The following is a 47,540-nucleotide window of genomic DNA, read 5'->3' as shown; positions in this document are numbered from 1 at the left end:
CCGCTGCCTGCCCTTGAGCACCCCCGTCGCGGCGACCACCGCACCGACGGCCTCAAACAGGCGATCGGGCCGGCGGGAGCGGGCCAGCCGCCGCCGGAAGTAGGTCAGCAGCGACGGATCGAACGCGGTGTCATATAGCCCCAGCCCGCAGGCGGCCTTCCACCGCAGGTCACACCGCAATGCCTGGACGGTTTCGACGTCCGGCAGCCCGTGCAGTGTCTGCAACACCACCGCAGCCGCCAGGACCTGCGGCGGCATGCTCGGACGCCCGTTGCGCGAGGGATACATGTCCGCGAACATCTCCACGGGAAACAGTGCCTGGCGATGCTCGGCCAGGAACGCGAACACGCTCCCCGCCGGGATCAACTCCCGGCAGGTCTGCCACGCATCCGGCCCGACCAACTCTCCGGCCCACTCACCCTGCACATCAATCACTTTGGCCTCATCCCGGAAGGAACGAGGCCAAAACGCAAGATCTTCAGTGGGCTTCTAGGCCGTGTTTCATAAGCCGCCGGTCGTGATACGGACCAGGCGAACCTCACGCTCCTGCGCGAACGCGGAGTGTTTGATAAGGGACACGAGGCTCGCGTACCACCAGCACATCGTGATCGAGAGGATGTCGTTCGGCGGACCGGGGTCCTCTGTTGTCCCGTGCTTGTCGAGCTCGCGGGCGAACCAGTCGATAAGCGCCCGGGCCGGTCTCAGCCGTATCGCTCGACGAGCGCGTTGCCGATCGAGGCCAGGTGGTCTCGTACACCTGGAGGGCCGGTCACCTCGAGCCATTCGATCAGCCCGGCAAGCTCGCCGGCGAGCGCGTACTCGTTGTAGCCGCGGATCACGACCTCGATGCGGCCGTCGGTCGTGGAACCTCCCACCTCGAGCCGATCGCCGAGCACCATCCGGAGCAGGCCTATCCCGTGGGGCGCGCATACCGCCTGGATCTCGGTAGGCGTTCGCTTGCGGTCGACCTCGTCGGCGATCTCGCGCCAGCTCTCGGCAAGGTCGAAGTCCGCGGGTCGGTGCACGGGATCGCCGGTCGGGTCGGCGGACGACACGCGGTCGATCCGGAAGCTCCGCCGGCCGGCCTCGGTGTTGGAGACGAGGTACCACGACGGACCTTTGGCGACGATGCCCAGCGGGTGGACGGTTCTCTCGGTTTCGGCGCCTTCGCGGTCGACGTAGCCGAGCCGCACCTGGACGCCGCGGATCACCGCGTCTTGGAGTTCGTCCAGGAAGCGAGGTGGTCGGTGCTCGACCCGACTCGACCCCCATCGTTGCGGGTCTATGACCAACGACGACGCTGCTGCCTCGGCCTGCACCCGGAAGGGCTCCGGCAGGGCATGGACGAGCTTGCGCAGAGCTGCTTTCACGGCCGGCGTCGCAGCCGACGCCTGGCCGGCAACCAGGAACAGGGCGCGGGCCTCACTCGCGGTCAACCCGGACAGGTCGGTGCGGGCACCGCCCACGAGGCGCCAGCCGCCGCTTCGGCCCTGCATGGAGTACACGGGCACCCCGGCCATGGCCAGGGCGTCGAGGTCGCGGCGGGCGGTGCGCTCGGAGACCTCCAGCTCTCGGGCGACCTCTGCCGCTGTCACCTGCTCGCGCCGTTGCAGCAAGAGGAGGATGGCCACCAGCCGGTCGGTTCGCACGACGACAACACTTTCACTTAAACCGGTCATGAGGTGACCGGTTTTGGTCGGCAAGATGGCGACAGAACCTCACCGGCGAGTCCCACCACCCACGACCGTATCGACCCTCGGCCGATCAGGGGTGAGCCGACGCCCATCCTCTGGAACCTTCGCCGCCTGATCAACCCGAAACGATAGAGAGGAAATGCAATGTTCAATCCGATCGATTTTCCCAAGCCCACCCTTGTTTCAGTCAACGGTGTGGAGCTCGAAGTCTTCGAAGCCGGCCGACAAAATGCAGGAAAACCCATTGTGCTCTGTCACGGCTGGCCGGAGCATGCCTTTTCTTGGCGCCATCAGGTACCTGTCCTTGCCGCGGCGGGCTACCACGTCATCGTCCCAAACCAGCGGGGTTACGGCAACTCGTCCCGTCCGGCCGAAGTAACAGACTACGACATTGAACACTTGTCAGGTGATCTCATCGCACTTCTCGATCACTACGGATACGAAGATGCCACCTTTGTCGGTCATGATTGGGGAGCAGCTGTCGTTTGGGGACTGACCCTGTTGCATCCAAACCGTGTAAATAGAGTGATCAACCTGAGCGTGCCTTACCTCGAGCGCGGAGAAAAGCCCTGGATCGAATTCATGGAAGATACGCTTGGCGGCGACTTCTATTTTGTCCACTTCAATCGACAGCCAGGCGTCGCAGACGCCGTATTCGAAGAGAATACATTTCAGTTCCTTCGCAACATGTACCGGAAGAACGAGCCCCCCAGAGAGCCTCAGCCGGGTATGGCGTTGATCGATCTCGCCAGGACAGAAACACCACTCGGTGAGCCCGTAATGAGCGACAGCGAACTGGCTGTTTTCGTCTCCGCCTTCGAATCAACAGGGTTCACGGGCGGTATAAATTGGTACAGAAACCTTGACCGCAACTGGCGCTTGTTGGCGGACGTGAACCCAGTCATCCAACAGCCCACACTCATGATCTATGGCGACCGGGATGTAGTCTCGAAGTCTGAAGGACTGACAGATTTCGTACCTAATGCGGAAGTGGTCAGCCTGGATTGCGGTCATTGGATCCAGCAAGAAAAGCCGGAAGAAACAAACCAAGCGATTCTAAAGTGGCTGGACCAGAGGGATGCCACCTAGGAGTGCCCTGAAGATCTTGGCGGTCTTTTCAGACTGGGCTCGGGGATTCAGACTCGGGTCATGATGGGCCGTCGGACGGCTCCGGCCGGGCCTGAGGTGTGGGTCGTGTGCCGGGAGTTGATCCCGGCCGGGAGCGTGTTCGCGTTCCTGGCCGAACATCGGCGGGCGTTGTTCCCGCCGGAATCCTTTGCGGACATGTACGCGCCGGTCAACGGGCGCCCGTCGATACCGCCGGACCTACTGGCTGACGGTGGTGGTGCTGCAAGCGCTGCACGGGCTGTCGGATGAGGAGGCGGTCGCGGCGCTGCGGTTCGATCTGCGGTGGAAGGCCGCCTGCGGACTGGGGCTATACGAGCGAGGGTTCGATCCGTCGCTGCTGACCTATTTCCGGCGCCGCCTCCCGCTCTTCGCATCCGGACCGGATCTTCCAGATCCTCCGGGCGGTGATCGAGCAGACCGGGGTGCTGGCAGGCCGGACCCGGCGGGCGCTGGACTCGGCCGTGCTCCTTGACGCGGTCGCCACCCAGGACACCATCACCCAGCTGGTCGCCGCGATCCGCCTGGTCCCCGGGGTCGCCGCGATCGTCGCGGAGCGCTGCCACGCCCATGATTACACCGATCCGGGCAAGCCGAAGATCGCCTGGGACGATGAACAGGCCAAGGCCGCCCTGGTCGGCGCCCTAGTGGCCGACGCGCTCACTCTGCTGGACCAGCTGACCGGTCAGGACTCCGACGAGCTGGACGAGGGCGCCGCCGGTGCGGTCGGCCTGCCGGCACTGATCGTCGGCCAGGACGTCGAACCCGCAGACGACTCCGACGGCACCGACGGACGCCGGCGGATCGCCCGCCGCACCGCACCTGACCGGATCATCTCCACCGTCGCCCCCGAGGCCCGCCACATTCACAAGAGCCGGCAGCAGCGACAGGACGGCTACAAGGCCCACCTGTCCGTCGAACCGGAGACCGGCTTGTTCACCGCGGTGGACCTGCGCCCCGGCGCCGGAGCCAGCCACCACGAGGCCGCCGTCGCCCCCGATCTGCTCGCCGGTGAGTACGGCCCGCTACAGATCCTGGCCGATGGCGCCTACGCCGCGGGCCGCCCTGACCGCCGCCGGACACCGGCTGCTGATCAAGCCACCCGCGCTCAAACCCGCCGTCCCCGGCGGGTTCACCCTGGACGACTTCAGCATCGACACCAGCATCGGCACGGTCACCCGTCCCGCCGGGCACACCGTCCCACTCGCCGCCCCGGCAGGCCGCTACCAGCAGCGCCGCGCAACCTTCACCGGCTTATGCGCCGCCTGTCCCCTTCACGATCGCTGCACCACCGCCGAGACCAGCCGCATCCTCACCATCCGCCCTCACCATGATCTGCAGGCCGCCGCCCGCCGCCAAGCCGCCACCGACCCCGTCTGGCAGAACGACTACCGGCGCTGGCGACCCATGGCCGAACGCGCCGTGGCCTGGCTGGTGGCCCGCGGCAACCCGCGCCTGCCCTACCGCGGCACCCAAGCCAACGACCGCTGGCTCCACCACCGCGCCGCCGCTCTCAACCTCCGCCGCCTAATCAACCTGGGACTCATCTACATCAACAACACCTGGACACTCATGCCCACCATTCCGTAGTCGGCGGACGGGCCAACTCATGCCGACCCACCCGCCAAGATCTTCAGGACACTCCTAGGGGCGGCGAAGATCGGTTTCTGGGTGTGGCTGACGGGACCTATCGCGAGGTTCGTCCTCGGCCAGCAGGTCATCTCCGCGATCCGCTAGGACTGGTCGCGCGGTTCGTCCTCGGTCTGCCGATCGAGCCACGTGATCCCGATCACGAAGACCTTGCGCCGGTCCTCCAATATGACGTAGATGGCCAGACCCTGATGATGCTCACCAAAGGTATGGGTCCGCATATTCCTCTCGGGAAACTGTCGATTCGCCGGATCCCCGCTCCATGGCTGAAGCTCCAGAAGATCCCAGAGGCGGTCGAAGGATTCACGTGCTTCCTTCGGGGAGCCCTACGAGTTGCGCGACGGCATCCTCGAGTAGCTTGACGTCGTACACGCCTAGAGGCCCAGCCTCGCTTTGACCTCGGCCCGCGAGAGGGCGGGCACGTCCTCGCCCCGATTCAGGCGCCGCGCCTGGTCCAGCATTCTCCGGTGCGCGCCCGGATCGGCCGACAAGCGCGCCAGCGCCCCAGCGTTCCACGAACTCCGTCAGCGGACCCAGGTCCAGACTCTCGGTCGCTTCCGCCATCAACTGGCGGAACTCGCTGTCAAAGTCCCCCACGTCTTCGGGAAGCAGGCCATCCCGGATCGCACGCAGACTTCGCGGCAGAACAATACGAAAGCCCCCGGATGCCCCGTGATCGACTGGTTCGATGTGCTCCGCGCTCATAGGTTCACGGTACTCGGCTACGCAGGTTCGGCGTCACTCCCCGAGGGACTACTGGCTATACGACCACCCTCGCCAGCGCTCCACAACGATCACGACAACAGGACCTTCGGGACGATGATCACGATACTGCCCATAACGCGCCACCAACCGTGCAATCCACTGCCGCCGGATCACGTCGTCCTCAACGATCGACGCCCGCCCATCCGCCCGCACCCACCACAACCGCGTCCAGTCATCCTCATAATGATCAACCAGCAGGCAGACCCGCTCATTGCTCACAATGTTCCGCAACCGCCGAAGATCCATCGTCCGCTTCGGCTTGTGATCGACCGCAAACGCGATCACATCCCCCTCAACCGCGAACACGACGGGCACAAGATGAGGACTCCCCGTCACATCCACAGTGGCCAACTTCGCCGACCGCGCCGCCACAAACCTCTCCCGCGCCACACGTTCATCCACAAGCTAGACCTACCCTCGCCCCAGCCGGACCCCCGCTCTTCACCAGGTCACCCAAGTTCGCCCAGCTCCCCAACTGCCTCGACGATCTGGAACACCAACTTCGGTCAACATCCGAGCTCGTCGTCGGCCAGAACTCAGATTGATCCGTTTGGTGGGTGCCGGACCGTCTCCTGGGGGTGGCATCGCGATACCGAGTGGCGCGATGACCTACGCTGTTGCTACGGTGTACGAGCCGGACAGAGCCGCGGGCAGCTATAAACATGCAGGTCAGCGACTAGATTAACGGGGCCTTAGCTCAGCTGGCAGAGCGCCTGCTTTGCAAGCAGGATGTCAGCGGTTCGAATCCGCTAGGCTCCACCAGCCAAAACGCCGCTTTCCTGATCTAGGAAAGCGGCGTTCGTGCCATTAACGTGCCATTAGCCGGTGGGAACCAGCGCGCCGGCTAGGCCGTCATCGTCGTCATCCTGATCTTTGCGGTCGGCCTCCACGCGGGCGCTCAGGGCATCCGCGATCTTCTGATCTGCTTCTTTCGTCGCGTGCTGGTAGATCAGTGCCGCCCTGTCGCTGTCGTGCCCCATTCGCGCCTTGAGATCGGCCAGGCTCGCCCCCGACTGCGACGCGAGCGTGTTCCCGGTGTGCCTGAGATCATGAAAGTGCAGGCCCTTGACGCCCATCTCCTTGACTGCGTCCGCCCACTTGGCATCTCGCCGGAAGTTGTTGCCACGCAGGAATCCGCCCTTCTTACCGAGGAACACGAAGGTGTCATCAGCGCTGTCCACGTACGCGGCGAGGTGATCGGTCAGCGCCGGAACGATCGCCGAGGGGATGCCGATGGTTCGTCTTCCCGCCCGCGACTTGGGCGGACCGAGCACCATCGCCCCACCCTCCAGTTCGAGAAGCTGTTCCCGGACTCGCACTGTACGCGCCTTGAGATCAAGGTCCGACCGACGAAGGGCAGTCACCTCACCCCAACGCAGACTTGCGAAGGTGGTCAGAAGGATCAACGCGCGGAACCTCTCATCGGCCATCCGATCTGCCAGCTCGAAGACCTGAGAGACAGTCAGAACCGGCCGCTCCGCAGTGTGCTCGTTGTCCGCGCCCCTGATCCTGCATGGGTTGCGAGGAATCATCTTGTCCTCTTCGGCCGCAGTCATCAGAACGGCCCGCAGCAACCTGTACGCCTTTGCTGCCGTCGAGACCGAGACGCCATTGGCCAGCAGGTTCGCCCGCCACGAACGGACCATCTGAGTGGAGAGCTTGCCGACCGAGACAGCGCCGAGGCCCGGCATGAGGTGCCGGTTCAAGAGGTAGGTGTAACCCTCGATCGTTTTCGGACGCAGGCCCGGACGTTCCTTGAGCCATTTACGTGCGTAGTCGCCAAGGAGGATCTTGCCTCGCTCGGGATCTGTCCAGTCTCCCGCGATCATCTGAGCTTCAATGAGGGTGAGAGCCCGATCAGCGTCCGTCTTGGTCGCGTAAGTCGTTTCTCCTGTCCGCAGTTGACCATCGGGAGCCGGATACCGGATCTGGAACCGTCCGGACGGAAGCTTGCGAATGTTGCCGAAACGCCGATGGTTGTCCTTGTTAGCCACTAGGCCGCCCTCCTCTGCTTGGGGATCGTGATCGGGGCGACGGTGCCCGCGAGGACGAATGCGATCAGCGCTGACTCGGTGATCCGGACGTGTCGGCCAACTTTCACGAACTCGACACGCCGTTCCGCGATCAGGCGGCGGACGAAGCGGACGGAGGTGTGCAGTAGGTCGGCCGCCTCCTCGACGGTGAGCAAGGGGTCCACTACGCTGCCTCCTCACCGATTGCCGAAAGATCTTGGCCGTCTGCTTGGGCTTGGAGTTCGGCCATGTGGTTGCGCCAGCGTTGGCGTTCGTGGACCGAGCGCAGGAGGCGGACGCCGATCGGTGTGAGGTTGGCGTCTCCGGCCGGTATCGGCGACCAGATATAGCGGTGTGGGTCCATCGGTTCGTCGGCGATGCCGAGGGCTTGGAGCACCCAGGTGCGGCGATCCTGCTTGTGTTCGGTCAGGGTCTTGTTCGACCACTTGCGGGAGACCAGGACGCGGCGGCCCGCGTAGCCGAGATGCTCGGGGCTGTGCGCCTTGCCCCGGCAGCGGCCGGGGGTCATGCCCGGTTTGGCGTTCTTGGGCTGGACACCGTAGCGCAGCCAGTTCCCGCAGCTGGCCGAGCATGGTTCCCACCGCAGCGCGTTCATGAGCCGTTCGGCGTGGAGGCGTTGCGCTTCGCCGGCCCCGTCCATGCTCTGGCCGAGGGATTTGGTCAGGTACTTCGACAGGTAGCCGATGCACTGGTCGGCGTCCTTGGTTCCCGCCAGGACGCCTTGAATGTCGGTCTGCACGCCGAAGCGCGCCACATGTACCGGTTCGGCCTCCTCGTCGTCGGCGAGCTGGTCGAGGGCTTCATCCCAGGTCGGCAGGACTTCCCCCGTGGCAGGGTCGAAGTATCCGACGCCATCGGCCCACTCCGGCAGGTCGGAGCCGTTGAAGCGGACCGTATCTAGGGGTGGCCACCACACTTGGTGGTAGGTCGCGGCCACGATCTGACGCAGTTCGGCGCGCGGGAGGGTGCCGCGAATGGCCATGTGCAGGTGTGGTGCCAGCCGCTTCTGTGGTTCGACGGTGGCGAAGTACTGCACGTCGAACCCGGCTACACGGCGGAGGTTCTGGACGAACCGGTCGACCAGCTTGGAGAAGTGCAGCGCGTCCCGGGCCGCCGTCGTGTAGTCGTAGCGGTCCGGATCGACCGGCGCCCCGTCATGGATCTTCCCGTAGGAGGGCAGGGTCAGGGTGAGGAACATCGACGGCCGGAAGCTCTTGCCGTCCGAGGAGTGGAAGACCCGTCCGAGCGTGGTCTTGGCCATCGTGCGCCGGGGCAGATCTGGCGCGTCCTGCCGCCGTCTGGTCGACCTGGACCGTTTGGGAGTCGATCGGCTGACGACGTTGCCGCGTAGTCCGGCCTGGTTGATCTCCTCGTCGAGTTCGACGATGGCCAGATCGATATCCGTGACGTCCTGGCCGGCGCTTGCCGCCCGGTCGCGTTCGGTCTGGAAGCCGGCCCGCTGTTCGACCAGGTGGGTTTGATAGTCGTCGGCCGGGCCGGGGGTGATGGCCGGTTCGTCTTCCAGGTGCCAGCCTTCCCGGCATTGGGCCACCCGCAGATGCCGGTTCCGCTTGGCGCAGGCAGGGCATTTGGTTTCCAGGGTGGCCCCGCACGGCACATCGATGACCTCGGCCCTGCCTGTGATGATGTCGACCCGCCGGAGCGGAACGGGCCGGATGCAGACGCCGTTCTGGACGGCTATCGCCTCGACCACATCCCGGGCCAGCGGCATCGACATGCGGACCGCGCGGGGTGTCTGACGATCGGTGGGGTTGGTCACGCCTCACCCCCGTAGACGCTGAGGATGGTTGCCTTGCTGCCGCATTCACGGCACTCGACCACGCCCCGGACCGGGTACAGCCAGAGGGAATCGAGGGTGCCGCAGGCCGAGCAGCGCAGATCCTCCAGAAAATCGGTCAGCTCAGGCATGTTCGCCGTCCTCTACCAGGTCGGCGTCCAAGCGGGTGTGGTCGCTGTAGGGGTGCGTGGTGATCTTGGCGTCGGCCAGATGCAGGACCCGGACCCCACCCGAGGCCACCAGGTGGACGATCACCAGCTCATCGCGCAGGAGGGTGATCTCGGCGAGGGTGCCGCGCAGAGTCAGCCTCATCGACCCTCACCGCCGCCCGCGAACTGGGCGACCATGTCTTTGATGTCGGTGTCGGAGACGTAGGCGGCGCGGACCCGGACAGGGTCGGGGCTGGTTTCCAGGCGGACGTATCCGACGCCCGCGCCCAGGGCCGGGATGGGTGAGATGTGGTCAGCCAGGGCGCCGCGATCTCGTGCGCCGTCGCCGAGCACCATGTCGACCTGTTCGGATTCGTCCAGCCGGAGGGCGATCTTGTCGGGGAACAGGTTGCGGATGGTGATCACGTCTTTGCGTGGGTCCTGGAGTGCGGCCAGGACGCCGATGCCGACCGCGCGCCCTTGGGTGGTGAGGGTGGCCAGCGCCGCCGTGATGCGTTGCCGTAACGCCTTGTCGGATTGGTAGGCGGTCAGGAACGCCACCTCGTCGACGACCACCAGGACGAACGGGTCATCGGGAGTAGGGGTGTGGGAGCGCTGGTGTCCGGCGAACCGGTCCGCGCGTTCCTGCATTCTCGTGACCGCAGCCTCCAGCAGGTCCGCGCACCCGGCAGGGTCGGCCGCATACCGGGGGCCGAACAGGGCACGCCCGAACGACAGTTCCATGCGCTTGGGATCCAGCGCCCAGATCTCGACCAGTCCGGCCTTCATGGCGGGGAGCAGGCCGCGAATGGTCGACCAGATGAACGAGCCTTTCCCGGCACCGGTGGCACCGGCCACCAAGACATGCGTGCCGTGGACCTTGAGCAGCAGGGGACGGCCGTCTTCTTGGCGTCCGATCTCGACCGGTCCGACCGAGGCCACCGCGGGGACCGGCAGGGCCGGGATGAGGGCCGCCAGTGGGTCGCGGCGGGGAAAGGTCAGGACCAGTCGTCCGGCTTTGGCGATGGTGATGCGGCAGGAGCGGGAGCCGAAGCCGTGGGCGAGGTGGTCGATGCGGTCGGTCCAGTCCTTGACCGTCTGGCCGCCCAGCATGCGGACGTGGACCCGGTCGGCCCAGCCATCACAGGAGACGCGGACGAGGCGAGGTAGGTAGTCACGGCCGCGCAGGTGCCGGCCGAGCCCAGAGACGATCATGACGGGTTGCCAGTGCCGCCGGTAGATCCACAGCCAGCGGGCGAAGGCCAGCAGCCGCCAGCCGACCAGCCGCAGGAAGGAGGGCCGGTCCAGGAACGTCCAGAAGGCAAGCGCCGTTGCGGCGATATCGAGCAGGATGAGCAGAACGCCCCACCCGTAGAACCGCTGTACGGCGGTGAGGGTAGCGGGGATGGCGACAGCGATGGGGTGACGCCACAGGATCCGGATCGTGCCGAGGGTGAGACGCCACAGCCAGATGACGAGGGTGACCACGGCCGGGGTTTTCATCACGGCTGGGCGGAAGACGATGGCGGTGTCGGGGGTGGTGGTGACGAGGTTGCGGGCCTCGTCGCCGGGGAGTTTCTTGAACATTAGACTTCGTGTCCTCTCGGAGCATTCGCGTGTGAGGGAGAACCGGGGGCCGCCGGAAGTTGCCGCTTCCAGCGGCCCCGCCTTGTATCAGGCCGCCGACTCCCGGGGAACCGGCGCCTGGTCGGTGGCCTCGGTGGTCTCGGTGGTGTGGGTGTCGGCCTGGTCGACCTGGTTGGTGTGGATGCGTTCGCAGTCGGCCAGGTAGCGCGAGGCGGCGGTGAAGAGCTCCCGGGCCAGGGACAGGTCCCGGTCGGTGACCGCCACGTCTGCGCTGGTGGACAGGTAGATGTCGGCCTCGCGGGAGGCGAACCAGAGCAACGGCCGCTGATCGTTGACGAGCAAGGCGCGCACCTCCAGATCGGGGCTGGTGAAATGCACGGCCACGTGAGGCTGCTCGTCGGGCCGCATCGACACCGTGACGCTGGTGCACTGGGTGTGGGTCATGCCGAGATCTCCTCAGCGAATCGGTGTTCCAGGGTGCGGGCGAAGGAGGCCGCCTCGCGGGCGAGGCAGCGGGCGAACTCCAGGTCATCGCGGGTGACGTGGTCGGCGGCCGAGGTGGTCAGGAGCACGTGAACGCCCGCGAAGACCAGGCCGAGAACAGGGGTGCGGCGGGGGTAGGTGTGGTTGACGGCCAAGGAGCCGGGACCGGTCTTGAGGCTGATCGCGGTCGTCACGGTCGTCGCGGTCGAGCTCGGGGCCTGACGCCCGCTACTCATGCGGCGTCCTTGGCGTCCTTGTCGAAGGCCGGGGGTTTGGTGGTGGCGCGCGGAGTGCGCATGGTCCGGGCTTTGATCGAGTAGGCCAGGCGGCCGGCGGGGTTGACCCACGGGGTTGCGTTCATGCCGTCGAACTCGACCGGCGTGAACGGCAGTCCCGCCACCGGGGCCGGAGCGACCGGTTCGACCGGGGAGACGAGCTTGACCGAGACGGTCTTGCTGGCGGCTTTGACGGTGGGGTCGCCGTCCATGACCGCGATCTGCCAGAGGAGTTCCCCGCTCTGCTTGTCGCGGGCCTGGACGAACCGGTCGGGGGTGGAGGCGTCGAAGTCTCTGACCTTCTCGACCTCTCCGACGATGTAGCAGCCGTGCGGGAAGACCTGGGTGAAGTGGACGGGGATGGGGCCTTGCAGTGCCATGCAGTACTCCTGTCGTGTGGTTGTCAGCTCGTATTGTCGAGCTGTCTTCGACAGTAGCACACGATTCCGACATCTCGACAAGTCAAGTAGCCGAGAATGCCGGAACTGTCAGGAAATCAACGGACGCCCGAGAGCGGAGGCCACCGGGGATCTAGAGGCGACCCCTAGAGGGAATAGGCGTCTTCCAGCTCGTGAAGATCCCCCGGCAACACGATGTCAACGATCAGGACCGGCCGCCCGCCCCCATTGAACACACTCGCCACCACCCCGAGCACCGGCGCGCTCTTGCGCAGCCCGAGCAACCTCGCCTCCTCGGCCGAAGGCGTTCGCGCACTGAGCCGTTCGGCCACGTGTTCCAGCTTCAAGCCCTTGACCGCGCGCAGATGCTGGCGGATCCCGACACTCAACGGCTCCTGACGCCCCAGATCCGTGCCGTCCGCCAGTTCGAGCGGACACCACACGGTGACCAGCTCCGTTGCCCGGTCAGCGTCGCTGAACAGCAAGCGGCGCATCATCACCGGCGTCTTGTCGACGACGCCCAGCAGTTGAGCAACACCGGCAGGGGCCGGATGCGGGCCGACCGCGACCGTCGTGCCGTCCTCGTCGGCTTCCGGGCGATCCAGCACCGCACGGCCGGGACGGGAGGCTTCCTCCTCGGGAACCGGCCGGGCCGCCTTCACATACGAGCCCTTGCCGTGCTCCCGGTCGATCGTCCCGCGCAGCTGGAGGACTTGCAGCGCCCTAACCACGGTCGGACGGCTCACCCCGAACTCCCGCACCAGCTGGGTTTCCGAGGGAAGGAGTGACCCTGGTGGATAGGTGCCGTCCGCGATCTTCCTGCGGATGGCGGAGACGATCTGGGCGTATTTGGGCGGAGCGTACTCTTCATCCGACGTCATGACGACTTCCCTACAACTCGACTTGTCGTGAAGTCTAGCCATGCCGCTTCGCTATGTCACCCGCCCATCGGGAACCCAACCCACCCGCCGTGAGTTCCCCGCCCCACTCCTCACCCGTGAAACCTCACACATCCCAGTCCGGCCACTTGTCCTCAGACTCCGGGAAACTGCCCAACTGCGCGACCGTGAACACCCACCCTTCCTGACGCAGATACGCGATCGCCCTGCGGATCGTGCCCTTACTGGCCCCGTACTTCTTGACCATCTCCTTTTCGCTGGGAATGGGCTTGCCGATCGGGAACCGGCCCGATCGAATCGACTGAGCCACCGTAGAGGCGATCTTCCGATACCGGGGCATCCCCAGCAGCACCGGCTGTATCTCCCCATCGATGGAAGCGACGTAGTAGCGCTTGCCCCGCGTGCGGACGATCAGGCCCTCCTCGTGCAGTTCCCGCAACGCCAGACGCGCGGTATCCCGAGCCACCTCAAACCGACGGCATAGCTCGGCCTCACTGGAAACCGGCATCCCCGCCGCCAGGTCCCCCGCCTCGATACCGTCACGGAGGATGTTGGCGATCTGCCGGAACACCTTGATCGGAGCGTCCCGGTCGATGTCGACGCAAGTGGCCAGCCAAGAGGGTTGCTCGTCTTTCGCAGGAACGGACACGATCACTCCAATCGCGAAGGCCCCGCGACAGCGAGGCAGGAAGGAACAGGAAGAGAAGAAGAGGGAGGCGCGACATGCCGCGCTCCGAGCGGCAATGCCCCACCACGCCGCACGACCCGGATGTCAACCCGGGGGACGACAGGGTCCCTATCGCGGGTGAGGCAGCCGGTAACCCGGCAACGGCCGCTCCCGACGCACCACGTCGTACCGCAGAGCCACGCGACGAGCAGCCAGACCGACATCCAGCGCCGCATTGACCGCGTAAACGGGCCGCCCGAGAGCCGAGACGCGCCCCGCCGCCCACCAAAACCAGCGGCCGTCACTCCAGACCAGCAGATCAGCCCACACCGACAGAAACGCCACCCCATGCCCGGCATGCAGATCAGTGACGATCCCGTAATGCTGAACCAGCACCGTCCGCAACAACTCCGCAGCCCCACGACCGTCAAGGCCCGCCCCCGCAGACGAACCGCCCCACCAGAGGGAATGCACCAGCCGATCCGACATCAGGGCAACTCGCCGTCCGGCTCAACCGCGCCGCTTCCCTGACACCTCAGGCACTCGACCTTGACGCGAAATCCCGCCGCGCCCCGCCCGGCAACCAGCCCCCGCCGAGGCGTGGCGTACTTCCATCCCCGATTCGAGCAAGACGGACAGCTCCGGTCCGTCGCTTGCGATGCTTGGCTAACCATGGATCCAGGGTTGTCTTTTCCTTACATCCCGCCCATCTCTGCCCGGTATCCCTTGACGTGATGGGTTACTGGACATGCACGATGGATCACGGCCGCTCCAGGATGCGCGAAGGGAACCGCCCCTGATGCCTCAGATCCCCGGATCACTCTGGGAACGGCCCGACATGCTCGCCGCCCTGCGAGCCCGCGACATCGGCCAAGCCTTCCGACTCCTGCGCCAATACGCCGGGTTATCGCAAACGACCATCGGCAGCCTCACCGGCATGTCACAAGGCAAAGTCAGCGAAATCATGAACGGCCGCCAGCAGGTCACGATGTTCGAGGTCATCGAACGCATCGCAGACGGCCTGGAGATGCCAGACACGGTGCGGATGGCGCTGGGCCTTGCCCCCCGAACCGCGCCCCTTGCTCCCATCCCGCCGCGGGATGTCGGCCAGGGTTTCACCCCGCCTAGCGTGGACCTCGTCCAGGCAACCGGCGAGGGGGAAGCGATGCCACAGTCCGGACGAGACCAGCGGCCACGGATGTCTGTGACCATTCCCAACATCCAACTCCGCGCCTGGCGCAACGAACGCCAACTGACCCGGGCCGACATGGCGCGGTGGATCAACGAAACCCCAGTCGGGCGGATCGAACGCCTGTCGGTCACCGAGGAACACGTCCGAGCCTGGGAGGCCGGCGAAATCACCTGGCCCACCTCCCCCTTCCGGCTTGCTCTCACCCAGGCGACCGGCCGCACCCCCGAACAACTCGGCTTCACCCCCGACCGGCAACCTCGATCCATCCTGGTCGAAGGCGTGGTCCTGCCGGATGACGCCCTGCGCGCTGAGGCCGACCTGTACGGAACCATGGAACTGGCTCAGCAACTCCAGGCCTCCGATCTCGGGACCGGCACGCTGGAGGCTCTGGCCGAAGCCGTCGACCTGCTGTGCCGCGCCTACCCGGTCGTCCCCGCCGCCACACTGCGCGATCGGACCAGAAAACGTCTCGCCCAGATCACCCGCCTGCTGTCGGGGCGCCTGACGCTCGACCAGCACCGCGAACTCCTGGTCATCACCGGATGGCTCACCGCCCTCCTGGGCTGTGTGCACTACGACCTAGGGGAACGGGAAGAGGCCGAGACCGCCCGCCGAGCCGCCTACGAGATGGGCCGCCAGGTCGGCCACGGCGAACTCATGGGCTGGGCCTATGAGATGTCGGCCTGGTTCGCCCTCGTCGAAGGCCGCTACGAAGACGTGGTCAAATCCGCCCGCATGGGCCAGGCCGCCGCCGGAACCAGCAGCGCCATGGTCCAACTCACCTTGCAAGAAGCCCGCGGCCTGGCCCGCATCGGCGACCGCCGCGAAGCCGACCGCGCCCTGACGCGTGGCGCCGACGCACTCGCCCTCCTGCCCATCCCCGAACATCCAGACCACCACTTCGTCTTCGACCACGCCAAATGGATGTTCTACGCCGCCACCGCCTACACCTGGCTGGAAGACAACGACCGCGCCGAGGAACACGCCCTGGAAACCATCCAGATGCACACCCGCCCAGACGGCACCTCGAACGCACCCATGCGAGTCGCAGACGCTCACCTGGACCTCGGTATCGTCCACGCCAGACGCGGCGACCTGGACGCAGCAGTGAGCCAAGGCATGGCCGCATTCGACATCGACCGGCGCTCACTCACCGACCTCGTCCACAGAGCCGGAGACCTCGACCGGCTCCTACTCCAGCGATACCGACGAGAAGCCTTGGCACAGGAATTCCACGAACGCTATGTGACCGCCCGCTTCGCGTTGGGGACTCGACGTCCCGAACTTCTCGACTAGCACTTGCGCTCACACTGCCGAATTGGGCCCATAGGTATCAAGGCGGCTTCGCGCCGCGCGGCCCTGCGCTCGGCCGCACGCTGCGCGTGCGGCCTGGAGGCCGTTCTCGCGCGCGACCGTGCTCGGGCCACGTAAGCGAAGATGCGGCCCATTATCACAATCAAGATAAGTTGGATAATCGGCACGATCAGACATGGTACAACGGTTAGCTGTCAAGCCCCCCATAAGATTGGCAAGCAATTCCGTGAGCGAGATCACACGCGATGATGCCATCGAGGCACTAAAGCTCCTAATAAACGTTGATGCGCTTACGGAAAGTCAGATAATACTTGCGAATCCCATATTCATTAGTCGCGATAATTCCGTCTCGAGGATAGAGCTTGCCGAGATAGACGCAGCGGTGGCAGTGCTCAATAAAGCAAAAACCGAGTGCAACGCCTACTTGCTTCGGGAGGATGGCTTTGAGTGTCTGCTCGTAGAAAATAATATCCGCTCGATGGTGCGAGACCTAGGAGAGATCTCGTCTCAAGGTGAGAATGGGATCACCTACTCAATCGGGGGCCCTTCGCTGGCATTCATCATCAATACACTCCATGTCATCAGGACAGAGAAAAGAAAGCCATCGTCGCGATTCATGCATGTGCGCCGACGCTTGCGGGATTCTTACGGCTTTTCGAGACCAAAGGAAGCAGGTGATTCTGCTCCATCTCTACAGGATATTTTGGCCAACACGGAAATTGTCACTACCCTAAAAATTAGGTCCGCCAAACCGCGAGCCGACTTTAAGGAAATTGCAGAATCATTTCTTTTTGAGCTGGCCTACAACTATGACGTTTCCTACATCATTGCATCAGATCTGGGTCAGGTCTTGGGAGCACGCGATGCGCGTCGGCGCGGTCGGGCCTCAGGAATTATGGACGCGCCAAGAATGGTCTACAATTCAGACTTGATTCACCATTATCAGCTCGCAATTTCAGCAGATAGTCCCATGCTGAAATACATCTCATACTATCATATCATGGAGCATTTTTTCGAGAAGGTATTTAATGATGACCTTGTGGAGCAAGTGCGAAGAAAGGTGGCCGACCCATCCTTTTCCCTGAAGAGATCTAAAGATGTTCAGGGAATGATCAAAATCATCACAAACTCTCAAAGACAGGTGCGCGATGAGGGTGGAGTGGACGAACAAAGATCCCTCTTTCTTGTGCTTGATCGATACATAGACATAGGGCGATTGGTTGCCGATCTTAATTCATATGATCCTCAGCTAATCGACTACTACAAGGCCAACTCTCCTTCATTCTCGGAGAATGTCCTGACTGACCTAGGTGCAACCGAAGGGGAAAGGATCAAGAAGGCGCTGGCGAAGCGAATATATCAAACCAGGAACTCGCTCGTCCATGCAAAAGATGGCACAAGGCCAAAATATTTCCCATTTGTAAACGACTTGGAGCTTTCCCGGGAGATACCCCTACTCAGATTCTGTTCCGAACAAGTAGTAATCGTTCACGGAAAAATCATATAGCACCAGATTTTGAGGAGGGTGAGAAGGATTTGATTGTGATCGCGCCATTCATCGCGGGATGGGTGGCCACCTGTCTTGCCGATGCTCCCCTCACGATCGCCTGACTGCGGTTAGCCAGCGTAGGTGGTCGGGGGCGATCGGCGGTCTGGGACTTCGTTCCTCAGCCCCAGCCCAACGGAATGGGATGACGATGGTTGGCGGAGGTGCTGCAACGGGTACTGCAACGAACGCGCGAAACGCCTTGCGTCTAGCTTGCCTCACCGAGATCACCACTAGCTATGGAGGAGATCAAGTGGACTACGATCTATTCATTTCCCATGCTTCCGAAGACAAGAAGGAATTTGTACGCCCACTCGCCGATACTTTCAGCATGCTAGGGGTTGATGTCTGGTATGACGAATTTAGCCTGGTGGTCGGGGATAGCCTCTCGTCGTCCATAGATAAAGGATTGAACGATTCCACATACGGGCTAGTGGTTATCAGTCCGAGCTTCATTAGAAAGCCTTGGCCCGAGTACGAGTTCAGGAGTCTAGTTGCACTAGAAGTTGGAAATGGCAAGAGAATGATTCCAATCTGGTACAACGTATCTCATGAAGACGTCCTGAGATATAGCCCACGTCTCGCAGATAAGTTCGCCCTCTCGGCGACCGATAGATCTTTCATGCATGTCGCCGTGGAAGTCATGCGCGTCGCAGTGCCAGAGAAGTATACGCAACTTTCCCGTCGACTAGCTCTGATTCGCAGCATTCAAGGTAAAGTCGAGAAGCGCCAAATCGCCAAACTCGCAAAATGGCCTGTATTGAGAGAGCCGCTAAAACAGTCACAGCTGCAGAGAATCCGCTTGATACGAAACGTGCTTGCCGAGGTGTTCCCCGGATCATGGGAGTCTGCGGTGGCCGACTTCCAGAGAGATCATCCGGATTTTAGAGAGCGGGAGATCCGCATCTGGGAACGAATTTCTGGTGCATACCTCTCGACGTGCAATAAATTCTCTCTGACTCCAGAAGAAAAGAAGGAGGTATTCAAACAACTCCTTGGGGCCAGTTTCGGAGAAGTCGATGCCTCTTTTGTTGCAAAGGCACCCGAATGGCTCGTGAGCGCCTTGGTTGATTTTGATAAGCTGCTACTAAATGCCAGCGAGGTCGCTGAAGATAGCTGAAGATGCCCATCAAACTTGCGCAAGGGCTTGTAGGCGTACATGATCCCGTTGGCTCAGCGACCAACTGCAACAGACGCGCATAACGCCACACGTCTACATCCGCCCACGCGTGGTCATGGTCGGGTTACAGTCTACTGATCACGCTCGGGGTGGTCCTGATAAGGAAGAGATCAGCTCAGCCTGGGCCAGCTAGTTGTAATCCCTATTGAAGTTCAAGGGCGTCCATGGGAGCGCGAACGGTTCAAGTCCCCTCTGTTTTGCTGCTGAACAGACCCGTGAACACGGGCAGGTGCAGGGCACCTCATGCGCTGCCTCTTGTGAGGCTGAGGAGTCGGCCAAAAGCTCAACACTGGCAGAGCGCTACGCATCGGAGGGATAGGTTCACACGTGGAGGTGCTCCATGCCCACATCGTTGTCCGGCTTGCTGCTGTTCGTGGTACTGCTGCTTCCCGGCTTTGTATACACGGTCATCCGAGAGCGGTTCGGGGTGGAGCGGAAGCTACCCGCCCTTCGCGAAACGGCTTCTGCGGTTGCTATCAGCGTGTTTACCGAGCTTGGCGTGCTGATAGCGACCTGGCCCCTTTGGTCACGGGCGCTCGACGTCGATCGACTGATCAAGGAACCTCAGAAGTACTTCGAGGCCCGACCTGGGCTCTTGACGATGTGGTTTCTAGGACTGTTGCTCCTCGCAACCGCAGTGGCGTTCGCGCTCGCGTTGCCCAAGCTTCGGGCGAGGCGTCCGTTGCGTTGGGTCGCGGGACCTTTCCCTCACCCCTCCACCTCTTCGGCTTGGTGGACTCTCTTTGAGGACTACCCGAACCGCAAGGTCCCTCCGCAAGCTTCCCATATCTACGTCGGGTGCACTTTGGAGGACGGTTCCTATATCGACGGGCTTCTGTCTTCCTTTAACTCGCTCTCAGAGGACGCTCCTGATCGGGACCTGATACTGCTAGCCCCGATCAGGCACCGCGGGGCGACGAGCGAGGAGATCAAAGAGCATTCGGCATCTGCCGTCTGCATCTCTGCCCGAAGGATCGTGACGATGTTCATCACTTACCCGCCGTCACCTCCTCCTGCTACTTGTCCGGCACCTGCGGTGGGGGCGGCGGAGTCGTCTGCACCGTAACCGTCGTAACTGGCCGCTGACCGTGAGTCTCGCCCCCGACCTGCTGAATTACCAGCTTGACCGGCCGCTGACCGTTTTGCACACGGGTCACAGGCCGTTGGCCTTCAGTCAGCCGTGCATTTCGCCTCTCCGTCACTTTTGAACCTCCTGAACTCGGAACGGCGGGCGTCAACACATATGACGCCCTCGCATCAACGCTCCCACAGGGGTCCGACAGAATTCTCGACAGTCCCAAAGGGACTGACAGAAGTAGGCGGGGACAGATAACTGCACGATCGGGATCTTGCTTCGATCCCAACCTTGCGTTTCCCGGCTGACCTCCTTCATGATCGTCAAGCCGTGGTCGGGGTGAACGACGGACCAATGTATACGTTGAGCATGGCCGAAGGGATTCCCGAATCGGATGGGCGGTACAAAAGGGTCCGGGATGGGGCACGGCACGCGGCGCATGTGTCCGCCCTGGGTGGTCCCGGCCCTCTGGTCAGGCGTACATGATGGGCTGGGTTCAGCTGTCGGACGGGTGGTCCAGCCAGCCTCGCTGATCGATTGTCCTGGGCCAGCCCACCGAGTCAAGGGCGCCTGCGGCGTCGCTTCGCGATCAGCTTCGCTGACCCTTGACGCAGCGCGCTCGCCCTAGGAATCGGCAGCTATGAGGAGGATGAGGAAGATCAGGAGCTGGCGAACAGACGGGTGTTCGCGACATGCCGCAGCCGTCATCGTCGTGCCATTAGCGTGCCATTAAGGGCGGTCAGCGGCGGTCAACCACGGTCACTCTCGGATGAACCCCGGCGCAGGTCAGCGCCTATGAATCGGGTGATCCGACCGATTTGCAAGCAGGATGTCAGGAGTTCGAATCTCCTAGGCTCCACCCCAGCTCAAGGGCCACTCCCCATGATCAGGAAGTGGCCCTTTTGACGTCGTACAGCAGCGATATACAGCAACCGCTACGAATCGAGCTGTTCTCCCAGCCGTTGGAGCGCCTTCCGCGTGTCCTCTGACGAGACCTCGCTGTAAATGTTTATCGTGACCGAGATCTGGCTGTGGCGAAGGATTCGCATAGCCACCCGCGGATGAACGTCGAGAGCCACGAGCGGAGATGCGAGCCGCAGCCGTGCCCTGCGCGTGCCCTTTTCTGCGGTCACCCAAGGGAAATCACGGGTACTCACGGACCAAGAACACAGAAGCCCCTGACCCGGCATCTCTGCTGGTCAGGGGCTTCTTTCCTGCTGGTGGCAAGTCCAGGATTCGAACCTGGGTAGGCTGAGCCGACGGATTTACAGATGTCCTTGCCCTTCGCTTGCCTCTCCTGTAGCGCCATTCGCTGACCTGCGCTGCCGCCACATCCGGATTAAGCCGCGGGCCAAGTACTGAGAGAACAGCATGGCCACCAAGGTAGATACGATGGGCCCCCAGAAGGAATCATCGCCAAACGCTCCCCGGATCATCAAGCTGAGACCGGCGAGAAGTGCCAAACCCGTTGCCACGAACGCAAGGGCACGCCCGACGACTGTAGCCATGAGCTGAGTGTCGCAGCATTCCTCGGCCTCGTCACGATGATCCGTCGGGGTTCGAGGATCTCTCGGCGTATCAGTCGCGCGCAGTGCCGAGGTGGAGCAATGCTGAAGACCTGTGGATCTACTGGGAAGGGGGTGTACCTTCCCGCGCCCGAAACGCGGACAGCGCACCGGCGGCGGCTTGGGGCTGGCATGAAGAATGGGTTCCAAAGATGCTTGCGACTGCCGGGCTGCTATCGCGAGAGGGGAACTGCGTGAACCGCGGGCTGGGACCTGCTGTCTCGCCGCGAGGCGAGCAGCGCGGTGGTGAGGATGATCTGTACCACCAGGATGAGTGCTTGCGTCACCGGTGAACTCACGCTTAGCAGTGCCATCGTCGCGTTGACGCCGAAGTGGACGGCGATCGATGCGATGACGCCGGCGCGCTCGTAGGCGTACCCGGTCAGCAGGGCCATCGGGAAGACAGTGAGGCTGAACAGCAGGCCGCTCCAGCTGATCAGGCCGAATTCGTTCTGTACGGTGCCGGAGATGAAGAACAGCGGCAGATGCCAGATCGCCCAGACTCCGCCCAGTAACAGGCTGGCCTGAACACGGCCCAGTGAGGCGCGCACGCGCGGGTAGGCCGTGCCGCGCCAGCCGGGTTCCTCGGCCAGCGGGCCGGCGACCAGCATGCTGACGATGAACGGCACGACTCCGCCCATGGTCGCGATCAGGCTCTGCCCGGCTGTCAGGCTCACCTCGGGGCCGCCCAGAAGGGGCGCGAGTAGCGCGCCCGCCAGGACGGTCGCCGGTGCCAGCACCAGCAGGAGCGGCACCCATAACAGGTGAGCGCCGAGCCGTAGTCGCACCGTGTGGGCGGGGATGGGTAGACGGCGGCGGGCCCGGCGGGCTCGGATCGCCATCGCGCCGATCACCGGGCCGAAGCCGCCGAGGAGATACGGGATGACGGTGGGGGAACTCATCGGCGATCCACCGAGTGTGATCGCGACAAGCCAGAACGCCCAGGTCCACGCGAATGTGACGGTGAAGAAGAGGGCAAGGCCGTTTTTCTGGCCGGCGGAGGGGGTGGTGGTCACGCTGTTCCCTTTCATGGGTGTTGGGGGAGGAAGTCTCAACGGAGCCTGAGGGAATCCGTGGGATGGAGTCGGTGGGCGAGCCAGGCGGCTACCTGGGTGAGCAGATCGGGGTCGACCGGCTGACGCAGCAGCCGGGGGTAGGAGCGCGCCGAGGCGGGGCCGGGGTCACGGCGTAACAGGTGGGTGAGGTCGGAGACCAGGTGGATCTCGACCTCGCCACGAACGAGCCTGCGGATCTCCTCCAGGTCCGCGGGGTCGACCTGGATGTCCTTGCCGCCGGTGATCGCCAGGACGGGGACCTTGATGTCCGCCAGGTCGAGGCGTGGGTCGTGAATCAGCAGCTCGCGCATCCAGCGCGCGTTGATCGGCCGCCCGGCGACGCGGGTCACATCCGCGCGGGTCGCCTTGATCCGGGTCAGTTGCCGGGTGGCGAAGGCTCGTAGAGCGGGCATCAGCGGTCGTAGGAGCGCCGGGAGGTCGCGGGCGAGCATCGAGGCCTGCCGGCGCAGAGCGTCCTCACCCAATCGGGCGAATCCGGCCAGCAGCACCACCGCCGCGACCTGGGGATGGCTGCCGAGAGACATGGCGTGGAGCGCGCCTTCGCTGTGCCCGACCACGCCGATCGCGTCGGCCCGGATGTCGGGTCGTGCGGCCAGGGTGCGTAAGGCGGCGGTGGCGTCGCGGAGGTTGTCGGTGAATCCGGTGGCCAGCCAGTCGCCGGGGGTGGCGCCGACGCCACGCCGGTCATACCGCAGAGTGGCGATCCCGCGCTCCGCGAGGGCGGCGGCCAGCGGTGGGCCGAGACTCATGCGGAGCCGGCTGGTGTTGGCGTCGCGGTCCAGCCGGCCGGAGCCGTGCAGGAGGAGGACGGCCGGGTGCGGGCCGCGTCCCGAGGGCAGGGTCAACGTGCCGCCCAGCGGCAGTCCGTCGTCTGCGATGGCTGTCAGGTCGACATCGCGCATGTCCCGCTCACCACATCTCTCATCTTTGGTGACATTCTCAATATTGAGAACGTTATCGTATGTGAGAGAATTTGTGCATGCCGACCGCGGACCTTCTCCTGCACCCCGTACGGATGCGCATCCTGCAAGCGCTCTTCGACACCGATCCGCTGACCACCAACCAGCTGCGTGACCGCCTGCCCGACATCGCCCCGGCGACGATGTACCGGCACATCGCCCTGCTGACCGACGCGGGAGTGCTGGAGGTGGCGGAGGAGACCCGGGTACGCGGCATCGTGGTGCGCAGTTACCGGGTACGCGGGGAGAAGGCGGTGATCGATCCGGCGGCGCGGGCGGCCATGACACAGGAGGACCACCGGCGGGCGTTCACCGCGTTCGTCACCTCGTTGCTGGCGGATTTCGAGCGCTACCTCGGCCATGAGGACGCCGATCCCACTGCCGACGGCGTGATCTACCGGCAGGCGGCCGTCTGCCTGACCGATGACGAGTTCGCCGCGATGATCGAGGAGATCGAGCAGGCGGTCGTCACCCGGGTCGGTCAGGCCGAGGGCGAGGGCCGCACCCGCCGCATCGTCAGCCTTGTCGTCCTGCCGGACAGGACGGCGAGCGGTCAGTAGCGGCTGAAGGGTGCCCATTCCTTAACGGCTCATGCATGTCGCGCTCCAATGGTGGCCAGGATCAGGTTGGGGTCTTTGGCGGTGAGGTAGGCGGCGCTGAGCACGTAGAGGGTCCGGCCGCGTACCGCTACCGAGGTGGGGTTCTGGAGTCCGGCGGTGAGAAGGGTCACGGCACGGCCGTCCGTGTCGATTCGGACGACCTTGTTCGGCGCGTTGAGGGCCGCGATGACCTGGTCGTCACGGTTTCCGGTGAAGGCGATGTCATCAATGCCGGCCAGGCCGGTGGCTTTGACCTGGACGGGTCCGGGGCGGCCCTGTCTGATCGGGATTCGGAGCAGGGTGCCCCTGTCGAGATTGGTGGCCCAGATCGCGCCGTGTCGTACCTTGATGCCGTTGGCGCCGAGGAATCCGGCCGCAGCGAGTTCCGGCGCGTACGACCAGGTCCGGGCGGTGCCTCCGGACAGGGGAACCGTGGAGATGGAGCCGAGGACTGAGTCGGTGAGGTAGAAGGTCTTCGCCGGTTCGTCGTAGGCCAGGCCGTTGGGCAGGCCGTTCGCTGGGAGCGCGGCGATCCGGTGCGGATTCCGGCCGGGACGTAGCCGGTAGAGGCCGGTGGTCGCGGGGTCGCCGCTGGCGTACAGGAAATAGAGCGTGCCGTCGGTGGTGCGGACGATGCCGGTGGTCAGGGCGAACCCGAGGGCCGGTGCGCCGCCGTCAGCCGGGGCGGGGAGGGTCGCCAGGATCCGGATCATGCCTTTCGGGCTGATGGCGGCGACCTGGCGGGCGGCGGCGAAGGTGACATAGGCCGTGCCGTCCGGGGCGAGGGCGATGTTCTCCGGCTGCTGGCCCTTCGCCAGGTCGAAGTGCACCGCTGTCCGGGACGTCGCCGCGTTCGACGGGGACGCGGTCGTCAGGCCGATTCCGGCGGTGATCGCGAGGGCGAGCAATCTGGTGCGCATACCTGGTCCTGTCTGTATGAGGGCGTGCGGCATCGGGCGCTCCGGTCGGAGCGCCGGGGGAACGTGCGGGGTCAGGTGGTCGTTCGGGTGCGCCGGGAGGCCTGCCCGGTCAGCACGCTGTGGACGAGCAACGTCATCGCGGAGTGCGAGGGCGAGCCGGGTTCGGTGGTGGCGACGACCACCGCCTGGTCATCGGTGGTCCGCAGGGTCTGCTGGGTCACCCGCATGGTGCCCACCAGCGGGTGCCGCATCTCGTAGACCGTGTCGCCGCCGGTCTTGACGCGGTGGTCGGCCCACATCGTGGCGAACTCCGGGCTCTTGACCGTCAGCTCTCCGACCAGTGCGGTCAGCAGCGGGTCGTCCGGGTGGCGGCCGGAGGCCATCCGCAGGGTCGCCACCACGCCCCGGGCCTTGGCGGGCCAGTCGGTGTAGAGGTCGCGAGTGTGGGCGTCCAGGAAAACCAGGCGGGCCATGTTGGGGCGCCGCTGTGGCGTGTCCGGGCCGTCCAGGGCCAGATGGCCGGCGTACAGGGCGTGGCCTGGTGTGTTCCACGCCAGCACGTCGCCGCGCCGGCCGAGCACCAGCACGGGCACGTCACCCAGCATCGCGACCAGCTGACGCGTCGCGGGGCTGACCTGTTCGGGAGCGGGCGGGCGGACGGCGCCCTGGCGGCGCCCACCGGCGGCCAGTTCATGCAGGTGCCGGCGTTCCGCGTCGTCCAGGCGCAGGGCGCGGGCCAGCGCGTCGAGCACCTCGGGGGAGGCGTTGGGCGCCTGGCCCTGCTCCAGCCGTGAGTAGTACGACGCGCTCACGCCGGCCAGCAGCGCCAGTTCCTCCCGACGCAGCCCGGGGACCCGGCGCCGGTCACCGTAGGTGGCCACCCCCACGTCCTCGGGTCGCAGCTGGGAGCGCCTTGTCTGGAGGAACTCCCCGAGCTGCCGTCTGGTGTTCATGGCTCACATTATTCGCGGCCGGTTCTCGGCCCAGCCACACTCCGACAGGGATAGGCACGGTCTCGGTCGTGGCGGAAGTGCGGCGGCACAAGCCCCCTGCGGTCGAAGCGCCGGCGTCGTCATTGACACCACCAATCCGCTGGAACCGCGGCATGTCGCCCCGCAGTACGCGGACATCTGCGGCTGCAGATTCTGGTCCGTTGCGGCTCTGGCGGGATGGTGTCGAGCTGGGCGCCGGGCCTCGGCAGCTGCTTGCCGAGCTGATTCAGTGGGGGCGACGGCAGTAGTAGACCAGCGCGGGCGGCAGGTTGGCCCACACTGTCCGGCTGATGACGACCTCGTCGAACCGCGACCGCAAGGATCGCAGCAGCCCCCGGGCGGGCGGGGCCCACCGGGCGTGCACGTACGCGAAGGTGGTGAACACGCCGTGCGGTGGCAGCGCGGCGGCCACCGCGGACAGCACGTCGCGCTGCCGGTTCTCGGTGAACGCCGCCCACGGAAGGCCGCTGACCACGACATCGGCCTGGCTGAGCCCGTGCTGAGCCAGCACCGCGGCGAGGTCGGCCGCGTCCGCGGTCACGATGTCGACGGCCGGATGGAGGGTGGCCAGCCGCCGCGCGAACCGCGGATTGATCTCGACGGCGATGTGCCGGCCGTGTCCCGCCAGGCGCCGCTGGACGGCACCGGTGAAGGCGCCGGTGCCGGGGCCGAGCTCCACGACGACCGGGGAGCCGGTCCGGGGCACCACCGCCGTCGCCGCCCTGGCCAGCGCCGGACTGCTCGGTGTGACCGCGCCGACCGTCATGGGAGCGCGCAGGAATTCGAGAAGAAACGACACGGCTCAGTACTGAGTATTCGATTTGGGCGGCGAATAGACGCTCCAGTAGTGGAACGCCAGCCCGATGCCCCAGAAGACTATCGACCACAAAGGCCAGAAGAAGTGGTCCGGGTTGTAGATCCACCACACGATGACCTGGGCCAGATTGCCCAGGACGTAGAAGAGCAGGTGCCACCGCAGGCCCCATTTCTGGGCGCTTTCGCTTTTCGTTGATTTCATGACCGCAGGCTAGATCGGCGTACTTGATGACGAGTGAATCGCCCGTTCAGTAATCGTCCAGTGCCCGCGATCTACATTGACCGCACATCTAGGTGAAAGGTTCACATCATGACCACGACTCGTCGAGCGGTGCTCGCCGGATCCGCCGCGGTCGCGACCGGCGTTCTGCTGGGAACGTCCGAGGCGCTGGCGCATCCCCGGCCGGGAGCCAAGCCCAAGCCCACCGTGGTGCTCGTGCACGGCGCGTTCGCCGACGCCTCCGGCTGGAACGACGTCGCCGCCCGGCTCATACGCGACGACTTTCCGGTCATTGCTCCGGCGAACCCGCTGCGGAGCGTGGCCACCGACTCCGCCTACCTGGCCTCCATCCTCGCCACGCTCAGCGGCCCGATCATCGTGGCCGCGCACTCCTATGGAGGGATTGTCGCCACGAACGCCGCAGCCGGCAATCCGAATGTGAAAGCGCTGGTTTATGTGGCCGCGTTCGCCCCCGACGAGGGCGAGTCGCTGCTGCAACTGCAGACGAAGTTTCCAGGAAGCAAGCTCAACGAGGCGGCGCTGGACTTCCGTCCCTATGATGAGGGCCTCGTCGACGGATACATCAAGAAGGAGTTCTTCCGGAACGTCTTCGCCGGTGACGTGCCGAAGTCGACCACGGATCTGATGCACGCCGGTCAGCGGCCCGCCGACGCGCGCACGCTCGGAGAGCCGTCCGGCGCCCCGGCGTGGAAGACCATTCCTTCCTATTACCTGGTCGCCAGAAACGACCAGGTGCTGCCCGCCGAGGCCCAGCGGTTCATGGCGCGGCGGGCCGGATCACAAATTCGTGAGATCAACGCCTCTCACGTCGCGATGATCTCGCAGCCCGCCGCGGCGGCCGACCTCATCAAACGCGCCGCACACTGATGCACACGCGAGCGTATGAAGGCCAATGCGCGGCCGAGGAGAAACGGCACAGGACGCCCGTCGGCAACCCCAGGCTCGCTCTGTTCGCGCTGGCACTGGGCACCTTCGCGATCGGCACCGGCGAGTTCGGCAGCAACGGCATCATCCAGCTCTTCGCCGTCGACCTGGACGTGTCGATCCCGGTCGCCACACATGCGATCACCGCGTACGCCTTCGGGGTGGTGGTCGGCTCTCCGGCCATCACCCTGCTCGCCGCCCGGGTCAACCGGCGCACACTGCTGCTCGGCCTGGTCGTGCTCTTCCTGGCCGGCAACGTGCTGTCCGCGCTGGCGCCGGACATCGCGCTGCTCGTCGTCTTCCGATTCGTCACCGGTAGCGTGCAGGGCGCGTTCTTCGGCGCCGGGGCCGTCGTCGCCGCGTACGTGTACGGACCCGGCAAGGGCGGCAAAGCGTTCGCAACCGTGATGGGGGGACTCACCCTCGCCACCATCGCCGGGTCGCCGCTCGGCACCTTCATCGGCCAGCACGCCGGCTGGCGCGCCATGTACTGGACCGTGGTCGCCATCGGCCTGCTGGCCGGCGTCGCCCTGGTCGCCTGGTTGCCCCGTACGGACGACCTGCACGGCAGCCCCGTCAGGAACGAGCTGCACGGCCTGCGCCGGCTCAACGTCTGGCTGATGGTCACCGTCGCGGCGCTCGGCATCTCCAGCATCTTCGCCGTCTACACGTTCATCGGCCCCTTCGTCACCGACGCGGCGCGGCAGGACGCCGCGCTCATCCCGATCGCGCTCGCCGTCTTCGGCCTCGGCATGGCAGTCGGCAACCATCTCGGGGGACGTGTCGCCGACCGATCCGAGCACCGGGGGCTGACCTGGGGATACGGCGGTGTCCTGGCGCTCTTGGCGCTGATCGGCGTGGCCGGTGAAAACCTGCTGATACTGCTGCCCTGCCTGTTCGGCGTCGGAGCGACCATGATGTTCGCGATCCCCACCATCCAGGTCCGGTTGACCGGATTCGCGCCGGACGCTCCGACCTTGATGGGCGCGCTCAACCTGGCCGCCCTCAATCTGGCCAACTCCCTCGGAGCGCTCGGCGGCGCGGTCACCCTCGAAGCCGGCTGGGGAACCCTGTCCACCGTCTGGGCCGGCTTCGTTCTGACGTCCGCCGGTCTGCTCCTGTACGTCGTGACCGTCGCTCGACCGAGCGTTCCGGTCCGGCATGACGGAGTCACCACATGAACGACGGTGTCGGGCCGCGCGGGCCGGTCCTGGACGACGGGCAGTTCCGTCGGCTCGCCGAGTACGGCGAGGTGGAACACGTCGAGGACGGTCGGCATCTGTACGTGTCCGGCGACGACTCCTATGACTTCTTCCTGCTTCTGACGGCGGCTGTGGACATCGTCAGAGACGCGACGGCGATGGAGCCGGAGCGCCTGATCTACCAGGGTGGCCCCGGGGACTTCCTCGGCGAGCTCAACCTGTTGACACGTCAGCACGTCTACCTGACCGCCCGAGTGGTCTCCACCGGGACGGTCGTCCGGATCCGGATGGCGAAGTTGCGTCAGGCCCTCGCCGAACAGGACGACATCGCCGACCTGTTGCTCGCGGCGTTCCGGGAGCGGCGCGAGGTCATCCGGTCGGCGGCCGGCGGCGTCCTGGAGATCGTCGGTCAGCCGGACGCCGCGGATACCGTGGAGTTGCGCACCTACGTGACGCAGATGCTTCTGCCCCATACCTGGCGCAGTGCGAACTCGCCCGCCGGAGGCTCGCTGATGACATCGGCCGGGCTCACTCCGGACGACCTTCCGGCTGCGATCGCCCACGGTTCGGTGGTGCGGCGCGCGACTCCTGGAACAGTCGCGCAGGCACTCGGCCTCACGTACCGGGCCGACGAACGTCCGGTCGACCTCGTCGTCGTGGGCGCCGGTCCGGCGGGTTTGGCCGCCGCCGTGTACGGGGCGTCCGAGGGCCTTGCCACCGTACTGCTGGACCGAACAGGGCTCGGCGGTCAGGCTGCCAAGAGCTCACGCATCGAGAACTACCTGGGCTTCCCCGACGGGGTCAGTGGGGCGAACCTGACGCGACTGGCGATGGTCCAGGCACTCAAGTTCGGTGTGCGAATCCACTCGCCCTGCGCGGTGGCAGGTCTCGATCTCTCCGATGATCGACGGCCGGCCGTCCTGCTGGAGGACGGCGTGCGCATTCCGTGCCGTGCGGTGATCGCCGCTACCGGAGCCCATTACCGGCGTCTCGACATTCCCCGGTGGGCGGTGTTCGAGAAGTCCGGCTGTATCCGGTACGCGGCGACCGAGCTGGACGTCCGAGGCTGCGAGCATCGACCGGTGACGGTCGTCGGGGGCGCCAACTCGGCCGGTCAGGCGGCCCTGTCCCTCGCCGCCCACGGCGCGACGGTGGACTTGATCATCCGCGGTCGCGACCTCGGGGCTCGGATGTCCTCCTATCTGACCGACAGAATCCGTGCACATCCCCGTATCCGAGTCCACGCCGGCAGCACGGTCCGCGAACTGACTGGTGATGACTCCCTGGCCTCGATCACCGTGGAGAGGCCGGGCGAGCGGCCGGAGCGGCTGGCCAGTCACGCACTGTTCTGCTTCGTTGGAGCCGACCCGGTGTCGGGCTGGCTGTCCGGCGTCGCCAAGGCCGACGACGGCTTCATCCTCACCGACAGCCGGCTCCCCGCCGGATCGTCCGGAACGCCACTCCCGTTCCAGACGAGCGCTCCCCGGGTCTTCGCGGTCGGCGACCTCCGCTCCGGCTCGACGAAACGCGTGGCCACGGCCGTCGGCGAGGGCGCGAGCGCAGTCTCATCCGTACACGTGGTGCTCGCCAGACATTGACGCCGCATCAGAAGGAGCAGAAATGGACGTCGTTGACATACTCGAAAAGGCACGGGACGCCGCCACAGTACGGCGCGCTTTCGGCAATCCCATCACCTGTGACGGTGTGACGGTCATTCCCGCGGCCCGCGGTGGCGGAGGCGGTGGCGGTCGCTGGGACGGGGATCAGCCCGGCGAGGGCTCGGGCGGCGCCTTCGGGGTAGGAGTCACACCGACCGGCGTATTCGTCATCACGAAGGGCATCATCCGCTGGCACCCCGCGATCGACTACAACAGGATCGTTCTAGGTAGTCAGCTCGTCGCCGTTGCAGCGCTTGTTACCGTCTGCGCCATCGTGCGTCGGCGTGCCCAGCGATCGTGATCTAGGCCATCACTCAGCGCCGGATCGCGGCGTTCCGCTATTTTGTTCGATACGGGCTTGAGGTGGCGCGTCTGCCGACCCTTCCTTCTACGACCAATCCTGGACCAGTAGACTCGGTGCACACTGCAACCCGAAACGGGTTGTAAGCGGACAAAGTCTGTAATGGCCATCCGGGAGTCGACAGACGTGACTGGGCCAGCCCATCCCGTTCGGCCCGACGGCGAAGGTTTGCCGACCGGCGCCGGTTCGCTGCGTCTGCAGATCCTCGGTCCGTTGCGGCTGTGGCGCGATAGCGTCGAACTGGACGCCGGCCCTCGGCAGCAGGCTCAGCTGCTGGCCCTGCTCCTGGCGCGCGTGGGCCGTCCGGTCAGCACGAGAGAATTGATCGACCTGATCTGGGCCGATGACGCCCCCGCCAGCGCGCTCAACATCATCCACAAGTACGTCGGGGCATTGCGGCGGGTGCTCGAACCCGCGGTCCCCGCCCGGGCAGCCGGTACATACCTGCACCGCCGGGGCGACGCGTACGTGTTCAGTGCCGGCCCCAGCACGCTGGACCTCGTCACGTTCCGGGAACTCCGCCAAGCCGGCCAGGCCGCCCTCGCCCAGCAAGCTCGCGAAGTGGCGCTCGATTACTACGTCGAAGCGCTCGGCCTCTGGCAGGGCCCCGCGGGGGATGGGCTTTCCTACGGATCGACCGCGATGCCGATCTTGGCAGCCCTCGACGACGAGTTCCACGCCGCCTGCGCGGCAGCGGCCGAACTGGCCGTGTCGTTGCGCCGACCGGAGCGGGTGATCCCGCCGTTGCAGCTGGCCGCGTCGATGGCGCTGTTCCACGAACCCGTACATGCCAGCCTCATCACCACCCTCGGTGCCGCTGGACGGCAGGCGGAGGCGCTGTCAGCGTTTCACGCGGTCCGTGACCGCCTCGCCGAGGAGCTCGGCATCGACCCCGGCCCGGCGCTGCAGGCCGCGCATCTGCGAGTGCTGACGCAGACCCCGAGGCCGCCGGTGATGACTAGCACGGAGAGTGACCGTGCATCGGCGAGGCAGGCAGCCGGACTGGTCGGCCGGGGCGAGGAACTCGGCGTGCTGCGGCAGGCCATCGAGGCGGCGCTCACCGGCCGCACCGGGCTCGGCATCGTCGAAGGCGAACCGGGCGCGGGTAAGACGCGCCTGCTGGAAGAGGCCGCCGCCGTCGCGGACCAGCGTGGCGCGCTCGTTGTCTGGGCTTCCTGTCTGGAAGGCGACGGAACACCATCGATGTGGCCATGGGAGCAGGCGCTCACCATCGTCCTCGACAGCCTGCCCGCGCCGGCGCGTGAGAAGTGGCTGACCGGCGAACTCGGTCGCCTCCTCGAAGCTGGAGACGATGACGCCGCGCCGCCGGTTGCCGGCAGCCGTGCCCAGTTCCGCCTGTTCGAGCAGGTCGTTACCGTTATCGGCCAGGCCTCGGCAGAACGGCCGATGCTGCTGGTCATGGACGATCTTCAATGGATCGATGCCGCCTCGCTCCAGCTGTTCGGCCACGTGGTGGGCCGGCTACCCACCGGCACCGCGATCATCGGCGCCCTTCGCGACCGCGCACCCACACCCGGCTCCGACCTTTCGCGAGTACTGGCCGCCGCCAGCCGGCTGCCCAGCCACCGCAGGATCCGACTCGGCCCGCTCAGCCTGACCGACGTGGCCGAACTCATCCGCCGCGAGACCGGCCACGAACCCAGCACGGACATCGCCCGCAACATCCACGTTCGCACCGCCGGCAATCCCTTCTTCGTCCGCGAACTGTCACGGCTTCTCAGCGACCGCGGCGCGCTCGGCGACGGCGACGCATCGGCCCGGGCCGGGGTGCCGTCCACCGTGCGAGACGTCGTCCGCGATCGCATGGCCGGCCTCGACGACAGCGCTCGCGACCTGTTGCAGGTCGCCGCGCTGATCGGCCGCGACGTCGACCTCGGCCTGCTCGCCCGCGCCGCCGGTGTCGACGTCGCAGACTGCCTCGAACGCCTCGAACCGTTGCGCGCGCTCGGCCTGCTCGAAACGGAGCCGGAGGACCCGTTCTCGTGGCGCTTCGCGCACGACCTGGTTCGCGAATCGGTCACGGAGACAACGGCGCATTGGCGGGCCATCCGGCTGCACCTGCGTGTCGCGGACGCGCTCGAAGAAGGCCAAGCGGACGACGAGTCCTTCACCGAACGGCTCGCCTTCCATCTGTGGGCCGCCAGGGCCCTCGCCGATCCGGTTCGTACGGCGGAGGCGTTGAAGCGCGCCGGTCGTCGCGCGGCGACCAAGCTCGCGTTCGCCGCCGCCGATCGGCACCTGGAATCGGCCGCCCAGGTCGCGCGCGCCGCCGGGCTCCCGGAACTCGAGCTCTCCGCTCTCTCGCTCCTCGCCATCGCCCCGCGTCGGCAAGCCGGGTTCGGCGGCACCACGTTCGACCTGCTGGAGCGTGCGGAACACCTGGCCCGCCAACTCGGCCGGGAGGTGGACGCCGCCGGCCTCCTCTTCGCCCGCCTGTTCGGGGCCTACACCTTCCTGGAGTGGGACCGCCTTCGTCTGGTCCGCCGGCTGTACGACCAAGGGGAGGCGTCCTCCGATCCGGTCGTCCGCGTGTACGGCCGGCAAGCCTGGGGCCTGCACCAGTGGGACATCGGCAACATCGGCGCGGCATACCGGTGCTTCAGCGAGAACAACCCCGCCCTTCTCGACGGGGTCGTCTCCGCGCACAGCGAGACCCCGATCCGGCGTGACGTCTCGGGTGAGTGGCCCGGCTGGCTGGCCGTCGTGACGGCACTACACGGTGACGTCGAGACGGCGGGGACCATGATCGACAAGTGGAATGGCCCCGACGACCAGTATGCGGTCGCGACCTGGGCCTACTACATCACCATCATCGCTTCGATGGCCGGTGACGCGGGCTGGGTGATACGCACGATCGAGCGCTGGACGGCCGTGGGCACCGGCCGCGCCGCCGTCCAGCAAGAGCTCTACATACGCCTGAACTGGTACTGGGCCCGTGCCCTCGTCGGCGATGACCCGGCCGGCATCGCGGCGGAGGCCGAACAGCTCCTGGCCGGGACGCTGGTCGACCCGCCGCGGTGGGGCGTCGCGTACCACCACGGACTGATCGCCGAGATGTGGTTGGCCGCCGGGAGGCCGGACGAGGCGGCCATCGCCCTCGATCGAGCGGACCAGGCCCTCGAGGCCTACGGCCAACGCTACGCCGAAGGACTTGTCCTGCTGCTGCGGGCGCGCCTGCTCCACGCCCGCGGCGAACCCGCCGAAGTCGTACGAGCCGCTGCCGAAACAGCCCGCGACCAGTCCAACGAACGCGAGTCTCACCTCTTCGCCCGCCGCGCCGAGAAGTTCCTCGCCGAGCTTTGACCGCACTTCGGACAGTCACTGGGACGAGCCTATTAGAGCTCGACGGGTGATCAACCAGCCGAACCCGGCCGCCGTGAAGAACATGACAATGCCGTATACCGCGCCCGGGATGGCGATCTCGGCACTGTTCAACAAGGCCGGGCTCAGCGCGACCGTGATGGCGAGCGCGGTGTTGTGGATGCCGATCTCAAACCCGGCCGCGGTGGCCGCGCGGTGGTCGACGCCGGTCAGGCGCGGCACGCCGTAGCCGACCAGCAGGCTCACGATGTTGAAAGCCAGCACGGCCAGCCCGACCGAGACGAAATAGCCGACGAGGTTCTCCCGCTCCCCGTACAGCACGGCGGAGATGACCCCGACCAGGACCACAACTGACAGCACCCGGACGGGAAGGTTGAGCCGCCGCGCCACCTGCGGCGCCAGCGCGCGCACGAGCATCCCGACCACGACCGGCCCGAGCACCATCACGAAGACCTGCTGCAACTTGTCGACCTGCAGCCCGAGGGCGGCCCCACCGGGAAGGAAGTACCCGGCCGAGAGGTTCACCACGATCGGCAGCGTGACCACGACCAGCACCGAGTTGACCGCGGTGAGCGTGATGTTCAGCGCGACGTTCCCGCCGAACAGGTGACTGAACAGGTTGGCCGTGGGGCCACCGGGCGACGCCGCGACCACCATCAACCCGACCGCCAGCTCCGCCGGGAGCCGGAAGGCCAGCACCAGGCCAAAGCAGATCGCCGGCAGCACCACGACCTGGCACAGCAGCGCGACCACGGCCGCCTTCGGATATTGGCCCACCCGCCGGAAGTCGTCCAGGGTCAGGCCGAGACCCAGGCCGAGCATGACGATGCCGAGGGCGAAAGGCAGACTGGCCAGGACCAATGGGGAATCCATGGCGGACATTCTCGGGCATACTGACAATTTCTGGCAGCCTGCAGGGAGCAAGCTGTCGTTGTTCCGGGCTGGCTAATCCAGACAACACAGGCCTCGACGGAACGGTACGGCTATGGAACCCACCACCGGCGACCGAAACGCCTGCGCTGCGCGATTGGGCGGTACGGCTGGCGCTCAAGCCGGCACCCCACGCGAGCCCGGCAACCGCTGGCGTGATCCGCGAGGCTGCGGCGGCTCTCCCGGCGGAACTCCTCGGTCAGATCGCTGACGCCTTCGGCGAGGTCGCTCCGGCGCTGCCCGAGCCACCGGTGGCCGGCACCCTGGGGGCGGCGGTCTCGCTTCCCCGATCTGCCGCCAGGGATCGATTCCCTGAATGAACTGGCCGGCAAGATATCGCCCTGCTGGAGTCCGGCCGGACGATCCCGGTGCTGCTGGCCACCCCGACCGCTCCCACCGGGCACCTCGATGCCGGAACGCTGGGTCAGCCGCCTGGAACTCCTGGGAGACGACGAACCTCTTCCGCTCGACTTCTGTCAGGCTCTGCTCCGCCTGCCTCGATCCGTCGACCCCGAGGTTCTCGCCCGCGCCCAGAAACTGACCTTGTCCGCGCCCAATTGGAGGTGCTGACCACCCTGGCCCGGGGCGAGGGCCCGGTAGGGCGGGCGACTGCGAGCGCCATCGTGACGGCGCTGGGGCACAAACAACCCGCACAGCGAGCGTGGGCCATCGATGCGGCGAAGATCCTCGCCCTGCGTGGAGAACTCGTTGGAGCCGATTTCGGCTGGGCGCTGGGGAAACTGGTCCGTGCGGACGTCGTGAAGCTCAACCGGGTCACACCGGCCCTGGAGGAGCTCGCACTGTGCGGGGCACACCACGAAACATGGGCCCTCCTGGCCGACGCGCCTCCCGCCCTGCTGCCCGAAGCAGGAGAGCGACCACTGACTGGTCTGGTGGACCTTCTGGCCGTCGCGGTCAAGGCCGCTACTTTCGCCGGGGCGCGGGTCGATGTTCCAGGACTGGCCGAGATAGCCGCGCGCAAGGGCGGCAGTCGCATGATGGAGGGTGCGTGCCATCTCCTGCAGATGATCAACATGAGATGAAGGCTCCGCACGCTGCGCATCGCGCCCAGCGTGACGGAGGCGATCAGCGGCGACGGGTTCACGCGCTGGCGGGGGAAGCTCACCATGTGGCTGCGTCCATCCTGCTCAAGCAGGATGACAAAGGGCCTGGCTGGCCGCCGACCGGAGCGTGCGGAGAATCCGCTAAGAGGATCACAATGGCCCAACTGGGTCATCCCACTTATCGGGACTGAAACACCCAAAGTGCCTGGTGCTATGATCTACCTGCACCTGGGCAAGCGTTCTGCGGGATTTTCGTGTTGTTCGGCCCAAACGGAGATCCTTCAAATCCGAGGCCTGTCCAGTAGATACCGAAAGCCGCCTGAGGCGGCTCATTTTCTGGCCGGACCACGAAGAACTCCGAAACGTACTGCTGGCCATCCTTCGTTCGGCCGTGAAGTTCCAGCAGCCACCCGCCTTCAGACTGATCTTTCGGAGGGATATGTGCCGCTCGTTTGATTTGAGGCTTGTCCCCAGGAAGCAGGCACCATTTGAGAGCATCTTTCAGGAGAATTGCGCATGTCTCGGTGCTGCGGACATGCCTTGAGCAGAAATCGGCGACACCATTCTTCGCTACTCCGGTCGCGACCTTTTCGAGCGTTGACTCCGCCATGTCTTGCGTCAATATTTCTGGTGAAGGTTCGGCTTTACCTGGCCTAGGCATACAGGCTGCCGTGCACACTACGATGGCCAAGACAGAAATCAGACGTGTGGTCAAACGCATGAGGAATCCTTTCCTTCGAGGATATGAGTATGAGGGCCAGGGGCGCGCCCCGGCCCTCATACTCACTATTGAGTAGTCAGATACAGAAGCCTCCGTCTATATAGCTGCACGTCTCTCCATTGAACCAGTTGGTCCACTGGGGTCGACCGTCATTCTGTGCAACCTTCACCGAAACCTGATGCCTGGTCGTACGCAGGTACTCCGTCTGGCCTTTATAATAGGTACTCATCTTGCCAGGTTCGGGATAGTCGTAGACACGCTGCTCGTCGCAATGGTTGTAAGAGCCGCCGACTGTAAATGCATTGTACAGCTGGACCTCGTAGCTTACCGCGCGGCAGTTTCCGGTGCTTGGATTCTGCGGGCTAAAATCAACTGAGTACAGGGTTGGGGAGTCGGCGGCAGCCTCTTGGCCACGTCCGCACGAAATCAGTTCCCCAAGCAGGACATTGGCCTGACATGTATTCCAGGCCTCGAAACTGTAGTAGTTCCATGTTGAGTTTCCGTCATACTTCAGCACGAAGCGCTTGTAGCAGGGCTCCTCCCAGAACCCGGTATAGGTCTTCCTTGCCGCGCAGTACTCGTGATACTGCTCAACGTACGGTGCCTCAAGGATTCCTACTGCCTTTTCAGATCTGGATTGGGGGTCATCCTGTGCCTGAGGGTCGGGATCCTGATCGTCCCACTCGACAGTGACCATGCACGGGTTTGTGCCGTCCTGCTCGTTTCGGGGCCCGCCGATGTATCGAACCTCAGTGGTGCTCTTGGGAAGAATCAGACTCTCGGTCCCCCGCTTGCATCGGGAGTCGGGGAGGATTTTCGCGAGATCCACAGAGATGACGTCATACTGCGATGTCATGGCCTCAGTCGATTTGAGTGCGGTTATTCCTTTAGCCTGCATCCGTTGCGAGAACTCGTTCAGGAGTCGGTTTCCGCTCTTGGAGCGGGTAATGTCCTCGGAGTTCGTGGCATCGAGTACGACAGTTTTCGGCACGATCGACGGCTGAGCGCTGTCGATGGCCGGTGATGCAGCCATGCCGTTGCCGGCGTAGATGGACGTAGCGTTTGCGGTACCTCCAGCAGAGAGAAGTCCCGCGACGAGGACGGCCAATATTGCCCTGGCTAACGGTCGTTGCATAGCTTTGGTGCACCTTCCGGTTGATGGAAATTTGGTAGAGGAAACCGTGCTTACGGTGTCCCTTCTTGGCTCGGGGCATTACGAAGCATTTGTCGGCATTGTCAAGTTAATTGAAATGATCTCAAGAGTCAAGGGTTTCGGATCAAGGAGGAGCTTTGCGGTAATACCGGATTCGCCTATATCATCATCCGATTATGTGGTCTATCGTGGAAAACACGTACACCATCATGGAGTTCACTCTGGACGCAGGCCTACCGTCATGGCTGGGTGACATGCGGGCGGTTGTAGTCCATATCGGAGACATGAGATATCCCGACCGCGGTGGGGTTGACCGCGCAGGCGCGGGCTCGCCGGGAGCAGGTGCGGTTAACGTCCGGGGAAATGTTCGCCGCCGGGGCGAGTGCCCAGCAGGTCTTCGAGCACTTCAGGGTGAGCCTGATGTCGGCTAACCGCTGGCACCGGCCTTGATGAAGGCGGGATGGACGCGCTGGCCTCCAAAGGGCCGGGCGGGGAGAAGTGCAAGCCGACCGGTCCGCAGTTGAAGACCCTGGCGGGGGCGCTGGAGCAGGGATCGGCCTCGCACGGCTGGGCGGATCAGTGCTGGCCCGGATCGCCGAACTGATCAGTGAGCTGTTCGAGGTGTGTTAAACGCTGGGCGGGCGTGGACTATCTGCTGCATCGGGATCGGTGGAGCTGGCAAGCGCCCGCCCGCGGGCGTTCGCGAAGCTGCGCCGGAAGCTGGATGGTTCGATTGGCTGGCCATTGGTAGCGGTGGAGACGAGCACGGTCTCCTGCCAGTCGTCTTCCGCCGTTTACCGGGCGTTGTCGCGTGCCGTGCACGGGCACGGAGTGCTGTCGTGATGATCTCAGGGAAGGGCAGCGTCGCGTCGGACGCGTGCGTCTTTGCGTGGTGGTGCAGCAGCATGCCCACAACGCGTTGGAATTAGCAGCCGATCGTCATCTCGGCCTGATCGAGAGGTGTTGTTCCAGCGTCCCGGACGTTCCTTGATGGTCCCGCCCGTAGTCGGCCGACTCGGACTTGCAGCGCACGAGGTCGGTCCATTGCTGTCGGCAGCTGCACCAGTGCGTGGGATTGACGTCAATGGGGCCTTGCCGGATGGTGGCGAGGATGCGGTGCATTGATGAGACGTCGATGTCATCGGCGATCGACGGTCGCCGTCCGTATCGTCCCTGCATGCTGCTGAACCAGGAGCTACGGCTCAGCCGGCGGGCGGTGTTCCTGGCCGCCGGAGGGCTGCTCGTCAGCTGCTCCCAGCAGCCTGAGGTCGACAAGGTTCACCTGCGACTGGCCACCGGGCCGGCGGGGGCGGTGTACCGGCGCATCGGCGGTGCGCTGGCCGAGCACATCTCCCAGCAGGTGCCGGGTGTGACGGTGGTCACTGTGCCGAGTGGGGCGTCCACCGACAACATCCGGATGCTGCGGGCCGGTGAAGTGCACCTTGGGCTGACGAGCCTGGACGCGCTGATCACGACCGACGGCAGCGTGCCTGAGGGGCTCTCGGCGATATGCCGGCTCTATGACAGTCACCTGCATCTCGTGGTCATGGCCGGTTCGGCGATCGACGAGTTCGGGGACCTGGAGGGCAAGCGCCTGTCCCTCGGTGCGCGTGACTCGGGCACGGAGTTCATGTCGCTGCGGGTTCTGGAGCTCGGCCTGGTGAATGCCGACGGTCGGTATATCAGCCAGGCCGAATCGGCGGCGGCACTGCGCGATGGCGAGATCGACGCGATGTTCTCCCTGACCGGCGTCCCGACACCCGCCATCACGGAACTGGCGCAGCGGCACTCGATCCGGCTGATCCCGTTGGACGCACAGGCGGACGCGCTCTTCACGGCGTTCCCAGGTCCCTACACGCCGGCCATGATCCCCGCGACTGCCTACGCCGGCGTCCCGGCCGTCCGCACCGTCGCTGTGCCGAACGTGTTTCTCGTGCGCGACGACCTGCCCGATGACCTGGTCTACGCCATCACCGACACGATTTTCACGCACACCGGCACGATCACCTCCGCCGGCCGCGACGACGCCGAAGCCGTTCCCGAAGCGTGGCGGATCAACGTGCGTACCGGGATCTCCACCGCGTCGATCCCGCTCCATCCGGGCGCGGCCGCCTGGTTCCGCGACCGCAAGCGCTGACCCGGGCCCGGGGCCTCAGGCCGGCGACGCCACCCGCGGCAACGCGACCACCGCGGCGAATCCGTGCCCGGACCCGTCCGGACGCGGCAGGCCCTCCTCCAGCCGCAGCTCGCCCCCGGCCGCCGCGACCAGGTCGGCGCAGATGGCCAGCCCCAGGCCGGTCCCGGACACGTTCTGATGCCGCGGCGATCGCCAGAACCGTCGTAGCGCCTGGGCCCGCTCGGACGCGTCGATCCCCTGGCCGTCGTCACGGACCGCGATCGTGACCACGCCTCCGGCTCCGGTGGCCGTACCGCCGGGGACGACTCGGGCGCTCACCTCCACTACCTGCGCGTCCGATAGCCGTAACGCGTTGCTGATCAGCTCGTCCAGGATGCTGCCCAGTCCGCCCGGCGGCTCCAGCAACCGCAGCCCCGGCGGTACGTCGACCGCCAGTGTCTGCCCCGCTGTCGCCGTCAACGCCCGCCACCGGTCCACCCGCGTCGCCAGCACCGCGTCGAGATCCACCGGCGACGCCGTGCGTATGCTCTCCATTCGCGCGCTGGCCTGCAACGAGTTCAGCATCCGCTGCATCGCCTTCAGCTCGTCGACCGCGACGTCGTACACCTGCCGCCCGTTGCCGTCCGCGCGCAGATGCGGCTCCAGACTCTCCACAGCGAGCCGGAGGCTGGTCAGCGGGTTGCGCAACTGATGCGACGCGTCGGACACGAACGCCCGCTGCCGCTGCGCGGCGTTCTCGACCGCGTCCATCATGGTGTTGAACGACTCTGCCAGCCGTCGCAGCTCGACCGGGCCGGCCTCGGCGTCCGCCCGAATCGTGAGGTCGCCCTGGGAGATTCGCGAGCTCGCCGCGTCCAGCTCCCGCACCGGCCGCAGTACCCACGCCGATACCGGCCAGGCGACGGCCACCAGCGCGATCAACGGCAGCAGCCCGAGCCCGGCGAGCTGGGCCCATCGCACGAGGATGCGATAGCGCGTCTTCGACAGATCGGAAATCGTCACGACCGCGCCGACAACCTCGCTGTCGCGGCCCACCGGCTCCGCGACCACGAGTGCGGAGTCGTTCCACGGCGCCCATTCGCCGGACGGTTCGGACCTCGCCCCGGCCAGCGCCGCGGTCACGATCCGGGGCAACGCCGACTCGGCCCGCGCCGCCTCCCGGTACGCACCGGCTGGTCCGAGCAGCACCTTGCCCGAGGTGTCGATCACCGCGACCGGGATGCCGTACAGCTCCTGGTAGCGCGCGAGCTCCTGATGGAGCGCCTCGGTCCGCCCGGTTGACAGCGTGGTCTCGGCCAGAGGCGCGAACCGGCCGACGTCGTTGAGCCGGTCGACGTACGTCTCCTGCATCTCCCGCTCGGCCACGGTGACGCTGAGCGGCACCCCGAGCGCGGCGATGAGCAGCACCGCGAGGGGCACCAGGACGACGAGCAGGCGGCGGTGCACGGCGCGTCAGCCGATCAGCTCCGGCTGGTCGGCCTGGAGCCGATAGCCGACCCCGTGGATCGTGCGAATGAGTACGGCCGGCCCGAGCTTGTGCCGCAACGCCGCGATGTGGGTGTCCAAGGTGCGACTCGAGGACTCCCAGGTCGCGCCCCAGATCTGGTCGAGGATGACGTCGCGGCTCACCACGTTCGGCGCCCGCCGGGCCAGCAGCAGGAGCAGCTCGAACTCCTTGCGGGTCAAGGTCACAGACGTGCCGTCGATGGTGACCTCGCGGGTGCCGAAGCAAATCCGCATCGGGCCGAGGACGAGCGGCTCGTCCGGGTGGCTCAGGGCACGAGCCACCCGGGTGCGTCGCAGGACGGCGTCGATCCGGGCCAGCAACTCCGGGATGCCGAACGGTTTCACGATGTAGTCGTCGGCGCCGGCACGTAAGCCACGGACCCGCTCGTGCTCCTCCGATCGTGCTGTCACGGCGATGACGGCGGTCTCCGGGCGGTCACGCAGCTTGCGGATCACGTCGAGTCCGTCGCCGTCGGGCAGGCCCAGGTCGACGAGGACCACATCGGATGGGGAGGCACGCACGGCCTCCGCGGCGGTGGCGATGCGGTGGACCTCGAAACCCGCCTGGGTCAGGACGGTCACCAGACCCCGGGCCACGCGGTCGTCATCCTCGATGATGGTGATCCGCATATCTGCAGGATTGTACGGCCCGGACCGAAGCTCGTGTTAGCCCTTCAATTCTTGGGATTTCTCTGACATCCGGCGCATTCCTTGGGATTTCTCTGACACCATCCGCGTCCCTGCCAGCCGACACTGAGGCCGCGCGCTCACCGACGAATGCGCATGCGCTGCCGAGGAGGCCGCGATATGAGAACGACCAGCAGGTACTGGATCGCTGCGATCGGCGTCGTTTCGCTCGTCGCCGCCTGCTCCAGCAACGGAGGTGCCACCAGCGGAAGCGCCACCGGCGGCTACCCGGACCAGAACATCACGTTCGTCGTGCCGTTCAGCGCGGGTGGCCCGACGGACACCGTCACCCGCATGATCGCCGAGCCGATGGCCGCCAAGCTCGGCACCAAGATCGTCGTCCAGAACGTCGAGGGGGCGGGTGGCACGGTCGGCGCCGGCGAGGTCGCGCGGGCCGAGCCCGACGGCTACACCGTGCTCATGCACCACATCGGGATGTCAACGGCGCCCGCCCTGTACCAGAACCTGGGCTACCAGCCGCTCGAGAACTTCGAGATGATCGGGCTCGTCACCGAGGTGCCGATGACGATCGTCGCCCGCAAGGATTTCGCGCCCGCGACACTCAAGGACCTCGTGACCTACGTGAAGGCGAACGCCGACAAGGTCACGCTGGCCAACGCCGGCATCGGCGCCGCATCCCACCTGTGCGGCCTGCTGTTCCAGACCGCCGCCGGTGTCAAGCTCCAGGAGGTCCCGTACGAAGGCACCGGCCCCGCGCTGACCGACCTCGTCGGCGGCCAGGTCGACTTCATGTGCGACCAGACGACCAACACCAGCGGCCAGATCTCCGCCGGCGAGGTGAAGGCGTACGCGGTCACCACGCCGGAGCGCGTGCGGAGCCTGCCCGACCTGCCCACCACGGCCGAGGCCGGGCTGCCCCAGCTCCAGGTCAGCGTGTGGCACGGTCTCTACGTCCCGGTCGGCACGCCGCAGGAGGTCGTCCAGAAGCTGTCCGAGGCGCTGAAGGTGGCACTGGCCGACCAAAAGGTCATCGACCAGATGGCCAAGCTCGGCACCGCGCCGGTCCCGGCCGAGGACGCGACCCCGCAGGCGCACCGGGCCAAGCTCGAAGAGCAGCTCGGCACGTGGGCAAAGGTCATCGCCGACGCCGGGGTCAAGGCCTCCTGAGGTGGAGCGCCGCCGGTCCTTCCCGGACGTCATCGCCGGGGGAATCTTCGTCCTGATCGGTGGGGCGTTCGTGGTGGGGTCGCTCGGCTACGAGCTGGGCACCCCGCTGCGGATGGGCCCCGGTGCCTTCCCGTTGCTGGTCGGCGCGATCGTGGCCGTGCTGGGCCTGGCGATCGTCAGCAAGGGATTCATCGCCGGCGAGGTGGTCTCGTTCGGGCTGGTCCCCTGGCGTGCGGTCGCCCTCATCGTGCTCGCGGTCCTGTTCTTCGGCTTCACCGTCCGGGGCCTCGGATTCGTACCGACGTCCGCGGTGACCGCCCTGCTCACCACGCTGGCCAGCGCGCGCGTACGGCTGGTCACGGCCGTGGCCGTGACCGCCGGGCTGACCGTTGCCGGCACGCTCATCTTCGTCGTCGGACTTCAGGTGCGGATCCCGCTATGGGGTCCGTGGCTAGGGTTCTGACGCGGCATCCGGATTGAGGCATGGAACTTCTCGACAACCTCGCGCTGGGCTTCTCGACCGCCCTCCTGCTCCAGAATGTCCTCTACTGCTTCGTGGGAGTGCTGCTCGGGACGGCGGTCGGCGTGCTGCCCGGCATCGGGCCGACGGCGACGGTGGCGATGCTGCTGCCGATCACGTTCAGCTTCGAGCCGGTGACGGCGCTGATCATGCTGGCCGGCATCTATTACGGCGCACAGTACGGCGGCTCGACGACCGCCATCCTGATCAACCTGCCCGGTGAGTCGTCGGCGGCGGTCACCGCGCTGGACGGGCACGAGATGGCCCGGCAGGGCCGGGCCGGCGCGGCGCTGGCCGCCGCCGCGGTCGGGTCCTTCATCGCGGGTACGGTGGCCACCGTCATCCTGGCCGTCGCGGCCCCGCCATTGGCCCGCGTCGCGTTGAAATTCGGCCCGGCCGAATACTTCTCGCTGGTGGTGCTCGGTCTGGTCGTGTCGATCGCGCTGGCGCGTGGCACGGCGCTCAAGGCACTGGCGATGATCGCGCTCGGCGTCCTGTTCGGCGCGGTCGGCCAGGACATCTACACCGGCATGCCCAGGTTCGTGTTCGACCAGCGCGAGCTGTACGGCGGCATCGACTTCGTGTCGGTCGCCGTCGGCATGTTCGGGGTGGCCGAGATCCTGCGCAACCTGGAGAACGAGCAGACCCGCACGGCGGTCATCGGCAAGGTGAAGAACCTCTGGCCGACCCGCGAGGACCGGCGCCGGATCGTCGGCCCGATCCTGCGGGGTACCGGTATCGGTGCCGCACTCGGCGTCTTGCCCGGCGGTGGCCACGTGCTGGCCTCGTTCACCTCGTACGCCGTCGAGAAGCGGATCTCGAAGCGGCAGCAGGAGTTCGGGCGCGGCGCGATCGAGGGCGTCGCCGGCCCCGAGTCGGCGAACAACGCCGCCGCACAGACGTCGTTCATCCCGCTGCTCACTCTGGGTCTGCCCGCCCATCCGGTAATGGCACTGATGGTCGGCGCGTTCATCGTTCACGGCATAACCCCCGGCCCGAACGTCATCACCGACGAACCGGCGCTGTTCTGGGGCCTGATCGCGTCGATGTGGATCGGCAACGTGCTGCTCGTGCTGCTGAACCTGCCGTTGATCGGCTTATGGGTGCGCATGCTGCGCATCCCGTACCAGGTGCTGTTCCCGATGATCATCCTGTTCGCCGCGATCGGCACATACTCCCTGGGGTTCAACGCGTACGACGTCTACGCGATCGTATTCTTCGGGATCCTGGGCTACATCCTGATCAAGTGCGGCTGCGAGCCGGCGCCACTGCTGCTTGGCTTCGTCCTCGGACCCTTGGTTGAGGAGAACCTGCGGCGGGCGCTCATCATCTCCCGCGGCGACGCGTCGGTCTTCCTGACCCGACCGATCTCCGCGGTGCTCCTGGCCCTGGCCGTGGCGGCGCTCGTCGTAACCGTCCTCCCGACAATTCGCAAGCGCCGCGAGACCGTGTTCACCGAGGAGGAGTAGAGACTCCGATCAGTAGTAGCCGGTGATGACGGCGGAGTTGAAGCTGCGCGTCCCGGTGCGAGGGTCGGCCAGCGTCCCACGCAGGTCTTTCTTCACTGCCATTAGGGTGTCACACTAATTTTCCGTGTTCGGTCGAATCGCGGGGAAGTGGTCATGCCAATATGGGCCGTAGTGGTCAGCATTCTTGTCTCGATCGCATCCCTGATAGTCGCGGCGGTAGCGCTGAGAACTACACGGCGTATTCAACAACAGCAGAGCCATCTGACGGCTATCAAAGAGGTATACGGCGCGTTCGGAGAGTTGCTGGACCAGCGTCTCACCAATCTGGAGATCTCTCACCTGCTCGTTCTCCCGCAAAATTACTCGCAGCATGCCATCTGGATCACGAATTGGCTGGGTAATCTCAGCGTGAGCGAGCAGGCCAGACTCCAGCTGCAGGAGTCTGCTATAGCGACACTCATCTTCGAGATTTTCGAGCGAGCAGTGATGGAACACGCCGCAGCTCAACGGCAAGGGTCGCCTGAGAAAACAGAGTTGCTTCTCCTCCAGCGGAATTTCTTCACCGGTCGCCTGCTCCGCAATCCACGGCTCCTCTATCTGTGGCATGCACGCGGCGGGAAAATCGGCCTCAGCGCCGAGGAGATCACGCATGATATCTACGCGAAGACGATCGGCGACATCGATATCAGCGGCAGGGCGGCCACCATGAGCCTGACCGAGTATCGCGAAATGGTGGCGAGGCTCGACCCGGAGAAGCTACAAGCAGATCCTATTGGGCCATATATCCATACGCCCGAGGAGCAGCCAGATACCACTTCGGCCGTGCCGGCACCACGTGAACCGCAGGCTGTCCAAACTCCGACCCTCATGATCGCCTTGGCATGTCTCGCCAGCCTGGCGCTATTGGTCGCGATCACGTGTGTTGTGCTCGTTTTCAGTCTGTAGAGACCAGGAAATGCAGACCTTTGCGGACCAGCCCGAGATCGATCTTTAATCCGCGAGTTTCGGATTGCACATGAGGAGCTGGCACGTGATCCCGGAAGGACTGCGCCTCCCGGGATCGGCGCGCGAAGTTTCAACGGAGTCTCCGGGCGGATAGCGGTGCACTGCGCCGGCTCAGTGATGGTCCGGTCCCCGTGGTGGCCGAGAGCCCGACAGGCTGGGCTTCATCCGGTGGAATCCGCATCGGCCGTGGTCGCTCTGGGGCTCTATGACGATCATCGGGACATCAAGCCTGGCTGTGACCAGGTGAGGTATCACAAACGTGGTCGAGGTCGGAAGTCCACTCGTTGCCGGTGAACAGTCCTTGGCGCAGGGGTCATGTCGTTTCGCGAGCGACTGGGCCTTGCGCAACGATTCACGGTCCTTTACGCTCCCCGTCAAATTAGGAAACCTTCCTAACGATCCGCTCTCAATCCTCCCCCTCGTCCAGGAGCGCCAATGTTACGTGCGGAGCACCCACCGCCCCCCACGCAAGATCGCCCCAGACGCCGCCGCTCGGTTGTGGCGGCCGCTGTAGCAGTGCTCGCGTTCGCCGTACCGTCCATGATCGGCACGACTTCCCAGGCCGCCGCTGCCGCTCGCACGAGCGGCGCCGCGATCACCGCGCCCGTCCAGCTCATCTCCAGAGGAAAGCCGGCCACGGCGTCGTCGATCGAGGGCGCGGGATTCGAGGCAGGTCTGGCGGTGGATGGGAACACCGCCAGCCGGTGGGCTTCGGCTGAGGGTGTAGACCCGCAG

Annotated in this window: 50 protein-coding genes, 1 tRNA gene and 1 pseudogene (1 of these 52 running past the window's edge); 24 read left to right on the top strand and 28 right to left on the bottom strand. The window is 65.5% G+C overall.

The window, feature by feature from the left end:
* On the bottom strand, positions 1-426 hold a 426-nt coding region (locus Aple_RS32680; protein WP_246264942.1), incomplete at its 3' end, for a transposase.
* Positions 427-701: 275 nt separating this feature from the next.
* Positions 702-1,649 carry a helix-turn-helix transcriptional regulator gene (locus Aple_RS32675; RefSeq protein ID WP_155348575.1) on the bottom strand — a complete coding sequence of 316 codons (948 nt, stop codon included), beginning with the start codon at positions 1,647-1,649 and terminating at the stop codon, positions 702-704.
* Between the two features lie 189 nt (positions 1,650-1,838).
* Between Aple_RS32675 and Aple_RS32670 the strand changes: the two genes are divergently transcribed.
* From Aple_RS32670 to Aple_RS54870, 4 genes and pseudogenes are all read left to right on the top strand, one after another.
* Positions 1,839-2,783, top strand: coding sequence for an alpha/beta fold hydrolase (locus tag Aple_RS32670; RefSeq protein ID WP_155348574.1), 945 nt, complete (start codon positions 1,839-1,841; stop codon positions 2,781-2,783).
* A 250-nt stretch (positions 2,784-3,033) separates the two neighbouring features.
* Complete coding sequence (locus Aple_RS54880) at positions 3,034-3,294, top strand: transposase (protein ID WP_308805528.1); 261 nt, start codon at positions 3,034-3,036, stop codon at positions 3,292-3,294.
* Positions 3,227-3,937: pseudogene (locus tag Aple_RS54875) on the top strand (transposase); the annotation flags it as partial. The gene Aple_RS54880 and the pseudogene Aple_RS54875, both read left to right, overlap by 68 nt.
* On the top strand, positions 3,861-4,409 hold the full coding sequence (locus Aple_RS54870; RefSeq protein WP_246264939.1) for a transposase: 549 nt from the start codon (positions 3,861-3,863) through the stop codon (positions 4,407-4,409). The pseudogene Aple_RS54875 and the gene Aple_RS54870, both read left to right, overlap by 77 nt.
* A 143-nt stretch (positions 4,410-4,552) precedes the next feature.
* Here the strand turns inward: Aple_RS54870 and Aple_RS32660 are convergent, their stop codons facing one another.
* From Aple_RS32660 to Aple_RS32655, 3 genes are all read right to left on the bottom strand, one after another.
* Positions 4,553-4,690, bottom strand: a complete 138-nt coding sequence (locus Aple_RS32660) for a hypothetical protein (protein WP_155348573.1) — start codon at positions 4,688-4,690, stop codon at positions 4,553-4,555.
* 82 nt (positions 4,691-4,772) lie between these two features.
* Positions 4,773-5,174: a DUF6247 family protein gene (locus tag Aple_RS54865; protein WP_246264938.1), complete on the bottom strand. Its 402-nt coding sequence runs from the start codon at positions 5,172-5,174 to the stop codon at positions 4,773-4,775.
* A gap of 48 nt (positions 5,175-5,222) precedes the next feature.
* Positions 5,223-5,636 (bottom strand): TIGR03668 family PPOX class F420-dependent oxidoreductase, encoded by a 414-nt coding sequence (locus Aple_RS32655; RefSeq protein ID WP_155348572.1) that lies wholly within the window; start codon positions 5,634-5,636, stop codon positions 5,223-5,225.
* Between the two features lie 284 nt (positions 5,637-5,920).
* Here Aple_RS32655 and Aple_RS32650 point away from each other — a divergent pair.
* A tRNA-Ala gene (locus Aple_RS32650) sits at positions 5,921-5,996 on the top strand.
* 56 nt (positions 5,997-6,052) lie between these two features.
* Here the strand turns inward: Aple_RS32650 and Aple_RS32645 are convergent.
* From Aple_RS32645 to Aple_RS32590, 12 genes are all read right to left on the bottom strand, one after another.
* Positions 6,053-7,228, bottom strand: coding sequence for a tyrosine-type recombinase/integrase (locus Aple_RS32645; protein ID WP_155348571.1), 1,176 nt, complete (start codon positions 7,226-7,228; stop codon positions 6,053-6,055).
* On the bottom strand, positions 7,228-7,431 hold the full coding sequence (locus Aple_RS32640; RefSeq protein ID WP_155348570.1) for a helix-turn-helix domain-containing protein: 204 nt from the start codon (positions 7,429-7,431) through the stop codon (positions 7,228-7,230). The genes Aple_RS32645 and Aple_RS32640 overlap by 1 nt, the downstream gene beginning before the upstream one ends.
* A complete protein-coding gene (locus Aple_RS32635) occupies positions 7,431-9,047 on the bottom strand; it encodes a replication initiator (RefSeq protein ID WP_155348569.1) in 1,617 nt (538 codons plus the stop codon). Before Aple_RS32635 ends, Aple_RS32640 begins: the two co-directional genes overlap by 1 nt.
* Entirely contained in the window at positions 9,044-9,196 is a 153-nt protein-coding gene (locus Aple_RS32630) for a hypothetical protein (protein ID WP_155348568.1), read from the bottom strand. Before Aple_RS32630 ends, Aple_RS32635 begins: the two co-directional genes overlap by 4 nt.
* Complete coding sequence (locus Aple_RS32625; protein WP_155348567.1) at positions 9,189-9,377, bottom strand: hypothetical protein; 189 nt, start codon at positions 9,375-9,377, stop codon at positions 9,189-9,191. Before Aple_RS32625 ends, Aple_RS32630 begins: the two co-directional genes overlap by 8 nt.
* On the bottom strand, positions 9,374-10,801 hold the full coding sequence (locus Aple_RS32620; RefSeq protein ID WP_155348566.1) for an FtsK/SpoIIIE domain-containing protein: 1,428 nt from the start codon (positions 10,799-10,801) through the stop codon (positions 9,374-9,376). The genes Aple_RS32625 and Aple_RS32620 overlap by 4 nt, the downstream gene beginning before the upstream one ends.
* Before the next feature lie 87 nt (positions 10,802-10,888).
* Positions 10,889-11,245, bottom strand: a complete 357-nt coding sequence (locus tag Aple_RS32615) for a hypothetical protein (protein WP_155348565.1) — start codon at positions 11,243-11,245, stop codon at positions 10,889-10,891.
* Positions 11,242-11,520, bottom strand: coding sequence for a hypothetical protein (locus Aple_RS32610; protein ID WP_155348564.1), 279 nt, complete (start codon positions 11,518-11,520; stop codon positions 11,242-11,244). Before Aple_RS32610 ends, Aple_RS32615 begins: the two co-directional genes overlap by 4 nt.
* Positions 11,517-11,939 (bottom strand): plasmid replication, integration and excision activator, encoded by a 423-nt coding sequence (locus tag Aple_RS32605; RefSeq protein WP_155348563.1) that lies wholly within the window; start codon positions 11,937-11,939, stop codon positions 11,517-11,519. Before Aple_RS32605 ends, Aple_RS32610 begins: the two co-directional genes overlap by 4 nt.
* A gap of 164 nt (positions 11,940-12,103) precedes the next feature.
* The gene (locus Aple_RS32600) at positions 12,104-12,838 is read right to left on the bottom strand and encodes a GntR family transcriptional regulator (protein ID WP_246264937.1); all 735 of its coding nucleotides are present in this window, start codon (positions 12,836-12,838) and stop codon (positions 12,104-12,106) included.
* 124 nt (positions 12,839-12,962) lie between these two features.
* The gene (locus tag Aple_RS32595; protein ID WP_155348561.1) at positions 12,963-13,505 is read right to left on the bottom strand and encodes a GntR family transcriptional regulator; all 543 of its coding nucleotides are present in this window, start codon (positions 13,503-13,505) and stop codon (positions 12,963-12,965) included.
* Positions 13,506-13,652: 147 nt separating this feature from the next.
* On the bottom strand, positions 13,653-14,012 hold the full coding sequence (locus tag Aple_RS32590) for a hypothetical protein (protein ID WP_155348560.1): 360 nt from the start codon (positions 14,010-14,012) through the stop codon (positions 13,653-13,655).
* A gap of 310 nt (positions 14,013-14,322) precedes the next feature.
* Between Aple_RS32590 and Aple_RS32585 the strand changes: the two genes are divergently transcribed.
* From Aple_RS32585 to Aple_RS32570, 4 genes are all read left to right on the top strand, one after another.
* Positions 14,323-16,011, top strand: a complete 1,689-nt coding sequence (locus Aple_RS32585) for a helix-turn-helix domain-containing protein (RefSeq protein ID WP_170321763.1) — start codon at positions 14,323-14,325, stop codon at positions 16,009-16,011.
* 244 nt (positions 16,012-16,255) lie between these two features.
* Positions 16,256-17,536 carry a hypothetical protein gene (locus Aple_RS32580; RefSeq protein ID WP_155348558.1) on the top strand — a complete coding sequence of 427 codons (1,281 nt, stop codon included), beginning with the start codon at positions 16,256-16,258 and terminating at the stop codon, positions 17,534-17,536.
* A 292-nt stretch (positions 17,537-17,828) separates the two neighbouring features.
* A complete protein-coding gene (locus tag Aple_RS32575; RefSeq protein WP_170321762.1) occupies positions 17,829-18,695 on the top strand; it encodes a toll/interleukin-1 receptor domain-containing protein in 867 nt (288 codons plus the stop codon).
* A gap of 400 nt (positions 18,696-19,095) precedes the next feature.
* Positions 19,096-19,821 (top strand): DUF6338 family protein, encoded by a 726-nt coding sequence (locus Aple_RS32570; protein WP_281361631.1) that lies wholly within the window; start codon positions 19,096-19,098, stop codon positions 19,819-19,821.
* 1,747 nt (positions 19,822-21,568) lie between these two features.
* On the opposite strand, the gene Aple_RS32565 is transcribed toward Aple_RS32570, so the two are convergent.
* Together Aple_RS32565 and Aple_RS32560 are read right to left on the bottom strand one after the other, a co-directional pair.
* Complete coding sequence (locus tag Aple_RS32565; protein ID WP_218038598.1) at positions 21,569-22,411, bottom strand: CPBP family intramembrane glutamic endopeptidase; 843 nt, start codon at positions 22,409-22,411, stop codon at positions 21,569-21,571.
* Between the two features lie 35 nt (positions 22,412-22,446).
* Positions 22,447-23,373, bottom strand: coding sequence for an alpha/beta hydrolase (locus Aple_RS32560; RefSeq protein ID WP_155348554.1), 927 nt, complete (start codon positions 23,371-23,373; stop codon positions 22,447-22,449).
* 77 nt (positions 23,374-23,450) lie between these two features.
* Here Aple_RS32560 and Aple_RS32555 point away from each other — a divergent pair, with 77 nt between their 5' ends.
* Entirely contained in the window at positions 23,451-23,990 is a 540-nt protein-coding gene (locus tag Aple_RS32555; protein WP_155348553.1) for a helix-turn-helix domain-containing protein, read from the top strand.
* A 29-nt stretch (positions 23,991-24,019) separates the two neighbouring features.
* On the opposite strand, the gene Aple_RS32550 is transcribed toward Aple_RS32555, so the two are convergent.
* From Aple_RS32550 to Aple_RS32535, 4 genes are all read right to left on the bottom strand, one after another.
* A complete protein-coding gene (locus tag Aple_RS32550) occupies positions 24,020-24,949 on the bottom strand; it encodes an SMP-30/gluconolactonase/LRE family protein (RefSeq protein WP_155348552.1) in 930 nt (309 codons plus the stop codon).
* Positions 24,950-25,020: 71 nt separating this feature from the next.
* Positions 25,021-25,902, bottom strand: a complete 882-nt coding sequence (locus Aple_RS32545) for a helix-turn-helix transcriptional regulator (protein ID WP_155348551.1) — start codon at positions 25,900-25,902, stop codon at positions 25,021-25,023.
* Between the two features lie 265 nt (positions 25,903-26,167).
* The gene (locus tag Aple_RS32540) at positions 26,168-26,740 is read right to left on the bottom strand and encodes a class I SAM-dependent methyltransferase (protein ID WP_246264936.1); all 573 of its coding nucleotides are present in this window, start codon (positions 26,738-26,740) and stop codon (positions 26,168-26,170) included.
* A 3-nt stretch (positions 26,741-26,743) separates the two neighbouring features.
* Complete coding sequence (locus Aple_RS32535) at positions 26,744-26,959, bottom strand: 2TM domain-containing protein (RefSeq protein WP_155348550.1); 216 nt, start codon at positions 26,957-26,959, stop codon at positions 26,744-26,746.
* A gap of 108 nt (positions 26,960-27,067) precedes the next feature.
* Here Aple_RS32535 and Aple_RS32530 point away from each other — a divergent pair, with 108 nt between their 5' ends.
* The 5 genes from Aple_RS32530 to Aple_RS32510 all read left to right on the top strand — a co-directional run bounded on the left by Aple_RS32530 (position 27,068) and on the right by Aple_RS32510 (position 34,467).
* Complete coding sequence (locus Aple_RS32530) at positions 27,068-27,865, top strand: alpha/beta fold hydrolase (RefSeq protein WP_155348549.1); 798 nt, start codon at positions 27,068-27,070, stop codon at positions 27,863-27,865.
* Positions 27,865-29,103, top strand: a complete 1,239-nt coding sequence (locus Aple_RS32525) for an MFS transporter (RefSeq protein ID WP_155348548.1) — start codon at positions 27,865-27,867, stop codon at positions 29,101-29,103. Before Aple_RS32530 ends, Aple_RS32525 begins: the two co-directional genes overlap by 1 nt.
* Positions 29,100-30,722, top strand: coding sequence for an FAD-dependent oxidoreductase (locus Aple_RS32520; protein WP_155348547.1), 1,623 nt, complete (start codon positions 29,100-29,102; stop codon positions 30,720-30,722). Before Aple_RS32525 ends, Aple_RS32520 begins: the two co-directional genes overlap by 4 nt.
* A gap of 22 nt (positions 30,723-30,744) precedes the next feature.
* Positions 30,745-31,083, top strand: a complete 339-nt coding sequence (locus tag Aple_RS32515; protein ID WP_155348546.1) for a spore germination protein GerW family protein — start codon at positions 30,745-30,747, stop codon at positions 31,081-31,083.
* 186 nt (positions 31,084-31,269) lie between these two features.
* Positions 31,270-34,467 (top strand): ATP-binding protein, encoded by a 3,198-nt coding sequence (locus Aple_RS32510; protein WP_218038597.1) that lies wholly within the window; start codon positions 31,270-31,272, stop codon positions 34,465-34,467.
* A gap of 15 nt (positions 34,468-34,482) precedes the next feature.
* On the opposite strand, the gene Aple_RS32505 is transcribed toward Aple_RS32510, so the two are convergent.
* Positions 34,483-35,358, bottom strand: coding sequence for a bile acid:sodium symporter family protein (locus Aple_RS32505; protein ID WP_155348544.1), 876 nt, complete (start codon positions 35,356-35,358; stop codon positions 34,483-34,485).
* Between the two features lie 212 nt (positions 35,359-35,570).
* Here Aple_RS32505 and Aple_RS32500 point away from each other — a divergent pair, with 212 nt between their 5' ends.
* Both Aple_RS32500 and Aple_RS32495 read left to right on the top strand, forming a co-directional pair.
* Positions 35,571-35,735 carry a hypothetical protein gene (locus Aple_RS32500; protein ID WP_155348543.1) on the top strand — a complete coding sequence of 55 codons (165 nt, stop codon included), beginning with the start codon at positions 35,571-35,573 and terminating at the stop codon, positions 35,733-35,735.
* A gap of 243 nt (positions 35,736-35,978) precedes the next feature.
* Positions 35,979-36,458, top strand: coding sequence for a hypothetical protein (locus tag Aple_RS32495; protein WP_155348542.1), 480 nt, complete (start codon positions 35,979-35,981; stop codon positions 36,456-36,458).
* A 232-nt stretch (positions 36,459-36,690) separates the two neighbouring features.
* On the opposite strand, the gene Aple_RS32490 is transcribed toward Aple_RS32495, so the two are convergent.
* On the bottom strand, positions 36,691-37,200 hold the full coding sequence (locus Aple_RS32490; RefSeq protein ID WP_155348541.1) for a hypothetical protein: 510 nt from the start codon (positions 37,198-37,200) through the stop codon (positions 36,691-36,693).
* Between the two features lie 76 nt (positions 37,201-37,276).
* The gene (locus Aple_RS32485; RefSeq protein ID WP_155348540.1) at positions 37,277-38,335 is read right to left on the bottom strand and encodes a hypothetical protein; all 1,059 of its coding nucleotides are present in this window, start codon (positions 38,333-38,335) and stop codon (positions 37,277-37,279) included.
* Positions 38,336-38,813: 478 nt separating this feature from the next.
* On the opposite strand from Aple_RS32485, the gene Aple_RS32480 reads away from it, so the two are divergent.
* Together Aple_RS32480 and Aple_RS32475 are read left to right on the top strand one after the other, a co-directional pair.
* On the top strand, positions 38,814-38,957 hold the full coding sequence (locus Aple_RS32480) for a hypothetical protein (protein ID WP_155348539.1): 144 nt from the start codon (positions 38,814-38,816) through the stop codon (positions 38,955-38,957).
* Positions 38,958-39,530: 573 nt separating this feature from the next.
* On the top strand, positions 39,531-40,490 hold the full coding sequence (locus Aple_RS32475; protein ID WP_155348538.1) for a TAXI family TRAP transporter solute-binding subunit: 960 nt from the start codon (positions 39,531-39,533) through the stop codon (positions 40,488-40,490).
* A 15-nt stretch (positions 40,491-40,505) separates the two neighbouring features.
* Here the strand turns inward: Aple_RS32475 and Aple_RS32470 are convergent, their stop codons facing one another.
* The gene (locus Aple_RS32470; protein ID WP_155348537.1) at positions 40,506-41,936 is read right to left on the bottom strand and encodes a sensor histidine kinase; all 1,431 of its coding nucleotides are present in this window, start codon (positions 41,934-41,936) and stop codon (positions 40,506-40,508) included.
* A 6-nt stretch (positions 41,937-41,942) separates the two neighbouring features.
* Positions 41,943-42,626 (bottom strand): response regulator transcription factor, encoded by a 684-nt coding sequence (locus Aple_RS32465; protein WP_155348536.1) that lies wholly within the window; start codon positions 42,624-42,626, stop codon positions 41,943-41,945.
* 177 nt (positions 42,627-42,803) lie between these two features.
* Between Aple_RS32465 and Aple_RS32460 the strand changes: the two genes are divergently transcribed.
* The 5 genes from Aple_RS32460 to Aple_RS54860 all read left to right on the top strand — a co-directional run.
* Positions 42,804-43,811 (top strand): tripartite tricarboxylate transporter substrate-binding protein, encoded by a 1,008-nt coding sequence (locus Aple_RS32460; RefSeq protein WP_155348535.1) that lies wholly within the window; start codon positions 42,804-42,806, stop codon positions 43,809-43,811.
* Position 43,812: 1 nt separating this feature from the next.
* Positions 43,813-44,274, top strand: coding sequence for a tripartite tricarboxylate transporter TctB family protein (locus Aple_RS32455; protein ID WP_155348534.1), 462 nt, complete (start codon positions 43,813-43,815; stop codon positions 44,272-44,274).
* A gap of 20 nt (positions 44,275-44,294) precedes the next feature.
* The gene (locus Aple_RS32450; protein ID WP_155348533.1) at positions 44,295-45,800 is read left to right on the top strand and encodes a tripartite tricarboxylate transporter permease; all 1,506 of its coding nucleotides are present in this window, start codon (positions 44,295-44,297) and stop codon (positions 45,798-45,800) included.
* Positions 45,801-45,971: 171 nt separating this feature from the next.
* Positions 45,972-46,745, top strand: a complete 774-nt coding sequence (locus Aple_RS32445; protein WP_155348532.1) for a hypothetical protein — start codon at positions 45,972-45,974, stop codon at positions 46,743-46,745.
* Positions 46,746-47,345: 600 nt separating this feature from the next.
* A protein-coding gene (locus Aple_RS54860; protein ID WP_170321761.1) for a cellulase family glycosylhydrolase crosses the window boundary here: on the top strand, positions 47,346-47,540 show its beginning. Its footprint extends 1,491 nt past the window's final position; only the first 195 of its 1,686 coding nucleotides appear in the window; its start codon is at positions 47,346-47,348; its stop codon lies beyond the right edge, outside the window.

It is taken from the genome of Acrocarpospora pleiomorpha (assembly GCF_009687885.1).
GTDB lineage: Bacteria > Actinomycetota > Actinomycetes > Streptosporangiales > Streptosporangiaceae > Acrocarpospora > Acrocarpospora pleiomorpha.
Note: the sequence above shows the minus strand (reverse complement) of the source record. Positions and strands in the feature narration are given on the sequence as shown.

Coding starts and splice junctions, on each gene's coding strand:
- Aple_RS32660 (WP_155348573.1), bottom strand. CDS start 4,690: ATGCGGACCCATACCTTTGGTGAGCATCATCAGGGTCTGGCCATCTAC.
- Aple_RS32465 (WP_155348536.1), bottom strand. CDS start 42,626: ATGCGGATCACCATCATCGAGGATGACGACCGCGTGGCCCGGGGTCTG.
- Aple_RS32555 (WP_155348553.1), top strand. CDS start 23,451: ATGCCGACCGCGGACCTTCTCCTGCACCCCGTACGGATGCGCATCCTG.
- Aple_RS54865 (WP_246264938.1), bottom strand. CDS start 5,174: ATGAGCGCGGAGCACATCGAACCAGTCGATCACGGGGCATCCGGGGGC.
- Aple_RS32570 (WP_281361631.1), top strand. CDS start 19,096: ATGCCCACATCGTTGTCCGGCTTGCTGCTGTTCGTGGTACTGCTGCTT.
- Aple_RS32550 (WP_155348552.1), bottom strand. CDS start 24,949: ATGCGCACCAGATTGCTCGCCCTCGCGATCACCGCCGGAATCGGCCTG.
- Aple_RS32605 (WP_155348563.1), bottom strand. CDS start 11,939: ATGGCACTGCAAGGCCCCATCCCCGTCCACTTCACCCAGGTCTTCCCG.
- Aple_RS54870 (WP_246264939.1), top strand. CDS start 3,861: ATGGCGCCTACGCCGCGGGCCGCCCTGACCGCCGCCGGACACCGGCTG.
- Aple_RS32515 (WP_155348546.1), top strand. CDS start 30,745: ATGGACGTCGTTGACATACTCGAAAAGGCACGGGACGCCGCCACAGTA.
- Aple_RS32560 (WP_155348554.1), bottom strand. CDS start 23,373: ATGCGCGATGTCGACCTGACAGCCATCGCAGACGACGGACTGCCGCTG.
- Aple_RS32590 (WP_155348560.1), bottom strand. CDS start 14,012: ATGTCGGATCGGCTGGTGCATTCCCTCTGGTGGGGCGGTTCGTCTGCG.
- Aple_RS32625 (WP_155348567.1), bottom strand. CDS start 9,377: ATGAGGCTGACTCTGCGCGGCACCCTCGCCGAGATCACCCTCCTGCGC.
- Aple_RS32525 (WP_155348548.1), top strand. CDS start 27,865: ATGCACACGCGAGCGTATGAAGGCCAATGCGCGGCCGAGGAGAAACGG.
- Aple_RS32585 (WP_170321763.1), top strand. CDS start 14,323: ATGCCTCAGATCCCCGGATCACTCTGGGAACGGCCCGACATGCTCGCC.
- Aple_RS32485 (WP_155348540.1), bottom strand. CDS start 38,335: ATGCAACGACCGTTAGCCAGGGCAATATTGGCCGTCCTCGTCGCGGGA.
- Aple_RS32520 (WP_155348547.1), top strand. CDS start 29,100: ATGAACGACGGTGTCGGGCCGCGCGGGCCGGTCCTGGACGACGGGCAG.
- Aple_RS32505 (WP_155348544.1), bottom strand. CDS start 35,358: ATGGATTCCCCATTGGTCCTGGCCAGTCTGCCTTTCGCCCTCGGCATC.
- Aple_RS32450 (WP_155348533.1), top strand. CDS start 44,295: ATGGAACTTCTCGACAACCTCGCGCTGGGCTTCTCGACCGCCCTCCTG.
- Aple_RS32490 (WP_155348541.1), bottom strand. CDS start 37,200: ATGCGTTTGACCACACGTCTGATTTCTGTCTTGGCCATCGTAGTGTGC.
- Aple_RS32475 (WP_155348538.1), top strand. CDS start 39,531: ATGCTGCTGAACCAGGAGCTACGGCTCAGCCGGCGGGCGGTGTTCCTG.
- Aple_RS32530 (WP_155348549.1), top strand. CDS start 27,068: ATGACCACGACTCGTCGAGCGGTGCTCGCCGGATCCGCCGCGGTCGCG.
- Aple_RS32620 (WP_155348566.1), bottom strand. CDS start 10,801: ATGTTCAAGAAACTCCCCGGCGACGAGGCCCGCAACCTCGTCACCACC.
- Aple_RS32535 (WP_155348550.1), bottom strand. CDS start 26,959: ATGAAATCAACGAAAAGCGAAAGCGCCCAGAAATGGGGCCTGCGGTGG.
- Aple_RS32545 (WP_155348551.1), bottom strand. CDS start 25,902: ATGAACACCAGACGGCAGCTCGGGGAGTTCCTCCAGACAAGGCGCTCC.
- Aple_RS32480 (WP_155348539.1), top strand. CDS start 38,814: ATGGACGCGCTGGCCTCCAAAGGGCCGGGCGGGGAGAAGTGCAAGCCG.
- Aple_RS32600 (WP_246264937.1), bottom strand. CDS start 12,838: ATGACGTCGGATGAAGAGTACGCTCCGCCCAAATACGCCCAGATCGTC.
- Aple_RS32615 (WP_155348565.1), bottom strand. CDS start 11,245: ATGACCCACACCCAGTGCACCAGCGTCACGGTGTCGATGCGGCCCGAC.
- Aple_RS32630 (WP_155348568.1), bottom strand. CDS start 9,196: ATGCCTGAGCTGACCGATTTTCTGGAGGATCTGCGCTGCTCGGCCTGC.
- Aple_RS32670 (WP_155348574.1), top strand. CDS start 1,839: ATGTTCAATCCGATCGATTTTCCCAAGCCCACCCTTGTTTCAGTCAAC.
- Aple_RS32610 (WP_155348564.1), bottom strand. CDS start 11,520: ATGAGTAGCGGGCGTCAGGCCCCGAGCTCGACCGCGACGACCGTGACG.
- Aple_RS32460 (WP_155348535.1), top strand. CDS start 42,804: ATGAGAACGACCAGCAGGTACTGGATCGCTGCGATCGGCGTCGTTTCG.